General features: G+C 48.5%; 46 protein-coding genes and 1 riboswitch (2 of these 47 only partly in view). Of the genes, 16 read left to right on the top strand and 30 right to left on the bottom strand.

Features of this window, described 5'->3' with window-relative positions:
* A protein-coding gene (locus F0L74_RS18880; RefSeq protein ID WP_149839431.1) for a ribonucleoside-diphosphate reductase small subunit crosses the window boundary here: on the top strand, positions 1-916 show its 3' portion. Its footprint begins 56 nt before the window's first position; only the last 916 of its 972 coding nucleotides appear in the window; its start codon lies beyond the left edge, outside the window; the stop codon is at positions 914-916.
* A gap of 123 nt (positions 917-1,039) precedes the next feature.
* Complete coding sequence (locus F0L74_RS18875) at positions 1,040-3,421, top strand: ribonucleoside-diphosphate reductase subunit alpha (protein WP_149839430.1); 2,382 nt, start codon at positions 1,040-1,042, stop codon at positions 3,419-3,421.
* 86 nt (positions 3,422-3,507) lie between these two features.
* On the opposite strand, the gene F0L74_RS18870 is transcribed toward F0L74_RS18875, so the two are convergent.
* The 10 genes from F0L74_RS18870 to F0L74_RS18825 form a co-directional block, all read right to left on the bottom strand.
* Positions 3,508-6,048, bottom strand: a complete 2,541-nt coding sequence (locus F0L74_RS18870; RefSeq protein WP_188316063.1) for a TonB-dependent receptor — start codon at positions 6,046-6,048, stop codon at positions 3,508-3,510.
* Between the two features lie 136 nt (positions 6,049-6,184).
* The gene (locus F0L74_RS18865) at positions 6,185-7,858 is read right to left on the bottom strand and encodes a pectate lyase family protein (RefSeq protein WP_306462926.1); all 1,674 of its coding nucleotides are present in this window, start codon (positions 7,856-7,858) and stop codon (positions 6,185-6,187) included.
* A 135-nt stretch (positions 7,859-7,993) separates the two neighbouring features.
* Positions 7,994-8,761 (bottom strand): LytR/AlgR family response regulator transcription factor, encoded by a 768-nt coding sequence (locus tag F0L74_RS18860; protein ID WP_149839428.1) that lies wholly within the window; start codon positions 8,759-8,761, stop codon positions 7,994-7,996.
* A 12-nt stretch (positions 8,762-8,773) separates the two neighbouring features.
* Positions 8,774-9,805 carry a sensor histidine kinase gene (locus F0L74_RS18855; protein ID WP_149839427.1) on the bottom strand — a complete coding sequence of 344 codons (1,032 nt, stop codon included), beginning with the start codon at positions 9,803-9,805 and terminating at the stop codon, positions 8,774-8,776.
* Positions 9,806-9,808: 3 nt separating this feature from the next.
* Positions 9,809-11,056 carry a hypothetical protein gene (locus F0L74_RS18850; protein ID WP_149839426.1) on the bottom strand — a complete coding sequence of 416 codons (1,248 nt, stop codon included), beginning with the start codon at positions 11,054-11,056 and terminating at the stop codon, positions 9,809-9,811.
* 223 nt (positions 11,057-11,279) lie between these two features.
* Positions 11,280-11,849 (bottom strand): isochorismatase family protein, encoded by a 570-nt coding sequence (locus F0L74_RS18845; protein WP_149839425.1) that lies wholly within the window; start codon positions 11,847-11,849, stop codon positions 11,280-11,282.
* A 34-nt stretch (positions 11,850-11,883) separates the two neighbouring features.
* The gene (locus F0L74_RS18840) at positions 11,884-13,140 is read right to left on the bottom strand and encodes an MFS transporter (RefSeq protein WP_149839424.1); all 1,257 of its coding nucleotides are present in this window, start codon (positions 13,138-13,140) and stop codon (positions 11,884-11,886) included.
* Positions 13,141-13,186: 46 nt separating this feature from the next.
* Positions 13,187-13,621: a MarR family winged helix-turn-helix transcriptional regulator gene (locus F0L74_RS18835; protein WP_149839423.1), complete on the bottom strand. Its 435-nt coding sequence runs from the start codon at positions 13,619-13,621 to the stop codon at positions 13,187-13,189.
* 112 nt (positions 13,622-13,733) lie between these two features.
* Positions 13,734-14,327 carry a TrmH family RNA methyltransferase gene (locus F0L74_RS18830; protein WP_149839422.1) on the bottom strand — a complete coding sequence of 198 codons (594 nt, stop codon included), beginning with the start codon at positions 14,325-14,327 and terminating at the stop codon, positions 13,734-13,736.
* A 30-nt stretch (positions 14,328-14,357) separates the two neighbouring features.
* Complete coding sequence (locus F0L74_RS18825; RefSeq protein ID WP_149839421.1) at positions 14,358-14,939, bottom strand: Crp/Fnr family transcriptional regulator; 582 nt, start codon at positions 14,937-14,939, stop codon at positions 14,358-14,360.
* 124 nt (positions 14,940-15,063) lie between these two features.
* On the opposite strand from F0L74_RS18825, the gene F0L74_RS18820 reads away from it, so the two are divergent.
* From F0L74_RS18820 to F0L74_RS18805, 4 genes are all read left to right on the top strand, one after another.
* Positions 15,064-16,023, top strand: a complete 960-nt coding sequence (locus F0L74_RS18820) for a heme-binding domain-containing protein (RefSeq protein ID WP_149839420.1) — start codon at positions 15,064-15,066, stop codon at positions 16,021-16,023.
* A 5-nt stretch (positions 16,024-16,028) separates the two neighbouring features.
* Positions 16,029-16,517, top strand: coding sequence for a cytochrome P460 family protein (locus tag F0L74_RS18815; RefSeq protein ID WP_149839419.1), 489 nt, complete (start codon positions 16,029-16,031; stop codon positions 16,515-16,517).
* A gap of 64 nt (positions 16,518-16,581) precedes the next feature.
* Positions 16,582-19,257, top strand: a complete 2,676-nt coding sequence (locus F0L74_RS18810) for an AsmA family protein (protein WP_188316062.1) — start codon at positions 16,582-16,584, stop codon at positions 19,255-19,257.
* A gap of 112 nt (positions 19,258-19,369) precedes the next feature.
* Positions 19,370-19,771 (top strand): SdpI family protein, encoded by a 402-nt coding sequence (locus tag F0L74_RS18805; RefSeq protein ID WP_188316061.1) that lies wholly within the window; start codon positions 19,370-19,372, stop codon positions 19,769-19,771.
* Between the two features lie 54 nt (positions 19,772-19,825).
* On the opposite strand, the gene F0L74_RS18800 is transcribed toward F0L74_RS18805, so the two are convergent.
* The 6 genes from F0L74_RS18800 to F0L74_RS18775 form a co-directional block, all read right to left on the bottom strand.
* A complete protein-coding gene (locus tag F0L74_RS18800; RefSeq protein ID WP_149839416.1) occupies positions 19,826-23,008 on the bottom strand; it encodes an efflux RND transporter permease subunit in 3,183 nt (1,060 codons plus the stop codon).
* A 66-nt stretch (positions 23,009-23,074) separates the two neighbouring features.
* The gene (locus tag F0L74_RS18795; protein ID WP_149839415.1) at positions 23,075-24,196 is read right to left on the bottom strand and encodes an efflux RND transporter periplasmic adaptor subunit; all 1,122 of its coding nucleotides are present in this window, start codon (positions 24,194-24,196) and stop codon (positions 23,075-23,077) included.
* Positions 24,197-24,271: 75 nt separating this feature from the next.
* Entirely contained in the window at positions 24,272-25,600 is a 1,329-nt protein-coding gene (locus tag F0L74_RS18790; protein WP_149839414.1) for a TolC family protein, read from the bottom strand.
* Between the two features lie 294 nt (positions 25,601-25,894).
* Complete coding sequence (gene lipA / locus F0L74_RS18785) at positions 25,895-26,791, bottom strand: lipoyl synthase (protein ID WP_149839413.1); 897 nt, start codon at positions 26,789-26,791, stop codon at positions 25,895-25,897.
* 47 nt (positions 26,792-26,838) lie between these two features.
* Positions 26,839-27,675: a hypothetical protein gene (locus tag F0L74_RS18780; protein WP_149839412.1), complete on the bottom strand. Its 837-nt coding sequence runs from the start codon at positions 27,673-27,675 to the stop codon at positions 26,839-26,841.
* 266 nt (positions 27,676-27,941) lie between these two features.
* Positions 27,942-29,240: a DUF2851 family protein gene (locus F0L74_RS18775; protein WP_149839411.1), complete on the bottom strand. Its 1,299-nt coding sequence runs from the start codon at positions 29,238-29,240 to the stop codon at positions 27,942-27,944.
* A gap of 137 nt (positions 29,241-29,377) precedes the next feature.
* Positions 29,378-29,496, top strand: a riboswitch (SAM riboswitch).
* A gap of 198 nt (positions 29,497-29,694) precedes the next feature.
* Here F0L74_RS18775 and F0L74_RS18770 point away from each other — a divergent pair.
* Together F0L74_RS18770 and F0L74_RS18765 are read left to right on the top strand one after the other, a co-directional pair.
* Positions 29,695-30,873, top strand: a complete 1,179-nt coding sequence (locus F0L74_RS18770) for a trans-sulfuration enzyme family protein (RefSeq protein ID WP_149839410.1) — start codon at positions 29,695-29,697, stop codon at positions 30,871-30,873.
* Position 30,874: 1 nt separating this feature from the next.
* Entirely contained in the window at positions 30,875-32,056 is a 1,182-nt protein-coding gene (locus tag F0L74_RS18765; protein ID WP_149839409.1) for a homoserine dehydrogenase, read from the top strand.
* A 79-nt stretch (positions 32,057-32,135) separates the two neighbouring features.
* Here the strand turns inward: F0L74_RS18765 and F0L74_RS18760 are convergent, their stop codons facing one another.
* From F0L74_RS18760 to F0L74_RS18740, 5 genes are all read right to left on the bottom strand, one after another.
* Entirely contained in the window at positions 32,136-32,516 is a 381-nt protein-coding gene (locus F0L74_RS18760; protein ID WP_149839408.1) for a hypothetical protein, read from the bottom strand.
* Positions 32,517-32,649: 133 nt separating this feature from the next.
* The gene (locus tag F0L74_RS18755; RefSeq protein WP_149839407.1) at positions 32,650-33,219 is read right to left on the bottom strand and encodes a Maf family protein; all 570 of its coding nucleotides are present in this window, start codon (positions 33,217-33,219) and stop codon (positions 32,650-32,652) included.
* Positions 33,219-34,160, bottom strand: coding sequence for a geranylgeranylglycerol-phosphate geranylgeranyltransferase (locus tag F0L74_RS18750; RefSeq protein ID WP_149839406.1), 942 nt, complete (start codon positions 34,158-34,160; stop codon positions 33,219-33,221). The genes F0L74_RS18755 and F0L74_RS18750 overlap by 1 nt, the downstream gene beginning before the upstream one ends.
* 56 nt (positions 34,161-34,216) lie before the next feature.
* A complete protein-coding gene (locus F0L74_RS18745) occupies positions 34,217-34,741 on the bottom strand; it encodes a KdsC family phosphatase (RefSeq protein ID WP_149839405.1) in 525 nt (174 codons plus the stop codon).
* 133 nt (positions 34,742-34,874) lie between these two features.
* On the bottom strand, positions 34,875-35,645 hold the full coding sequence (locus F0L74_RS18740; RefSeq protein ID WP_149839404.1) for a Rossmann-like and DUF2520 domain-containing protein: 771 nt from the start codon (positions 35,643-35,645) through the stop codon (positions 34,875-34,877).
* A gap of 216 nt (positions 35,646-35,861) precedes the next feature.
* Between F0L74_RS18740 and topA the strand changes: the two genes are divergently transcribed.
* On the top strand, positions 35,862-38,216 hold the full coding sequence (gene topA / locus F0L74_RS18735; protein ID WP_149839403.1) for a type I DNA topoisomerase: 2,355 nt from the start codon (positions 35,862-35,864) through the stop codon (positions 38,214-38,216).
* 117 nt (positions 38,217-38,333) lie between these two features.
* Positions 38,334-39,206 carry a transglutaminase-like domain-containing protein gene (locus F0L74_RS18730; protein WP_149839402.1) on the top strand — a complete coding sequence of 291 codons (873 nt, stop codon included), beginning with the start codon at positions 38,334-38,336 and terminating at the stop codon, positions 39,204-39,206.
* A gap of 72 nt (positions 39,207-39,278) precedes the next feature.
* Here F0L74_RS18730 and F0L74_RS18725 read toward each other — a convergent pair whose 3' ends face one another.
* Both F0L74_RS18725 and F0L74_RS18720 read right to left on the bottom strand, forming a co-directional pair.
* Positions 39,279-41,405: a carboxy terminal-processing peptidase gene (locus tag F0L74_RS18725; RefSeq protein WP_149839401.1), complete on the bottom strand. Its 2,127-nt coding sequence runs from the start codon at positions 41,403-41,405 to the stop codon at positions 39,279-39,281.
* An 85-nt stretch (positions 41,406-41,490) separates the two neighbouring features.
* The gene (locus tag F0L74_RS18720; RefSeq protein WP_213087014.1) at positions 41,491-42,696 is read right to left on the bottom strand and encodes a PQQ-dependent sugar dehydrogenase; all 1,206 of its coding nucleotides are present in this window, start codon (positions 42,694-42,696) and stop codon (positions 41,491-41,493) included.
* Positions 42,697-42,908: 212 nt separating this feature from the next.
* Here F0L74_RS18720 and F0L74_RS18715 point away from each other — a divergent pair, with 212 nt between their 5' ends.
* Positions 42,909-44,165, top strand: coding sequence for an MFS transporter (locus F0L74_RS18715; RefSeq protein WP_149839400.1), 1,257 nt, complete (start codon positions 42,909-42,911; stop codon positions 44,163-44,165).
* Positions 44,166-44,173: 8 nt separating this feature from the next.
* Here the strand turns inward: F0L74_RS18715 and F0L74_RS18710 are convergent, their stop codons facing one another.
* Positions 44,174-44,665: a YkgJ family cysteine cluster protein gene (locus tag F0L74_RS18710; RefSeq protein ID WP_149839399.1), complete on the bottom strand. Its 492-nt coding sequence runs from the start codon at positions 44,663-44,665 to the stop codon at positions 44,174-44,176.
* Between the two features lie 200 nt (positions 44,666-44,865).
* On the opposite strand from F0L74_RS18710, the gene gcvP reads away from it, so the two are divergent.
* The gene (gcvP, locus tag F0L74_RS18705; RefSeq protein WP_149839398.1) at positions 44,866-47,751 is read left to right on the top strand and encodes an aminomethyl-transferring glycine dehydrogenase; all 2,886 of its coding nucleotides are present in this window, start codon (positions 44,866-44,868) and stop codon (positions 47,749-47,751) included.
* A 275-nt stretch (positions 47,752-48,026) separates the two neighbouring features.
* Positions 48,027-48,797, top strand: coding sequence for a hypothetical protein (locus F0L74_RS18700; RefSeq protein ID WP_149839397.1), 771 nt, complete (start codon positions 48,027-48,029; stop codon positions 48,795-48,797).
* Between the two features lie 128 nt (positions 48,798-48,925).
* Here the strand turns inward: F0L74_RS18700 and F0L74_RS18695 are convergent, their stop codons facing one another.
* The gene (locus F0L74_RS18695) at positions 48,926-49,552 is read right to left on the bottom strand and encodes a MarR family winged helix-turn-helix transcriptional regulator (protein ID WP_149839396.1); all 627 of its coding nucleotides are present in this window, start codon (positions 49,550-49,552) and stop codon (positions 48,926-48,928) included.
* A 118-nt stretch (positions 49,553-49,670) separates the two neighbouring features.
* Here F0L74_RS18695 and F0L74_RS18690 point away from each other — a divergent pair, with 118 nt between their 5' ends.
* Complete coding sequence (locus tag F0L74_RS18690; protein ID WP_149839395.1) at positions 49,671-50,159, top strand: DUF2214 family protein; 489 nt, start codon at positions 49,671-49,673, stop codon at positions 50,157-50,159.
* Between the two features lie 8 nt (positions 50,160-50,167).
* Here F0L74_RS18690 and F0L74_RS18685 read toward each other — a convergent pair whose 3' ends face one another.
* Positions 50,168-50,512, bottom strand: a complete 345-nt coding sequence (locus tag F0L74_RS18685) for an MmcQ/YjbR family DNA-binding protein (protein WP_149839394.1) — start codon at positions 50,510-50,512, stop codon at positions 50,168-50,170.
* A gap of 120 nt (positions 50,513-50,632) precedes the next feature.
* Between F0L74_RS18685 and F0L74_RS18680 the strand changes: the two genes are divergently transcribed.
* Complete coding sequence (locus F0L74_RS18680; protein ID WP_149839393.1) at positions 50,633-52,525, top strand: CocE/NonD family hydrolase; 1,893 nt, start codon at positions 50,633-50,635, stop codon at positions 52,523-52,525.
* A gap of 344 nt (positions 52,526-52,869) precedes the next feature.
* Entirely contained in the window at positions 52,870-53,568 is a 699-nt protein-coding gene (gene bamJ / locus F0L74_RS18675; protein ID WP_149839392.1) for a BamJ family beta-barrel-assembly machinery protein, read from the top strand.
* Positions 53,569-53,644: 76 nt separating this feature from the next.
* Here bamJ and F0L74_RS18670 read toward each other — a convergent pair whose 3' ends face one another.
* From F0L74_RS18670 to F0L74_RS18655, 4 genes are all read right to left on the bottom strand, one after another.
* The gene (locus tag F0L74_RS18670; protein ID WP_149839391.1) at positions 53,645-54,637 is read right to left on the bottom strand and encodes a chorismate synthase; all 993 of its coding nucleotides are present in this window, start codon (positions 54,635-54,637) and stop codon (positions 53,645-53,647) included.
* A 65-nt stretch (positions 54,638-54,702) separates the two neighbouring features.
* Positions 54,703-55,980, bottom strand: coding sequence for a 3-phosphoshikimate 1-carboxyvinyltransferase (aroA, locus tag F0L74_RS18665; protein WP_149839390.1), 1,278 nt, complete (start codon positions 55,978-55,980; stop codon positions 54,703-54,705).
* Positions 55,981-56,000: 20 nt separating this feature from the next.
* Positions 56,001-57,026, bottom strand: a complete 1,026-nt coding sequence (aroB, locus tag F0L74_RS18660) for a 3-dehydroquinate synthase (protein WP_149839389.1) — start codon at positions 57,024-57,026, stop codon at positions 56,001-56,003.
* Positions 57,027-57,069: 43 nt separating this feature from the next.
* Positions 57,070-57,671: the 3' portion of a chorismate mutase gene (locus F0L74_RS18655; protein ID WP_149839388.1), read on the bottom strand. It continues 496 nt past the right edge of the window; the window shows 602 of its 1,098 coding nt (coding positions 497-1,098); the start codon falls outside the window, past its right edge; it ends in the stop codon at positions 57,070-57,072.

Raw genomic sequence — 57,671 nt, 5'->3', positions numbered from 1 at the left:
GCCCATTAACTATCCAAAAGTGTGGGAAGTGTATAAACGGCATGAGGCCAGCTTCTGGACAGCAGAAGAGATTGACCTAAGTGGCGACCTCAAGGACTGGGGCAACCTCAACGACGGCGAACGTCATTTTATTACACATGTGCTGGCATTTTTTGCGGCCAGTGACGGCATAGTGAATGAGAACCTCGCAGTAAACTTCATGAGCGAAGTACAGATACCGGAAGCCCGTTGTTTTTACGGTTTCCAGATCATGATGGAAAATATCCATTCAGAAACTTACGCTTTACTAATAGATACCTATGTAAAAGATCCGGCAGAGAAAGACCGTTTGTTCCATGCGATCGATACGGTACCCGCCGTAAAGAGAAAAGCGGAGTGGGCGCTGCGCTGGATAGAGAACGGCAATTTTGCACAACGCCTGGTAGCATTTGCTGCAGTAGAAGGCATCTTCTTCAGCGGTAGCTTCTGCTCTATCTTCTGGTTAAAGAAGAGAGGCCTGATGCCGGGGCTTACTTTCTCCAATGAGCTGATCAGCCGTGATGAAGGTTTACACTGCGAGTTTGCCTGCCTGCTGTATAGCATGCTGCAAAATCAGCTTACACAGGAAGAAGTACACCAGATCATTGGCGACGCCGTGGAAATTGAAAAAGATTTCATCATCAATGCGCTGCCCGTAGACCTGATAGGTATGAACAGCCGCCTGATGAGCCAATATATTGAGTTCGTAGCTGACCGTTGGGTAGCCGAATTAGGTTATGCCAAAATATTTAATGCCACTAATCCGTTTGACTTCATGGAAATGATCTCGCTGCAAGGCAAGACCAACTTCTTTGAAAAACGGGTGGGTGATTACCAGAAAGCTGGCGTAATGTCCGGCAAGGAAACACAGACATTCAGCCTGGACGAAGACTTTTAATTTTAACGCTGAAACACGCAGCGGAAGCCCGAACCGGACGATATTCCTATCTCTCCTTCCTGCTTCTCAACACGTAATTTCAGATACATATATTTATTACTAACCTCTTAAATTTCAATACACATGTTTGTAATAAAAAGGGATGGCCACAAAGAAGCGGTCAAGTTTGATAAGATCACTGCACGTATTGAAAAACTCTGTTATGGCCTGAACGCAGACTATGTAGATTCGATTGATGTGGCCAAGAAGGTGATACAGGGTTTGTATGATGGCGTTACCACATCAGAACTGGATAACCTGGCTGCAGAAACAGCAGCCTCGCTTACGACCAAACACCCGGATTATGCGCAGCTGGCTTCCCGTATTGCGGTGAGCAACCTGCATAAAAATACAGTGAAATCATTCTCTAAAACGATGAAGAAGCTGTATGAATACGTTGATCCTAAAATAGGCAAACCGGCGCCGTTATTGTCTGACGATGTATGGGAGATCATCCGCAAGAATGCGGAGATCCTGGACTCCAGCATCATCTATGACCGCGACTTTGCTTTTGATTATTTTGGTTTTAAAACGCTGGAGCGTTCTTACCTGCTGAAAGTAGACGGTAAGATAGCAGAGCGTCCGCAACATATGTTCATGCGTGTGGCGGTAGGTATACATAAGGAAGACATTGAGTCTGCCATCAAAACGTATAACCTCATGAGCGAGCGTTGGTTTACACACGCTACGCCTACCCTGTTCAATGCAGGTACGCCCAAACCGCAGATGTCATCCTGCTTTTTGCTGACCATGAAAGGCGATAGCATTGACGGCATCTACGACACGCTGAAACAAACCGCTAAGATCTCCCAGAGCGCCGGCGGTATAGGTTTAAGCATTCACAACATCCGCGCTACGGGCTCTTATATCAGCGGTACCAACGGTACTTCCAATGGTATTATCCCTATGCTGCGCGTGTTTAACGATACAGCCCGTTATGTGGACCAGGGTGGCGGTAAACGTAAAGGCGCTTTTGCTATTTACCTGGAGCCCTGGCATGCCGATGTATTTGAATTCCTGGACCTGCGTAAGAACCACGGTAAAGAAGAGATGCGCGCCCGCGACCTGTTCTATGCCCTGTGGGTACCAGACCTGTTTATGCAGCGCGTAGAAGACAATGGCGATTGGAGCCTGTTCTGTCCGCACGAAGCGCCAGGCCTGCACGAAACCTGGGGTAAGGAATTTGAAGCCCTGTATGCTAAATACGAACAGGAAGGCCGCGCACGTAAAACCGTGAAAGCACAGGACCTGTGGTTCGCTATCCTGGATGCGCAGATCGAGACCGGTACGCCTTACCTGCTGTATAAAGATTCTGCTAACCGCAAATCTAACCAGCAGAACCTGGGTACTATCAAGAGCTCTAACCTTTGCACAGAGATCATTGAGTATACAGACGATAAAGAGGTAGCGGTATGTAACCTGGCTTCCCTGGCACTGCCCCGTTTTGTAACAGACGGCCAGTTCGATCATCAGCGTTTATATGATGTGACTTACCAGGCAGCGGTGAACCTGAACAAGATCATTGATAATAACTATTACCCGATAGAAGAAGCCCGTAACAGCAACCTGCGCCACCGTCCTATTGGATTGGGCGTACAGGGCCTGGCAGATGCCTTCATCCTGATGCGTTATCCGTTTGAGAGCGATGCCGCTAAAAAGCTGAACAGCGAGATCTTTGAGACCATTTATTTTGCCGCTATGACAGCGTCCAAAGACCTGGCTATAAAAGATGGCGCTTATGAGACCTTTGCCGGCTCTCCTGCTTCCAAAGGCGTTTTCCAGTTTGATATGTGGGGCGTTACACCTTCTGCCCGCTGGGATTGGGATTCCCTGAAAGCAGAAGTGAAACAACATGGTATCCGCAACTCCCTGTTGCTGGCGCCCATGCCTACTGCCTCCACTTCCCAGATCCTGGGTAATAACGAGTGCTTTGAGCCGTACACTTCCAATATCTATACCCGCCGTGTACTGAGCGGTGAGTTTGTGGTAGTGAACAAACACCTGCTGCAAGACCTGGTAGCGCTGGGCCTGTGGGACAATGATATGAAGAATAAGATCATTGCCGCCAATGGTTCCATCCAGCAGATAGACGAGATCCCATCTACCATCAAAGAACTGTACAAAACAGTATGGGAGATCAAACAGCGTAATATCATCGATATGGCAGCAGACCGCGGCGCATTCATCTGCCAGTCACAATCGCTGAACCTGTTTGTAGACACACCGTCTGCCGCCAAGCTTACTTCCATGCACTTCTACGCCTGGAAAAAAGGTTTGAAAACAGGCATGTACTACCTGCGTACACAGGCTGCTACACAGGCCGTTCAGTTTACCGTAGAAAAACAAGGCGGTCAGCAAATGGAGCCAATGGTAGCTGCTGCGCAGGCAGGCCAGGAACTGGTGGAAGAGTATGCAGAAGGCGCAGTTTGCACCATGGAAGAAGGTTGCGTAACCTGCAGCGCGTGATAATGAATAAGAGACCAATTAGCATAAAAAAGCAGCGCATAAGCGCTGCTTTTTGTTTTATAAGGTTAATCTACAATAGCGGGGCATTAATGCCCAAAATTTTCCAGCCGGTAGTTAAGCGTTAACATAAAATACCTGGCCAGCCTGTTATTACGTTTATCTACAATTTCGTTATCAAATACATCGCGGGAGATGCCTGTGTTCTGATTGAACAGGTCAAATACCGCTACGCGTACCGTTCCCCGGTTATGCTTCAGTAAACGCCGTTCCAGGTAGGCATTCAGCAGCTTTGGATTAACATTACCGGTGCTATACCCGCTATTGATGGTATAAGAAAAATCATATCCTAAAGTCCAGTTACTGAAAAAGTAATTCCTTCCGGCGATGCCTATCAGCACACTGTTAACGCGCCTGGCCTGGAATGAGGCGGAAGAATAGGTGGTACCGTTAAATGAGTAGGCCGTATTCAACTCAGCGTCCATGATATCATCCAGATCTGCCCTGAATTTAAAGCCCTGGCGGATGGTGAGGTCTTTGCCAATATTACGCTCTCCATTGGTAAAAGCGATATTGTTGCTATAACCGGCATCGCCAAAATAGGTAAGGGTATATTTACGGTCTGCAAACGGTTTGGAAAAAGTATAGAGGCCTTTTACATTATAGAAACCGTTTGTATTGATGTAGGTAGTGTTTTGTTTGAGGCTGTCGGGAATAATAGTCCGTACCGTTACGATCTTATTCATGGTCTCATTCACCAGCAATTTGGCCAGCATGGTGTAGCCGGATGACCAGTCAGACTGTTTGTATTCCAGGTTCAGGTTATGGGAGAACTCCGGTTTCAGGTCTGGATTACCGGTAACGGTATTCTGCAGATCGGAATTATCTGTAAGGGGTTGCAGCTGGGTAAACCCGGGCGCCTGGCTGCGGCCATAATACCGCGCGGAAAAGGTGTTTTTACGCGAAAAGCGGTAGATCAGGCGTGCGGTGGGGATCCAGTTAAACAAGGACCTGGAAGTGCTGTTATGCCGGCTAAAATCCTCTCCTTTTAGAACGGAAGGCTGTGCTGACATCCCCACCATATAATTCAGCTTTTTTTGCTTGAACCGGTAGTTAAGTCCAATACGGTGGGTGGTGAACTGGTAGTCGTAATCATTACTCTGCAGGAAATTCTGTTTCTGCTCGCCACTCACGGGGTCTACATCATTTGTATTACGGATATTACTGGTAGCGGACCGGTTCAATTGATAGGATACCTCCGCATAGGAAGAGGCAGATAATGGCTCTATATAAGAGGCCTGCGCGGAGGTTTGAAAGGTATTGTTATCCGTTCCTGTTTGCTGGAACTGGTTGGTGTATGAGATATTATCCGCCGTATCCGTGATGGTATAGCGGTTTTTTACATCGCTGTTTGCATCACTGTTGGAGTAGCCCATCTGCGAGGTGAAGCTAAAATTACGGCCCTGCTTTTTGAATTTATGGTTATAAAAGATCCTTGCGGATAAGGATGATGAGGTGGCGTTATTAAAAGACTGGTTGTCTTTTAATGAGGATGAGCCCAACAGCTGTGTATTGCTTAGGCCGGCGTTGTGGGTAGTAGTGGTACTATAAGAAAGATCCGGTTGTATCTTGAGGTAATTGCTGGAGTCTACCTGGTATTCCAGGTTCCAGGAAAGCTGGTGTTGATTGTTGCCGGTATAACTGTTCTGGCTTTCGTCCTCCAGTTTGGTATAGTCCTGGAATACGGTTTGGCTGCTGGTGGTTTCCCGGATGCTATTATTCCGGTTGGTATAGCCATAACTGCCATAGGATACCAGCTTGCCGCCCCAGTTATCCCGGTAATTTAGTTTTGCTGATTTTCTGTCTGAGATACCGTCGCCGCTTTCTGTATTATTGATGGCGCCGTCAAAGGCGATCTGCTGCTTATCCCTGAGGATATTGGTGCGGAAACGGCCTTCATAGCGGCCATCTGTTCCCAGGCCGCCGGTAAGTTTGCCATAGTATCCCTCGTCCTTGTCCGGCAGCAGGTTGATGTTTAAGATCTTGGTGGATTCTCCGCCTTTTATACCCGTAATGTTTGCCTGATCGCCGTAATCATCAATTACCTGCAGGTTCTTCACGATATCTGCCGGCAGATTCTGGATGGCCGCGGCGGCATCGTTGCCAAAAAAGTCCTTTCCATTGAGCCGCACTTTGGTGATGGGTTCTCCCTGTACCGACATGTTGCCGGTTTTATCCACATCCACGCCGGGCAGCTTTTTTACGATCTCGTCTACCGCGTCTCCTTCCCTTACTTTAAAGGCTTTGGCGTCGTACTCAATGGTATCTTCTTTTACTTTTACGGGTACCGTAGCGGCTACTACTACCTCTTTTAGCGCGGTAGATGCTATTGATAATACGATCGTATCCAGCACAATGGTATTAAGGCTATCTGCCAGCTTGTATTGGCGCACAAACTTTTCATACCCCATAAAACCTACTTCCAGTTTAAACCGGGATGATTTAACGGCGTTGAAGAAAAAATCTGCCTGTGCGCTGGCGCTAACCGCCGTGCTGTCTGTGCTGGTTACCAGGGTAACAACAGCGCCGGGTAAGGAATTGCCGTAACTGTCCCGGATGTGTCCTTTCACGGTCCTGGGATGCTGGGCATAAACGGATGTTGTTAATAGAAGAAAAGGAAATATTATCCAAATATTCCGCATATAGTACTGTTTGTCACATTCGTTATGCCCACGTTTACAACTTCTCCTTACCCGGCGGTTTTATTTATTTTTTACTGGCTACCTCGTTCAGATAGTCTTCAATGCTGGTATAACCGTTGCCATCTTTATCCAGGGTGGCGTCTTTAGCGTCATTGGCATTTAAGCCATGTTTCTTTTCCCACTCATCCGGCATGCCGTCATTATCTGCATCTTTATAGGGAGTGCCTTTGTATTCAGGATATCCACCCACCTGGCTAATATCGGTGATGATGCCTTGTTTGTAAGAATCAATAGGCAGGCGGCGATGCTCAAATTGCGTTGCGGGCAATTTCACATCTTTGATGTAATTGATCTTGCCGGTTTTTACCTGCTCTACAATGCGGGTATCTACCGGGTCTCTTACAGGCAGGGTAGCGCCTACGTGTTGCAGTACATATCCAAAAGCTTCCTGAGCAGACATGATCTTCACTTCTGCCATGGGGAATGCTTTGCTGGCGCGGATAAAATCCGTATACTGACCGGCGTCTCCCATGTCCTTATCGTGCATATCCTCTACCTGTACGCCACCAGCCCAGTTGTCTGCCGTTATTTTGGGGTATCCTTCCATGATATTGCCATGCACATAGGCGCGGCCAAATACTTTATATTTCAGTTTGCTGCGGCCGGATTCCGGGTTCAGGATCCTATGACCAACCAGGCCGTCCTTAGTGGTAGCGGGGCCGGGTTTAAAGTAGTTGTTGATCATGTTGAAAGTAGCGGTATAATCGCCCCCATCCACAGAACGGTGTACCCAGTTAAACACCACGTTATTTACAAAATTGAACGTGCCATTCCAGCCAATAGAAGGGTTACGGCCGGTATTATCCGCCCACATATTGCGTGCAAAAGTGGCATTTTCGCCGCCCAGTGTGCTGCCAAAAGCGTGGTTCCAGGTATCCAGGCCTTCTGCAAAGATGGAGTTCTGGATAGTGAGGTTTACGGTAGGCATTTTCTCTTCCTGCTTGCCGGTGCTGTCATTATACATATGGCGGTACATGCTCATATTCTCATCCAGGCCCCAGGTAGCGGAAACATGGTCGATCATGATATTACCCACCGGGTTGCCGCCAATGGCATCGTCACGGCGGCCTACATTGGTCTCGCCACGGCGGAAACGCATATAACGGATCACCACATCGTGGGTATTGATCCAAACAGACTCCCCGGCTATACAAACGCCGTTACCGGGGGCAGACTGGCCCTCTATGGTGATATAGGGAGCGCGGATGATGAGCGGGCTATTCAGGTGCACAATACCGGCCACATTGAATACTACCACACGGGCGCCGCCCTGTTCGCAGGCCCAACGGAAACTACCGGGACCATCATCATTCAGATTGGTCACTACCAATACCCGGCCGCCACGGCCGCCAAAGCTGAACTTTCCACCGCCTTCCGCGCCCGGAAATGCGGCAATCTCTGCCTGCGGCAGATCTGTAGGCCGGTGCGCCCAGGGCACAAAAGGCTTTCCTTTCCTGGCCTCCTGCTGTATTATGGGCCATGCTGCCTGCCAGACGGAGTCAGAATGTTTTTCTGCGGCATCCATCATCTGTTTGCTGGCATGTGCTATATCCTGCGGTATGCTGGGGTATTGTGCGGAGGCAGATTGTATACCCATTGCAGTTACGAGTGCAAGTACCAGGCAGTATCTTTTAAACACTGCGGTTTTCAGATACGTGAAATTCATCAGTTCCTTCATTTATTTGTGGTTTTTATTTTAAGTCCCCTAAATATTTTCAAAAGAAAAAGCTTTTACCCGCAGAAAAAAAGCGATTTCTGACGTAGCTGGATATTAGATGAATGAGACGGGATTATGGCGGCCTGAAAAAGACGGTCAATGATCCAGCCAGGCCTTAAAAAGGGGGGTCTTCTGGCTGCTGATCACAATTTCTTCGTCGTGCTCCGGGGAGAGGACCAGCTTTAGCCGGCCTTTAAAATAGGGATGTACTTCTTTAACAGCGTCTATATGGATGATGAGGTTACGGTTAACATGAAAGAACGATACGGGGTCCAGCATGGTCATGAGCTCATCCAGCGTATAGTCCAGGGGAAAACTCTGCCGCTCTTTGCTAACCAGTAAGGTGAGCTTATTACGGGAATGGAAATAGGCTATTTCCTCACTTTTGATGGCTTTGATCTTAGTGCCCGTTTTTACCATAAACCTGGATTTATAGGTCTGCTGGCTGGTTTTAATGATGTTGATGATATCGCTGAACTGCACCTCGCTGATGGCGGATTTGGCGTGCGAGCGGATCTCTTCCATCTTTTGCAGGCTTTTCTCCAGCTTCTGGTATTGTACGGGTTTTAAGAGGTAATCTATGCTATGCACCTGGAAAGCATCGAGCACGTATTGATCATAGGCGGTACAGAAAATAATGGGGCATTTTACTTTTACCTGTTTGAAGATCTCGAAACACAGGCCGTCTGACAAATGGATATCCAGCAGCACCAGGTCTGGCTGTGGATGCTCATTAAACCACTTTACGGCTGCCTGCACAGAAGGCAGGATGGCCAGCGGCCTGATACCGGCGTCATATTGTTTTAATAACTCCGTAAGCCTTTCCGCTGCGGGTTCCTCGTCTTCGATTATTAATATCTCCATTTGCGGCAAGATTTATTCTTCTATCTCCAGTAAAGGCAATTTTACTGTAAAAAACCGGTTATCACAACTTACATCTACAGGAAAAGCGGATAAATACTGGTAGCGCTTACGGATATTGTCTAAGCCGGTGCCGGACCCCATCAGCGCCTCGCGGGGTATAGGCTGATAGGTGTTCTTTACGATCACCCACTCCTTCCCTTCCAGGTATACCTGGATGCGTAACGGATCATCTTTGGAAATAATGTTATGTTTTACGGCATTCTCCATCAGCATCTGTAAGGATAAGGGGGGAATAAAGTAGTTAGCATCAATATCCTGCGGCGTAGGCATCTCCATGAGCACCGCATCCCCGAACCGTTTTTTTAGCAGATAGCCATAAGCCTTAATGAAATCCAGTTCCGTATGCAGCGGCACCAGCTCTTCTTTTTTGTATTGCAGTACATAGCGGTATACATCCGCAAACTTATCCAGGAAAGACTGCGCCTCCTGTTTGTCTTTATCTATAAGGCTGGCCAGCACATTCAGGTTATTGAACAGGAAATGCGGGTCCAGCTGCATACGCAGGGAATTAAGCTGGGCCTGCAGGTTATCCTCTTTTAGCTGATTTGCCTGCACCTGGGCTTTTTTCCACTGCATCATAAAATAGATGCCGAAATTGACAGATAATACGGGTATGATAAACAGCAGGCCATATACATTCAAGACTAATACCTGGGCGGGGTCTGGCGGGGTACTGTTGGTGGTGATCTTAAAGAGATAATAGGTAAGATTGATACAAAGCAGGGAATACAGGCCGCTGGCCGCCAGTTGTATAAAAAAACGCCGGGTAGGATGCCTTAACCAGGACACATCCTTATCCAGCACCTGGTAAATATACCGGTTACCCAGCCAGAGCAGCATGATGACGGTAAAGATCCAGATCAGCGCCGCCACCTCGTAGGCCTCCACCTGTTCATAGTAAGCGTTATAGCCCAGGAAAGCGATGCCTGCCAGGATCAGGAGGGAGATCAAATAGATCAGCGGTTTTCTAATTCCTTTACTCATGGCTTACCTGAAAGAGATTTCGCTTATTTTATTCCAGGGAATATACTGATGCTCTTTATTGGGCAACCAGATCATCACACCCCAGTTCTTATCGCTAACATCATTATCCCATCCCAGCAGCAAGGTTCTTTTATCTTTTAGCGTAACCTGGGAATAATGCCGTTTATAGGGTGTGATCTTGCTGACATAATAAAAGGGGACCTGGTAGAACAGGCCATCTTTATTCCCCTCCAGCATTTCTATATCCCATTCTTCGTCCAGGTCAAATGTACAGGTTCCTTCGTATACTTTACCTTCTGTAGTAAGCACGCTGGCAGCTATACGCCCGTGGCTGGGGTAGTCTGTATAAGCAAACCCCGTTGCGGGCGGCTCTTCCGGCGTAAAGGATATAAATGCTTTCCAGGTTACCAGTACCCTGCCGTATATGGGATGCATAACTGCAATACCGCGGTTATCCGGGTCTACATCTGATGCGTTGCCTAATAAGATATCCTTACCGGTGCGGAGTTTTACCAGCGCTTTATCCCCCTGTTTCTCAATGGCCGCCATATAGGCAAATGCATATTTTACGGTGTTACCATCAGCAGTTTGCCCGGTGAGCTGATGGGCGGCCAGGTATTTATAGGTATTCCATTGTATAAACCCGGTAAGCGGACCGGCGGTGGTATTGACTGTTCCGTAGAGCGGCTTCCAGAGCGGTTGCCCCAGGTTTTCCGGGGTGGGTTTAAAATTTATGCGGCTGATCTCGTCCCATTTGAGGGTTTTGGAATCACCGTTGACATAAACAACAATGTTACCGCCCAGCTGCTTTTCATCATCCCTGTGCGGTTCTACCCGGAGCTTGTACCCGTTCTTCAGGTACAATTGCGCCTTATCTGAGCCGGTAACATGGATAAAGTCAATATCCCCAAACCGGCATAATGCTTCTTTTTTCCGTTTGGGCAGCTTGTCCCGCCAGAGGTTCATAAATTGCCAGTCTATTTTGTCCGGGTCGTCTTCGTTGCTTAGTTTTTTGAGCTGTGATTTATCCAGGTATTGCAGGATATCCCGGTTGCTGCTTTTAACGGCGGTGAGTACATCGTTCCATTGCCGCTGGCCGCCACTCCATTTTATGGGGCCGGTATAGGTGTCTTTATTCTTTAATACGATTTCCGCATAAATATACCCCTGGTATTGGGCGCTGGCCGAATTCAATAATACACAGCATAGTATGGCTGCAAGACATATGAACCGGTAAAAACGCCCCATCATGATAAAATTGCCTGTGTTTTTGCTGTTAAAATCCTGAATCTAACATAAATCTTTGAGTGCATCAAGGTTATGGGGATGAACCGGGATTAAAAAGGCCTGAAACCGGAGATTAGCTGCCTGGATGATGTGCTGATGTGCTAATTTGCTAATGATGAACAGATGTATTAAAGAAAGGCTGCACCCATACGGATACAGCCTCTCTTCGCGGCAACCCGCTTTAGGCTTAACGAGCCTGTAGCAGGCGTATGATCTCTTCTGTGGTACCTACCTCCCCTATCCTGGGGAAAATAACTTTTAGGCTATGCTCCTGGGCACTCTGTAGGGAGTCGCTCATGGCGTCGCTGGCAAAGGTTACGTTGTAGGCCCTTTCGTGCGCGCTTCTGGCAGTACCTTCTACGCCAATGCTGGTGGCAATGCCGCAGAGTACAATGTTGGTAATACCCCGGCGGCGCAGGTGCAGGTCCAGGGCGGTGCCGTAAAAAGCGCTCCAGTTCCGTTTCGTGATGCGGATGTCTGAAGGCTGCAGGTCCAGCTCGGGGATCAGCTCATCCCAGCCGGCCGGCGGCGCAAAACCACCCTTTTCATTACGTGTACGGATGGCGTCTGAAAAATCGGGTGCAAAGCTTACGTTCACTGCCACAACAGGCAGGTTTTCTTTCCTGAATGCCTGTATCAGGGCGATGGCGTTGGCAACAACTGTTGCCGCAGGCGGTACTGTTTCCATGCCCACTATGCCTTTCTGCAGGTCAATGATTACAAGGGCGGTCTGTTTGTCCAATGCTGTAATGGCCATAACACTTAGTTTTTAGATAGAAGTTTGTTGTGACTTAAACGATGGTTTCACTGTATGCGGGTTGTAACTGTTCTGCCTGACGGCGGCGGCTTCTGCGGATGCCCCATATAAAAATAATTACGCAGAGCAGGCCTGCCAGGCCCTGGAATAATACGGTACGCGGGGCGCCAATATGATGGGCCACCACCCCGGTAAGCAGGCTGCCTACCGGCAGTGCGCCCTGGAAGGCCATGGCGTAGTAGCTGATCATGCGGCCACGCATATGTCCGGGCACATTGGTTTGTACATATGTATTGGTAGCGGCAATAACGGCCATCATGCCGGCGCCGGATAACATAATAAAGAATAAGGCCAGCGGCAGCGATCCTACCCGGGAAAACATGATAACGCTCAGCGCAAACACGGCGCCTGCCACACCTATGATCTTTAACATATCCTTACCGGGTTTAAGACCGGCCAGGTAAATAGCGCTACCCAGGGCCCCAAGACCCGTAATGCTGGCAAACCAGCTATATGTTTCCGCATCGCCCCCAAAAACATCTTTGGCAAAAACGGGGGTGAGGGTGTTAAAAGACATCAGGAAAATACCGGCGGCCCCCAGCATCAGGATGGCGGCGCGTACCTTAGGCACCAGCTGCAGGTAACTGTACCCCTCTTTCAGGCCCTGCCATACACTTGTATTTTTGCGTTCAGGCGGCGCCAGGTTCAGTTTCATCATCAGCAGGGATACGATCACGGCAATAAAGGTGAGGAAGTCTATGAGGAAACAGATGCCTTCGCCAAAAACGCTTAGGATCACTCCCGCAATGGCGGGACCTAAGAGCCGGGCCAGGTTCACCATAGAGGAGTTGAGGCCTATGGCGTTTGGCAGGTCTTCTTTATTATCTATCAGGTCTACCATCAGCGATTGCCGGGAGGTGATATCAAAAGCATTGATAACACCCTGCGCAATGCTAAGCAGGATAATAGCCGTCATGTTATAATACTTGAGCAATACAAGCGCAGCCAGCAGCCCGGATTGCATCATAGAGGCTATCTGGGAGATGAGCAGGATGCGGTAGCGGCTATGCCGGTCTGATAAGGTGCCTGCGTAGGGGGAGAACAGCATAGCGGGTATAAGCCCCGCAAAGCTTACGATCCCCAGCATGAGGGAGGAATGGGTAAGCCGGAATACCAGCCAGCTCACCGCCATACGCTGCATCCACGTACCGATGAGCGAGATGGTTTGCCCGGTAAAATATAACCGGTAGTTACGTGATCTAAGTGAACGGAATAGTTCGGACGGTTTCAATTCATCATATTTTTAACTGCCGGCGGATGTGCCTGCAGCGGTCTTTTTACTCATGATCTGCCAGCTTCTGTATAATGCCGGCAGCCTGTTTCAGCACTTTTTTCTCATCTGCCGTTAGCAGTGCGGACATAGCGCCAGCCAGCCATTCCGAGCGGTTACTGCGCACGGCGGCCAGCACCTGGCTGCCTTCCTTGCTCAGGGATACATGCACCTTGCGCTTATCATCCGCCGAAGGCGTTCTTTTTATATACCCCAGCTCTTCCATCTTATTAAGGCTTTGAGACATGGCCTGCGCGGTTACTTTTTCCATAGCTGCCAGCTCTGAGGGTAATAGTTGCTCATGCTGATCCAGCAATGCCAGGGTAGCATGTTCCGTGATAGATAGCGGGTGATTGGCTACCTGCTTACGCAGCTGGCGTATCAACCGGGAAAGGGCGGTCCGTACCTCCGTTGCCAGGGCTATGTCTTGCGAACTCTTCATGATAATAAAGTAAATTAATAAAGTAGCTTTACAAAGTTAGTTTATTATTTTAAACTGAGCAAAGGAGAATGGGGTATAGGCATAAAAAAAGGCAGCCATGGCCGCCTTTGTATTATTCTTCGCTGAAATTATTGCTCCATCGTTCCCAAAGCTCATTATACTGGGCCTCTGGCAAGCGGGCCTGCTCATAGTGGCCGGCCTGCGTTTTTTGCCGCAGCGCTTCGTAAATGCTAACTGCGCAGGCCACGGAAATATTGAGGGAGCGGATGATACCCATTTGCGGGATGATGAAATTGCCATCTGCCAGGGCGCGGATCTCATCGCTTACGCCCGCATGCTCATTACCAAATACCAGCGCCACAGAGCCGGTAAACTCAATATCATACAGGCTTACCGCATCGGCAGCCAGGTGCGTGGTAAAGATCTTTTTGTATTTGCTACGCAGGGCGGCCATACATTCCGCCGCATCGGAAAACTGGTGGATAGTTAACCATTTAGCCGCACTGGAAGAGCTTTTGGCGCCCCATTTCTTATGCCGCGGTATTTTGTTATTGAGCACATAGATCTCCTGGATGCCTACGGCGTCGCAGGTGCGCATTACGGCGGATATATTGTGCGGGTCCTGCACATTTTCCAGTACTACGGTAAGGTCTGGCTGGCGTTTGTTTAACACTCCTGTTAGTCGTTCCCTGCGTTCCGGTGTCATAATTCAGTTTTATGGGCGCAAAAATAAGCTTTATAACTTTTTATACATATTGCTCCGCACTTTGGAGAGAAATTCCGGGGAAACGCCCAGGTAACGGGCTATCTGGTGCTGCGGCACCCGTTGTGCAATATGGGGGTACTTTTCCATAAAGGCCAGGTACCGTTCTTCCGCCGTTTGGGAAATAGAAGCGTAAAAACGCTGCTGCAGCACACCCAGGGAGCGTTGTACCAGCAGGCGGTAATACTTTTCGAACTTGGGCGCTTTCTCAAACAGCTCCACTTTGCTTTGATAGTCGATGGAGAGCAGTTCGCAGTCTTCCACGGTTTCTATGAACATATTGGAAGGTTTTTGCTCTGCAAAGCTGGATAGGTCGCTTACCCACCAGTCTTCCACGGCAAAGGCCAGGATGGTTTCCGTACCCTCCTTATTCAAGTAGTAGGAACGGATACAGCCTTTTAATATATACGCCTCAAAATTGCACACCTCCCCTTCCTGCAGCAGGAACTGCTTTTTCTTTACCTTTTTGTATTGTAAAAGGTCGTGGAACAGCTGCAGCTCTTCCTGCGTAAGCTGGATATGCCTGGAAACGGAATTATCGATCTGTTCAAACATAGTGCTGTAAAAATAAAAGTTTCAACCCTCATTTTGTCCTTTTGGGCTATGAATCTACCCATTATAGGTGATATTGCTTCTCTGTGTTCGCAGATATCCTTTCTTTGCATAAAAGTTCTCCCATATGAATGCACTACCCCGGAAACGGCCTTCAAAAAGGGGCCTCCTGATACTGGGACTACTCCTGCTTTGTTTTATATGCATGCAGTTTATACGGCCGGAATTGCCCCGCCAGCCTGTTACCGGCGATCTGCAAGCCCCTGCGGAAGTGAAAACCCTGTTGCAAAGGGCCTGTTATGACTGCCATTCCAACCAAACGCAGCTACGCTGGTACGACCAGCTGGCTCCTGCCTATTGGCGGGTGGCGGAGCATATAAAGGATGGCCGCAAAGCCCTGAATTTCTCCAACTGGGACAGCCTCACCACCGTACAGCAGAAAGGTAAGTTATTTGAATGTTTTAGCCAGATAGAGAATGGCGCTATGCCGCTATCAGATTATGCCTTCGTGCACCGGGAGGCCAGGCTTTCCAAAGAAGACATTAATACATTAAAGAATTACCTGGGTAGTATGATACACCTGCCTGTTGCGGATAGCGCCAAACTGGCCGCCGTAAATGAGCAGGTACAGGGATTTAAAGGTTCCGCCAGGCATATTTCAAACGTACAACCAGCCTTAAATGGCATTGCATACATACCAGACTATAAAAACTGGCAGGTAGTTAGCACCACAGACCGTATAGATAATAATACCCTGCGTGTTATCTATGGTAATGATATTGCCATTAAAGCCATACAGGAAGGCCATATCAACCCCTGGCCCAATGGTACCATCTTTGCCAAAGTAGCCTGGGACCAGCTGCAGGATGCGGACGGCAATGTGCATTCCGGCGCTTTTAAGCAGATAGAGTACATGATCAAAGATGATAAGAAATATGCCTCCACCGGTGGCTGGGGCTGGGCGCGCTGGCTAACGCCGCAACTGAAGCCTTATGGGAAGAGCATTACATTCAGCACAGAATGTATCAACTGCCACCGGCCCATGAAGGATAATGATCTTGTTTTCACCATGCCTGTTAAACAGTAAACCAAATGAAACTATTGCACATCATAGCGCCTGTTATCATCATATTATCCCTGGCGGCCTGCACTGCCCCTGTATTAGAAGATGCCGGGCAGCTGAACAAAGCAGCTTCCCTGCCAGCCGCTTTTGATTTTAATAAAATGGGCCTGAAAGTGATCACATCTTCTGTGAACCGCAAGACCGGCACCATGAGCACCTTATACGGCAATGCTACCGCCTTTGACTATGTTGTTGACAGCACTGATAACCAATACCCGGCCGGCAGTGTGCTGGCCCTCATTACCTGGAAACAGCAGGAAGATAAACGCTGGTATGGCGCTAATATTCCCGGGGAGCTGCTGACAGTAGAAATGGTAAAAAAGGGCGCTACCGCTGATGATATAAGCTATAAACAGTATGAGGGTCAGGCGCTTAGCCCTGCTCCTGGCATCGATACCCTGCAGCAAAACGCCAGGATCCGGTATATTTTAGCGCAAAAGCCGGCTATTTTACCATAATGTTGCCTGATTTGGGAATTAAGATTAGGTTCTTATCTTCATGCCCAAGTTCAACCACAACATTATGCTGAAAAAAATACTGAAGATTGTCCTGATAGTATTTGTCGTACTTATACTGGCAGCTATCGCCATCCCTTATTTCTTTAAGGATAAGATCATGGCTATTGTAAAAACAGAGCTGAATAAGAACCTGAATGCCAAAGTAGACTTTAAGGATGTAGACATCAGCCTTTTCCGGCATTTCCCAAAGCTGGCAGTAGGCCTGGACGAGCTGCAGATCATTAACGTAGCGCCGTTTGAAGGAGATACCCTGCTGGCGGTGAAAAAGATAGACGCCGCCCTGAACCTGATGAGCGTGATCAAAGGCGGCACCATGGAGATCTACAACGTAACGCTGGATGAGCCGCGTATACATGCCATCGTACACCAGGATGGTAAGGCCAACTGGGATGTTACCAAACCAGATACCACACAAACCAGCACAGATACCGCCAGCACTTCGTTTGCCATGAAACTGCAAAGCTACCAGATAACGGATGCTTACATCAACTACGATGATCAGCAGGGCGCTATGCAAACCATTATCGAGCACCTGAACCACCAGGGCAAAGGAGATTTTACACAAGACCTTTTTACCCTGGAGACCAGCACCACCGCAGATGCTGTTACCTTCCGCTATGGCCTGATCCCCTATCTTTCCAAAGCCAGCGCCAAGGTAGACGCCAATATACAGGTAGATAACAAGACCAATACGTATACTTTTAAGGATGGCAACATACTGCTGAATAACCTGGCAGTGGCCGCACAAGGTCTTTTTAAGCTGGTGAATGACAGCACCTATGGTATGGATATCACCTTTAAAGCGCCCTCTACCAACTTTAAGGACCTGCTTTCGCTGGTGCCGGCCATATACAGCCAGGATTTCAGCAAGATCAAAACAGAAGGCACCGCAGCTTTTGATGGCTTTGTAAAAGGCGATTACAGCCCTACCCAAATGCCCGCCTTTGGTATACACCTGGCCGTAAAAAATGGCTTCTTCCAATATCCAGACCTGCCCAAACCGGTAAAAAATATCCAGTTAACCATGAATGTAAACAACCCGGATGGCGTACCTGACCATACCGTGGTGGATATGCCGGCAGCGCACCTGGAAATGGATAATACCCCGCTGGACCTGCGCCTGCTGGTAAAAACGCCGGTATCTGATATGTATGTGGAGGGCGCCGCCAAAGGCAAACTGGATCTGTCTAAAGTAACCCAGTTTGTAAAACTGGAATCCGGCACGCAACTTACCGGCCTGCTGGATGCCGACATTAGCGCCAAAGGCAATATGAGCGCTATTGAAAAACAACAGTACGACCGCTTTTATGCAGCCGGCACGCTGCTGGTGAATAACCTGCTGTACCGCAGCAAGGATTATCCCGATGGCGTGAAAGTGAATAACCTCTCCCTGAAGTTTAACCCGCGCAACGTAACCATAGAACAGTTCAGCGGCCAATATATGGGCACTAATTTCCAGGCTAATGGCGAGGTAAATAACCTGCTGGCCTATATGTTCAAAAACGCGGCCCTGGATGGTAAACTGGCCGTAAAAGCAGATGAGGTGAACCTGGATAAATGGATGGGCATGACCAGCAGCACTACTACCACTACTGCTGCTGTAGATACCGCCAATGCCGTACCCTTTGCCGTACCGGCTAACCTGAACCTGGGCCTGCAGGCACAGGTAGATAAAGTGCACTATGATAAGCTGGACCTCACCAATCTTACAGGCAGCATGCAGTTGAAAGATGAAACGGTTACCCTGCAGCAGATAAAAGGCAATGCCCTGCAAGGCAGCATGGAAGTGAACGGTAGCTACAGCACCAAAAACAGTAAGCTGAACCCGGATATCAATCTTTCCTACAATGTGCAGCAGCTGGATGTACAGCAAACCTTTAACGCGTTTAATACGGTACAGAAACTAATGCCTATTGGCCAGTTCCTGTCTGGTAAGATCACTTCCCAGCTAACCGTACAAGGCAAACTGGGCAAGGATATGACCCCGGTATTAAGCTCCCTGAACGGCGACGGTAACCTGCTGCTGATAGAGGGTTTCCTGAAAAAGTTTGCACCTATAGACCAGCTGGCCACCCAGCTGAATGTAAGCCAGCTGAAAGATATTTCGCTGAAAGACATTAAAAGCTATTTCTCTTTTGAGAATGGCCGCGTAAAAGTGAACCCTTTCAAAATAAAAGTAAGCAATATAGATATGGCGGTAGCCGGCTCCCATGGCTTTGACCAAACGCTGGACTATACCCTGCAGCTGGCGCTGCCCCGCAGCATCATGGGGCAACAGGCCAATTCCCTGATCAATAACCTGGTTACACAGGCGGCCAATAAAGGCGTACCGGTAAATGTAAGCGACAGTGTGCATCTGCAGGTATTACTGGGTGGTAACATCACCAAACCCACCTACAAAACAGACCTGCAAGAGAGCGCTTCTTCCCTGGCGGCTAATGTAAAAGACCAGGCTGCCACGCTGATAAAAAATAAGGTAGATACGGTAAAAAATACCGTAAAAGACTCCCTTACCCAGGCAGGCAAGAATGTAGGCAATGCACTAAAAGATCAGCTCACTAAACAGCTGAGCGGCCAGAAAGATACTACCAAAGAACAGCCTGCAAAAAATGCAGGACAGCAGGCCGGACAAACTTTAAAGAATACATTAAACGGTATATTGAAAAAGAAGGGCAGCTAACAGGCCTGATAATATTATGCAAAAATGCAGCGGCGCCATCATGGCTCCGCTGCATTTTACTTTTCAGGACATGCTTTTTTTCGTAACTTATAGTAACCTTAAATGCCATGATATGACCACATTGCTTCATAATACGTTTTGCAATGCCAGTCTGCTGGCAGGACTGGTGTTCCTGTTCATGGGTTACTTTATACGCCGGTATCCGCCTAAAAGCCTCAAAACATGGTATGGCTACCGCAGTTTTTACTCCACCCAGAATATTGATACCTGGCATGCCGCCAATGGTTATGCCGCACATATCTCCCGCCGCATAGGCATATTGTTGTTGGTATTTGGCGTAGTATGCGGGCTGGTGTTTGAAAAGCAGACGGAGTTATTCTTTTATGTAACTATTAGCCCGGTAGTCATTGGATCGCTGTATATGGTGGGGTATACGGAGTGGAAACTGGGGCAGGATTTTGATGAAGAGGGCAACAAACGGGAAGCGGAAGAAACTACTAACCCAATAAAATAAAGAAGGCGCCCCGCGAAGGGGCGCCTCTTACTTAAAACACTGTACTTAAATCTATCAAATCTTGCCCTGCACATCGTGCTCGGGAATAACATTATAATTTTCGCGCATTTTCTCCAACTTGGCTTTGCCGTAGCTAAGACGCGTAATGATCACATACAATACCGGCACTATAAATATGGCCAGGAAGGTAGCGGTGAACATACCGCCCAACACCGTCCAACCCATGGTTTTACGTGCTTCTGCACCAGCGCCGGAAGATAATACCAGCGGCATGATACCCAGCAGGAATGCCATAGACGTCATGATGATGGGACGCAAACGCAGCTTGGCCGCTTCTACTGTTGCCGTTACCAATTCCATGCCACGGTCCACACGTTCTTTGGCGTATTCCACGATCAGGATGGCGTTTTTGGCTGCCAGACCAATCAGCGTGATCATACCGATCTGCGCATATACGTTGTTGCTCAGGTTTGGCAGGAACGTAAGCACCAGGATAGCGCCAAACATACCAATAGGCACCGCCAGCAGTACGGAGAACGGTACAGACCAGCTCTCATACAACGCCGCCAGGAACAGGAATACGAATATGATGGACAATGCAAAGATGTACACGGTCTTGGAACCGGATAAGATCTCCTCACGGGTTAAACCGGAGAACTCATATCCATAACCTTCCGGCAGCTGCTGTGCTGCCACCTCCTGCAGGGCGCGGATAGCATCACCGCTACTGTAGCCCGGCGCGGCGCTACCATTTATTTCCGCGGAACGGAACAGGTTGTAGTGGGATATTACCGGCGCACTTTCCATTACCTTATAGCTGGTTAAGGTGCTTAGCGGCACCATACCGCCAGCCTGGTTGCGTACATAATACTGGCCCAGGTCCTTCATGCTACCGCGGTAGCTGGAGTCTGCCTGTGTTACTACGCGGAAGTTACGGCCATATACGGTAAAGTCGTTGATATAGGCGCTACCCATATAAGTTTGCAGTGCGGTAGCCACATCAGAAATAGCTACGCCCAGCTTTTTACATTTCTCGCGGTCTATATCCAGCTGGTAACCTGGCGTACGTGCGGTAAAGAAGGAGAATGCGCGGGAAATTTCCGGACGTTGGTTAATAGCGCCGGTGAATTTCTGCAATACCCCCTCAAACTGTTTGATATCCGTACCACCACGTTGTTGTAAAACGAAGGAGAAACCACCCGTCTGACCCAGACCAGGGATAGCCGGCGGTGATATTACCACCACATTGGCTTCCTTGAAACGGGACAGCTTTTGCTGTAAAGTGGCTATGAGCGGGAATAACTGATCCTGTTTCTTTTTACGGTCTTCCCAGGGCTTCAGCTGACAGAAGATGGTAGCACTGTTGGATTTGGTAGCAAAGTTCACCACGTTCAAACCACCCAATGCCGCATAGTGTGCAATAGCGGGTACGCTATCCAGCACTTTCATCATCTGGCTCATTACTGTTACGGTACGCTCTGTAGAAGAAGATTCCGGCAGATCGAATGTAATGTATACGCGGCCTTCATCTTCCAGGGGAATAAAGCCGGTAGGCTTGGTCCTGAATAACATTACAGCGCCTATCACAATACAAAGCAGCAGGATCATTACGTACCTGCCCCAATGGATACTTTTCTTTACGCCAACAGAGTAGCGGGAAGTAGTATGCCCAAACCAGCGGTTAAACCGGAAGAAGAACTGGTTCAACCCTTTGGAATCCTTATCCAGGTGCATGGGCCGCAGAATGAGCGTACACAGCGCCGGCGTAAGGGACAGGGCCACAAAGGCGGAGATCAGTACGGAGATGGCGATGGTGATCGCAAACTGTTGGTACAAACGGCCTACGATACCCGGTATAAAGCCCACCGGTACAAACACCGCCGCCAGGATCAGGGCGATGGCGATTACCGGGCCGGAGATCTCTTTCATAGCCTGGGCGGTAGCGTCCTTGGGCGTCATATGCCCATGGTCTATATTATGCTGGACCGCCTCTACCACCACAATGGCATCATCCACCACAATACCAATGGCCAGTACAAAACCGAACAGGGTAAGCGTGTTGATGGTAAAGCCTAACGGTATAAAGAATATGAATGTAGCAATGATAGATACCGGGATAGCCAGTACGGGGATGAGCGTGGCCCTCCAGCTCTGGAGGAACAGGAACACCACCAATACCACCAGGGCCAGGGCTTCCAACAAGGTTTCTACCACCTCATGAATGGACACTTGGATCACGGAAACAGACTCAAAAGGCACTACATAATCCACATCAGCAGGGAACTGTTTCTTCAGCTCATCCATGGTGGCATATACGTTCTTGGCTGTTTCGATGGCGTTACTACCGGGCGCCTGGTAAACCAGCAGGTAAGATGCGCGGTTACCATCCACATAGGAGTTACTGGCGTAGTTGAATTTACCCAGCTCTATCCTGGCCACATCCCGCAGGTATACGAGGTTACCGTTATCCGGGCGGGTTTTGATAATGATATTGCCAAACTCCTCCGGTGTAACCAAACGGCCTTTTACCTGGATGGTGTATTCAAATGTCTGACCTACCTGTTGCGGCGGAGCGCCTACGGTACCGGCGGTGATCTGCGCATTCTGTTCCTGGATGGCGGCGCGTACCTCATTAGCGGTAACGCCCATTTCGGCCAGTTTATCAGGCTTCAGCCAAACGCGCATGCTAAAATCATCTGCACGGGTAAAGATATCACCCACGCCTTTGGCACGCAGCAATGCGTCCCTTACGAATACGTTGGTATAGTTATCCAGGAAGGTGATATCGTGGGAGCGTTTGGGAGAGAACATAGCCACCAGCATCAGGATACTGGGGTTACGTTTTCTTACTATCAAACCTAAACGTTGTACTTCCTGCGGCAGGGTAGGTTGTGCAATACCTACGCGGTTCTGCACATCCAGCGCTGCAATGTTAATGTCTGTACCTACTTCAAAGTTCACCGTCATACTTACGGCGCCATTACTGGTACTGTTACTTTGAAGGTAGGTCATGCCGGGCGTACCGTTTACCTGTACTTCTACCGGCGTGGCCACGGTCTGTTCTACCGTTTGGGCGTCTGCACCGGTATAGGTACCGGTGATCTGTACGGTAGGCGGCGTAATATCCGGGTACTGCCCTATCGGCAGGCTGGTCATCGCCAGTAAGCCTACCAGCACCAGCACAACTGATATTACGATGGCGGTTACCGGTCTGCGTATAAAAGTATCTGCAATCATGATCGTTTTCTTCTATTGATTCACAATGTTTAACGAAGGCAAAAGGCTATTTGCTCTGCCATTCAATTACTTGCCTTGCTGCGGCGGTATGCCTATTTGTATTTTACCGCTATCACGTAAACGCTGGAAGCCTTCTGTGATCACTTTATCACCGGCCTGTATACCGTCCATTACCACTACCTGGTCCTTTAATTTGGGGCCCAGTTTTATTTTATGCTGTGTTGCGATAGAGTCCCTTGCTACAAACACAAAGAATTCGCCCATCTGCTCTACCACTGCTTTGTAAGGTATGATCAGCCTTTCGCCGGAGAGGTCATTGAGTACGTTCAGCACGCAACTCATACCGTCTTTCAACTCATCAGCCGGGTTTTCGAACTCGATCCTTATTTTGATAGTGCCGGTTTGGTTGTCTACGCCACGATCAATGGCGATGATCTTACCAGCATGTTTATAGAAGCTGCCATCCGGTAACTGCAGGCGGAAAGTGCTGTCCATGCCAACACCTTTTTTATTCTGCATGCCTACAAAACGGCTGATCTCTGTTTCATTCACTACAAAATCCACTGCGATGGGATTCTCGCTGGAGATAGTGTTGAGCAGCGTAGTACCCGGACTTACCTGCGCACCCAGTTTTACCAGTGAAATACCAATGCGGCCGGTAAAGGGGGCTTTGATCAGGGAATAATCCAAGTCTGTACGTGCGGCCAGCATGCTGGCCTCTGCCGCTGCCAGCTGGCTGCGGTTAGTTTCCAGGGTGGCCACTGCGTTATCCAGGGTTTGGCGGGCAATAGCGTCCTGTTCTGCCAGGCGCTGGTACCGGTCCATATCTTTCTGGGCTCTGTTAAAGTTAGCACGCGCGCTCAGGATGCCGGCTTCTGCCTGGCGGGCAGCAGCTTCGTACTTGCGGCGGTCAATTTCATAGAGGGTTTTGCCTTTCTGCACTACCTCGCCTTCTTTAAAGAAGATGCCGGTAATGAACCCTGACACCTGTGCCCGCAGTTCCACATTGTTCAATGCCACCACGGTAGCGGGATATGTATCATAGTAGATGGCGGACGCCTGTTGGGCCTCTACTGTATTTACAGGGGTGGGCGGTACTACAGGGGCGCCTTTCTGGCCCGGGCCTTTACATGCGGTAAAGGAAATAATACCGAAAGCGCAAATAAAAACTACGAATTCATTTTTCATCTGATAATCGTTTGTCTCTTATTGGCCAGGTAAACCTGCATCATTGCTGGCGGCCTACCTGGTCCGGTTATCTTTTTAGTTATTAGCTGTTAATGTTCCCAATGCTTTCTGCAGATCTATCTTGCTGGACAGCACTTCGTACAGCGCATTAAAATAATTGATCTGTGCGGTACGCAGGTCTGTTTCGGAAGTGATCACTTCCAGGTAGGTTTTTACGCCTTCCTTATATTGCAGCGCTATCAGGTCGTATACTTCCTTTGCTTCCTGCATGTTCTCCCTTAACACCACGTAGTTATAAAAGCTGCTTTTGTAGGCAGACATGGCCTGCGTATATTCTGTGTTGATCTGGTTCTTAAGCGCTGCAAAGTCCCAGTCCGTACGTTTCAACTGCAGCTCTGCGGCACGGATGTTCTGCGTACGCCTGAAACCCTGGAAAATAGGCAGGGATAATTTTAATCCAAACAGGGAGTTGGGAAAGTTATCCTGGTACAGCTTAGAGAATTCATTATTCAGATAAGCGGCATTGTAGTTGGCAAATGCGGATACGGTGGGCAGCAGGCTCCATTTATTATACTTGAGCTCTGCCTGCAGCAGCCGTTGCTGTGTTTGTAACAGCTGGTATTCTATCCTGTTCTCGTAAGTAACAGTAGTAGAGGTATCCAGGGATACTTCGCTTTCCATTTGCAGGGTATCATCTACCAGCTTCAGATCTCCTGAGTTGGGGTACCCCATCAGCTCGCGAAGCACCGCGTAGCTGCTGTTAAGCTGCTCTGAGGCGGTTTTGCGCTGGGCTTTGGCGTTGTTCAGGGAAATATTGGCGCGTTTGTAGTCTGTTTTATCTACTATACCGCCCTGGTATTGATTGTATGCATCTTTCTGGCTGCGTTCCAGGCGGATGATATCCTCTTCCAAAACCGTGATCTGCCTTTTGGTAAGCAATACATTATAATATGCCTTGCTCACATTGGTGATCACATCTATCTGGTTGCTGGCAGTAGTTTGTTTAGCCTGCTGGCGAACATCACGGGCGCTACGGCTGGCCAGCAATACATCGCGGTTAAACAGGTTCTGGGTCAGGGAAAAACCGATAGTGGAGTTGTTAGATACCCCCAGCCTTACGGGGTTACCCTGGAAATAAGAGGTAGGTATCTGCAGGTAGTGCTGGATGTTATAATCCAGGTTGATCTGCGGATACCAGTCTGCCAGTTTGCTTTTGATCGTAGCTTCAGTGATCGCTTCATCTATCAGGGACTGTCTTACAACGGGCTGATGGGATAAGGCGTACTTAATACAATCGCGCAAATTGGCGTCTGGCAATAATGAATCCGGTAATTGCTGTGCGAATGTATAACTGGAATGGAATACCATTCCAACTATAGCCGCCAGGTAAATTGTTTTTTTCATATTTTGACAATCAATTCATCTTTATTCCAATCAGAATATATAATAACGGGTTTAACGCATTAGCCGGCTGCACGTATTCCTATAGTAATAATATACATAATTATTACAAAAAAGTTCTATGGACGACATAACTCCTCCAATAGCCCGCTATTAAGGTTGCTAAGCGTTTGGCAAAGGCTACCAAGCGCGTATCAGGTAGGTTTAAGGTTATAATTAGCTACGCAAAGATAGCCATGGTTTCCAAAAATATACAGATATATGGTTGAATGGTTAAATATCTATGTTAACCATTCTTTATTTATTACGTCCACTATGTATATGCTTTTCTGCATGGTAAGAGGAACGTACCAGGGGACCGGATTCCACATAATCAATACCCATGTTATAGCCTATTTCCCGGAATTCAGCGAATTCATCAGGGTGTACGAAACGTACCACTGGCAGATGCCTGGGGGTAGGCTGCAGGTACTGGCCCAGGGTGATCACATCTACCCCGTTATCATAAAGGTCCTGCATGGCCTGTATCACTTCTTCCTTAGTTTCGCCCAGGCCCAGCATGATGCCGCTTTTAGTGCGCATGCCGCCCTCTTTCAGCCGCCGGATCACTTCCAGGCTACGATGGTATTTAGCCTGTATACGTACCTGTTTGGTAAGGCGTTCCACTGTTTCCAGGTTATGGGAAACCACTTCTGGCGCTACGTCTATTATGTTTTGGAGATTTTCCCACTGGCCCCTGAAGTCGGGGATAAGGGTTTCCATGGTGGTGTTGGGGTTAAGGGCGCGTACGGCTTTAATGGTATTGGCCCAGATAATGGAGCCGCCGTCTTTAAGCTCGTCCCTGTCTACGGAGGTAATTACCGCATGTTTTACTTTCATCAGGTAGATGGCTTCTGCAACACGCTGAGGCTCATCCCAATCTACCGGTTCCGGCCGGCCGGTGGCCACTGCGCAGAACCCGCAGCTACGGGTACAGATGTTACCCAGTATCATAAAGGTAGCGGTACCTGCTCCCCAGCATTCTCCCATGTTAGGGCAATTACCGCTTTCGCAAATAGTATGTAATTTATGGGTATCAACCAGGTTCCTGACCTGCTTGTAGTTTTCTCCAATTGGCAATTTCACACGCAGCCAGTCTGGTTTCTTGGTCTTGGGCGCTGCTACCGGTGTCCCACATACAGTTTGTTCTTGCATCGCTAACTCCTTTCTTTAGAGCAACAAAGGTACTAACTTCTCATTAACTATTTTCTATCCCAGCGCTTTCCAAACTGAAGGCTGAGATAAGCATTGAAAAAGAACTTCTTACCGGTCTGATCTACCAGGATGGGTACATCTTTGGTATAGTATTCGGCATTTACCCCTATTTCCAGGGCGCTCACTACCTCGTTGAACTTGGCCCAGTCAAACCGCAAACCTGCTTTAGCATGCAAACCGGGTACTACCGTGATCTCGCCCCAGCCTTTTCCAAAGCCGGCGCCGGCAATAATCTTGGAGGGATCTACAAAGGCGGAATCCAGATCGGGATTAGTGCCATATTTTACGTCCCGTTCCTCATCATTAGCAGGGTCCTGTACTTTCAGGTAGTACGGTTTCAATAAGCCGATAGAGACGCCACCATAATAAATGGCGTTCACCTCTACCCCGTTCTTATTGCCCTTACCGCCTATCAGGTAGCGCTGGCCTACGCCCAGCTTGGCCTGGTAAAAATTGTTCTGCTTACCATATATATAAGGCTTTTCCGTGTAGGCAAAGTTGCCTACCGGTACAAACCTGCCCGGTTTCTTATCCTCTTTGGGATCTTTCTTCTCAGCAAATTCAAATTGGAAATAGTTTACGACCTTCCGGTTCTTGCGGTAGCCCAGCTCCAGAAAACCGCTCCAACCATCCGTATTTAAACGGCCGCCCATAGAAAACTCCCGCTCGTAGTTATTCTCTCCTTCTTCCAGTTCCCTGAAAAGGGAAATGCGCTTCAGCTTTCTTTGTTCCCGCTCTTGTTTTTTTGCATCTTTCTTGTCAGTTTGGGCTTGCAAACTGCCAGCCACCAATAGTAAAAACAGGAATACGTGTAATTTTTTCACAGTAATTGGGCTATTTGTATCAAATGTAATGAAAATCCCAAACTCCCCCCTAACCTAACGCACCTTATTATAAACGCGGGTTTTCATTTATTGTTACAAACTTACATGAATTTTCCTGTAGATATGAGGTGAATGTGCCAATGTGCTAATATGCTGATGTGCTGATGATTATACATTGCGTGACCAAGATATTACGCCCGGTAATCTAACACTATTAGTCCCCAGGCATTTTCCGTGGTCCGTTAGCACATCAGCATATTAGCCCATTAAACAATGCCCTGCCGCAGCAACTTAGCCCCTATGGCACATTTAAGGCATTGCTTACTATCACAATACTGTTGTTTAAGCTGGAGCAGCGCCTGGGAATCCAGGGCATTATGCTGCCGTATGCCAATATCTTCCCAGGCCTGGCTGATCTTATTTTCTTCTGCGGGCAGGGTTTCCATAAATTCCAGGGCCCTATCCTGGTAATAACTCATGGCTTTTTCACGGCCATAGAGGAACAATATTGGCAAAATGGTATTTATAAGAATGTTGTGTACTGCCAGGCGGCCGGGGCAACGGGTTTGGGTAACCGGGCCATCAAAGCGGTAATGCTCCTGCCAGTATGCGGAGGGTTGTACGGTAAAAAGCCGTTCCAGGGCAGCAATGCTCTCTGCCTCCAGTATTCTTGAAAACAAGTTGGGCGACTGATGCAGCAAAGCGGCCAGCCCGGCTATCCGTAAGGTGGGGAAAGAAGCCGGCCGCATACGCAGCCATTTCCAGAGATGTGCCGGGATGGGTTGCAGCTTGTATTTATGCCGCAGATAGGCGTACTCCTTCTGCAGCTCCTGTGGGTAAGCATCTGCAAAGGTATCCTGCAGCATGCCAGCCTGCCCAAATAACAGCGCTTCCAGCTGCATAAGGCTGGGCCGGTGGCGGGCCAGCAGGTTATGCGGTAAGGATTGTGCCAGCTGCAGAAAGGCGGCCTCATTTACCGGCAGGCCAAAGCCGTGGGCCACCGCGCGGTAACATACCTCTTCCCAATTCTGTTTGGTTTGCAGCAGCCAGGTTTGCAAAGTGCCGGTTTTACGTTCCCAGCGCTCTACCAGCAAACGCTCTTTCCAGTTATGCCAGATAAGATCCGGTACCTGGGCTGCGCCGTACTCACAAGGCACAAACCCCGCATCCTGCCGTAAGGTATCATAACGGCGCAACAGCATTTTAGGGATGTACTGCTGCAACTCTACACAGGGCGGCATCCTGTCCGTATCATAAAACTCCACATCGTGCTCAAACACCACATGCAGGATCACATTACTGTACTGGCCATTATGCTGATGCCCATGACGGTACCAGTCTGAGGTACGCAGATGCAGCTCTACATTGCCAGCCCATAAGGTGGCGCCTATCTTTATCTTAGCCGCCGTAAAATCCGGACCGGCATGATGGTTATGCAAACCGGGGTACAATACCTGAACCGGTTCCCCTTCTGTAGTGGTAAGATTGGAATTTGTAAATAAACGGAACTGCCAGATATGCTGAAACAGGTCTTCCGTTAAAAGCGGGCTAATACTTACGATCATTGATTTTGGTGGTTTTTCTGGTCAACAACTAAAACAAATTGCTAATTATTTTAGCAATTTACACCATCCCTTCCGGATTTTCAAATTTGGAAATTTCATAAAACTACTGTTACCTTTGCACCCAGTTCTTAAAATATCACTTATCCAGAAAGGCGGAGGGACTTGGCCCTGCGATGCCTTAGCAACCAATTCCGCTGCTTGCAGTGGAAAAAAGGTGCTAATTCCTGCCCCCGGCACACCGGGGGAAAGATAAGTTGGCAGAGAAATATTTTCCCATCATCATATTCAAAGGGGCTCTTCCAACTTATTGGAAGGCCCCTTTTTTATTTGCTGCCCCTCCTTTCACCGATAGTATATACTGAACCACGGGACATCCTGTGATCTATTTATTCCAAACAGTGCCGGCAGGCCTTTATGAATATCATATGCGAGAAACAACTAATTATCATAACGGATGAAAACAGCTACACAACTCATCCATAGCATACCGGTAGATGAACTGACGGGCGCTATCTCCGTGCCTATCTACCAGACCTCCACTTTTGTGCAGGAATCGCCCGGCATAAATAAAGGGTTTGAGTTTTCGCGTGCCAACAATCCTACCCGTAAGGTGTTGGAAAACCTGATATGCAGCCTGGAAGAAGGTTATGCGGGCTTTGCCTTTGCCAGCGGTATGGCGGCTATAGATGCGGTATTGAAGCTGTTGAAGACCGGTGATGAGATATTAGCGGTGGATGATACCTATGGCGGCATTTTCCAGATGTTCAATCACATGATCGAGCGTTTTGGGATAAAAGTGAACTTTACGGATACCAGCAGTATCGATAACGTGGCAGCGGCCATTACGCCTACAACCCGTATCATATGGCTGGAAACGCCTACCAATCCCACCCTCAAGGTATCTGACATCCAATCCATCAGCAAAATAGCCCGCCAGCATAATATACTGCTGGTGGTGGATAATACGCTGTGCACACCGCTGCTACAGCAACCCTTTCCGCTGGGCGCGGATATTATCATCCACAGCGCCACCAAGTACCTGGCCGGCCATACAGATGTAATTGCCGGGCTGGTAGTGGTGAACAGCAAGCCGCTGGCAGATCAGCTACGGTTTAACCAGAATATCTCCGGCAGTATCCTGAGCCCGTTTGATGCATGGCTCACCATCAGGGGGATTGAAACCCTGTACCTGCGGCTGGAAAAACAATGCACTAATGCATTGGCCATTGCCAACTGGCTAACTGGCCACCCGGCGGTAGATAAGGTCTTTTACCCGGGACTGGCCGCACATAAGAATCATCACATAGCCCGCAAGCAGCAAAAACTGTATGGGGCATTGGTAAGCTTTTCACTGAAAAGCGATAGTATCAAGAATGCGATCCGTATTGTGAACGCTACCCGCCTGTTTAAACTGGCGGAGAGCTTTGGCGGGGTAAAAAGTATGCTGGACCATCCGGCTACGATGACGCACCGTAACATACCGGAGGACTTCCGCAAAAAAGCAGGCCTGCAGGATAGCTGTATCCGCCTGTCCGTAGGCATTGAGGATGCAGAAGACCTTATCAATGATCTAAAACAGGCATTAGATAAATTAAACCAACCATCAGGAAAACAAACCACCGTTTTACAATAATATGGAAAGTAAGATCATCAACCTGGGTATTTTTGGGTTTGGCTGCGTAGGCCAGGGACTTTACGAGGTATTGAACAGGACAAAAGGCATTAACGCGCGCATTAAGAAAATATGCATTAAAGACCCTAACAAGGCTCGTCCCATAGACATGAGCTATTTTACAACAGACAAGAATGAAATACTGGAAGACCCTTCCATTGATGTAGTAGTAGAACTGATCAATGAAACAGAAGCGGCCTTTGAGATAGTAAGCACCGCGCTGCGCAATGGCAAGGCTGTGGTAAGCGCCAGCAAGCGTATGATCGCAGAGCACCTGCCGGCGCTGTATCAGCTGCAGGTAGACAATAAGGTGCCTTTTCTTTACGAGGCATCCAGCTGCGCCAGTATTCCCATTATCCGCAACCTGGAAGAGTATTATGATAACGACCTGCTGAATGCCGTAGAAGGCATTTGCAACGGCTCTACCAACTACATCCTTACCAAGATCTTTGAAGAGGGGCTTAGCTTTGAAACTGCCCTGCAACAGGCGCAGGATAAGGGTTTTGCGGAAACAGACCCTACCCTGGATATTGAGGGTTACGATCCCAAGTTTAAGATAGTGATATTGCTATTGCACGCTTTTGGCACTTTTGTAAGGCCGGAAGAGGTATTTAACTTTGGCATCCATCACCTCAACGATTTTGATATACAGTTTGCCCGCCAGCGCGATTCCACTATAAAACTCATAGGCAATTGCCGCCGCCAGAACGGTAGCGTATTTGCCTATGTGCTGCCACACCTCATAAAAGAACATAACCTGTTGTATGATGTATACAATGAGTATAACGGTATACTGCTGGAAAGCGCATTTACAGATAAGCAGTTCTTTGTAGGTAAGGGAGCGGGCGGCACTGCCACCGGCAGCGCGGTGTTATCAGATATTTCTGCCCTGCTGTATAATTACCGTTACGAGTATAAAAAGATCAAACAATCCAATCAACCGGCGTTCACCAATGATGTACAGCTGAAAGTATACCTGCGGTACAGAACCCCTGACCAGGTGGATCTGACGGCGTTCTATAATATTTCTGAGAAGTACGAATCGCCTACTTACCGCTATGTGGTAGGCGTGATCAACCTGCAGAAGCTAAAGGAATCAAACTGGTTGCAGCATAAAGATGTGAACCTGCTGGTGCTGGAATAACATACCGCCGGCATACAATATATTTAAATAACAAAGGGGATGCCGGCGCCGGTATCCCCTTTGTTATTATTTGGGAAACTTATTTTCCTACAACGCCGCCTAACAGGCTGCCTGAAAGGACTTTATCTACCTGGATCCCATTTTCATTAAAGAACGAAAGATTAGCGGTACCTGAAATGATGGAATGTATGCCAACATTTATTGCACCTGAAAAACTGATCACATCTAACAGATCACCATTAGACAACAGTTGCACGGTAACTGCAGCAATTGGATGCGGATTACCGGTGGATGCATCAATTGAAAATGTGTACACATAATTACCATCTATCTGGTAACCTACGATGGTGTTGGTGAGCTGTTTAACAACATTTTTTACTGGTTTTACAGCAGCATTAACTGTGGAGAATGCGAACGTGGCGGCAAATGCCGTGATTAAAATGAGGGATAACCTTTTCATTTTAAAAGGGAACATTAAAAGTTAACAATAGGGTTTCTTTATGGTGCCGCGCGACTAAACGAATTTAATTATTCTGGCATATAAATAAAGAAATACTTATCGTCCAAAGTAGCGAATCCTTTATGGTGGCTGATTACATCTTTTCCAATTCTTCCACTACCCTGCTTACGGGTAATCCCATCACGTTATAAAAGCAGCCATTAATACCATCTATTGCCACGGCGCCTATCCATTCCTGTATGGCGTAAGCGCCTGCCTTATCATAAGGTTGATATTGATCTATGTAGTATACGATCTGTTCCTGCGAGAGGGGTTTAAAATGTACGTCTGTTGTTTTGGAGAAAGCGGTTTCCCTGGCGCCGTTATGGATCACTACGCCGGTAATAACGGTATGCGTACGCCCGCCTAATGCTGTTAAAATACGGATAGCGTCTTCCCGGTCTTTAGGTTTTCCAATAATGGTATTATCCAGCACCACCACCGTATCTGCGGCAATGATAATATCATCTTCCTCACAAAGGGATTTTACAGCGGCAGCTTTCTGGCGGGCAATATGCAGGGGCGCTTCTGCTACCGGCATATCTGGCGGAAAAGTTTCCGCTGTTTCCACCACCTTTACCTCAAAAGGAATGCCTGCCTGCTCCAGCAGCTGTTTGCGCCTGGGCGATTGCGATGCCAGCACCACGGGTTTTCCCTTATACATTACAGATAGATTTTAAAGAAGATCATGGATAAAATACCGGTAAGCATTACCAGCTTAATGAGGGAGCTTATCTTATGATAGTGTTCCGGCAAATGCGCTTTACGTAAGAGTATATATATGTACACGGCAGGCGCCTGCACCAGTAACAGCAGGTAACCAATGGCCAGGTACCAGCCGGGGATGGCTATCCGTATCTCTACCAGTAATAACAATAGCTGCAGGCCCAGTAACAGACCATAACAAAAGCTTTTAGCGGGCAGCACACCCCAAACAATGGGGATGGTGCGGCAGCCATCCTTACTATCCCCGATCATATCTTCCAGGTCTTTCACTACTTCCCGTACCATAGATATTACAAAAGCAAACAGGGCATATACCCCAATGATCTGGATGAGCCGGCGGCCTACCTGCGACATAATGGCTTCCAGGCTTTCGTAGATCTGTTTTTCGTAAAACCCTACCACAACGACGCTGAGGGCGGTGAGCAGGGAAATAACGACATTGCCTATCAGCACCTGCCGCTTAAAGGAGGTGGAGTAAAACCACAGCAACAGGGAGCAGATGACCTGTGTAAAGCCCAGGTAGATCTGCCCTATTTTCCAGGCTACTATAAAGCCAATAGATACCCCCGCCATGTTAAGGATGGTATGCCAGGCCATGGCCCAGCGCCGGCTGATGATCTTATCCAGCACCATCTTTTCCGGCTTATTGATGATATCTATATTAATGTCAAAATAATCATTGATAATATATCCTGCAGCCGCCACCAGCACCGTAGATATTGACAACAGCACAAAGCAGAGCACGGAAAGTGAGGGTTTTTCCCCACTGCTGGCCAATAATGGCTCCACTACACAGTATTGCAATAAAAACTGTGTAAGCCCTATATATATAAGGTTAGGATAACGGATCAACCTGAAAAAAGCACCTAATAGTTTCATAAGTGTTCTGATAGAATAAGGTAAAACCCAATTTTAAGTTGGCAGTTCGATAGTGGTTACTTAGACGCGATAGATTCATCTATTTCCCAATGGCCGTTGAGCTTCAACACCTTTTCTATTACCTCCCGCACGCATCCGTTGCCACCGGTTTGCGGGGAAATATAGCGGCAGATGCTTTTGATCTCCGGCGCCGCATCTGCGGGGCATACCGGCAGGCCCACCAGTTGCATGGCACGATAGTCCGGTATATCATCGCCCATAAATAGCAACTCTTCCCATTGCAGGTCATGTTCCAGCACATAATCCTGGAGCCTTTCCTGCTTATCCGTGGTATTTACATAAATGTCTTTTATGCCCAGTCCCTGTAAACGGCTTACCACAGTTTCCGATCTTCCACCGGAGATGATAACGATCCGGTAGCCTTTTTTAACCGCCAGCTGCAAGGCATACCCGTCCTTTACGTTCATTTTCCGGGAAAGCTCGCCGCCGGGCAGCAGCTGTACGGTTCCGTCCGTAAGCACGCCATCTACATCAAATACAAAAGTGTTGATCGTTTTGAAAAGTGATAAAACGTTGTCCATTAAAATTAGTTTGCGCCGCTTGTACCATTAATAATTAGGTATTATAATATAATTATATGGTGTAAGCAGGCTTACGCATACCTAATTATTAATGGTACCATGATGGCGGTCCGCAAAAATATGTTTTTATTACCTAAAGTTTTTTTGCCTGGAATTGGTAAATACTGTCAGACAGTACCCGGTACATAAGCTCCAGCTGCGCATCCTTTTCCAGCAACCGGCGGTGCAGCTCCATGGTGTGGGCGTCGCCGCGCATGGCGGGGCCGGTTTGTACGGACTCTGGCGGGTATTTCTCCACGCGCTCAAAGGTTTCCTTAATAATGGGTTGCAGCAGGCTAAAGTCAAGGCTTTCCTGTTCGCAATAGTCCTTGGCGCGGGCTATCAGGTGATTGGTGAAGTTGTTGCATAATACGGCCGCCAGGTGCAATTGCAGGCGCTGGTGGGAGTTAATGATCTCTATACGGGAAGCAATGCTTTGGGCCAGGGATTGCAGGCGGCGCTGCACCTCGTCATTACCGGCCTCCAGCATAATGGGGATGGGCGGATAAGTTTTATGCTCCTTACGGATGGATTGCAGGGGGTATAATACGCCTGTATGGGTAGATATGCGGCTGATGGCATCCAGGGGCACCGCGCCGGCTGTGTGCGCCACAATACGCTTACCCAGGCGCAGTTCATCATTTAACGCCGGAATGGCGGCGTCACTCACGGCCAGCAGGTACACATCTGCCTCCATATTTATATCCAGCAGATCGTTTGACGCCTGGGCCTGCAGCATTTCTGCCAGCTCCTGCGCGTGTTCTTTATTACGGCTGATAACCTGCCGTATCTGATGCCCGTGAATCTTGAGCAAATGGCCAAAACAATGTGCTACATTACCTGCTCCTATAATAACTATCTCCATAAATTGATCCTTTTTTACCGGTCTGATGCCCGAATATATAAATATACGTTAATAAATACCCCGGCCGATGTATTTATTCATATTAAAACAACCTATAACGCAATAAAACAAAGGGTTATTTTTTATTTTCAGCCTTAATTTCTATACTTGCAAAAATCGTATTTGTATTTTTTATATTAAATTTTGCATATTTAGCTCGCAATAAAGAAGGCATTCATGGCAAAAAATCTAGTTATAGTTGAGTCCCCGGCCAAGGCTAAGACCATTGAAAAGATATTAGGTAGCGACTTTGAGGTAAAATCTTGTTTTGGGCACATACGCGACCTGGAAAAGGACGATATGGGTATCGACATACAGAATAATTTCAAACCAAAGTATGCCGTTCCTGAGGATAAAGAGAAGATAGTGAAGGAGTTAAAGAAGCTGGCGAAGGATACCGATGAGGTATGGCTGGCAACGGATGAGGACCGTGAGGGGGAGGCCATTTCATGGCATTTGTGCGAGGTACTGGGATTAGACCCTCATACCACCAAACGTATTGTTTTTCATGAAATTACCAAGCCTGCCATAGAAAGGGCGGTACAACAGCCCCGTTTACTGGATATGAACCTGGTAAACGCCCAGCAGGCCCGCCGTATACTGGACCGCATTGTGGGTTTTGAACTGTCCCCCGTGCTCTGGCGTAAAATGAGCATGCGCAACTCCCTTTCTGCCGGCCGCGTACAGTCTGTAGCGGTAAGGCTGATAGTGGAGCGGGAAAGGGAGATCAACGCCTTTAACGCTGTTAGCAGCTTTAGGGTAGAAGCCTTCTTTACCGCCAAGGATCCCCAGGGCAAAAGCATGTCATTTAAGGCGGAAGGCCCCGGCCGGTTTAAAACGGCAGAGGATGCGGAAAAGTTCCTGACACAATGTATTGGCGCCGCATATACCGTTAAGGACATACAGGTAAAACCTGGTAAGAAATCACCAGCTGCGCCGTTTACCACCTCCACCCTGCAACAGGAGGCCAGCCGTAAGCTGGGCTACAGCGTTTCCAAAACCATGCTGCTGGCCCAAAAATTGTACGAAAGCGGTAAGATCACATACATGCGTACTGACTCCGTAAACCTCTCTGATACGGCGCTTACGGATATTAAACAGGCTATTGACAAGAACTGGGGGGAAAAGTACCACCAGCATCGCAAGTTCAAGAATAAGAATGAGTCTGCACAGGAGGCGCACGAAGCCATTCGCCCTACATACATGGAGAATTCTTCTGTGGATGACAGCGATACCAAAAGGCTGTACGACCTGATCTGGAAACGCACCATTGCCAGCCAGATGGCGGACGCGGAACTGGAAAAGACCATTGCCAAAATAGATATATCCACCAACCACGAAGAGCTGACCGCCAGCGGGGAAGTGCTGAAGTTTGACGGCTTCCTGAAAGTATATATGGAAAGCCGGGACGATGAAGATCTTACAGACGAGGAAGAACAGGAAGGCGTACTGCCTCCCCTGCAGGTAAAACAGGTGGTAGACCTTAAGGAAATGAAGGCCACAGAAAGATTTACCCGCCCTGCCCCCCGCTATACGGAGGCCAGCCTGGTAAAGAAACTGGAAGAACTGGGTATAGGCCGCCCATCCACCTATGCACCCACCATCACGACCATCCAGAAACGTACCTATGTAGAGAAACGTGATAAGGAAGGCGTGAAAAGAGAATTCCGGATACTGGTACTGAAAGCTGACAAGATCAATAAACTCACGGATGCGGAGAATACCGGCGCAGAGAAGTCCAAGCTATTCCCCAGTGACCTGGGCATGATAGTAACAGACTTCCTGAACCAGTACTTTGATTCCGTAATGGACTATGGCTTTACCGCCAAGATAGAAGAAGAGTTTGACGAGATAGCCCACGGTAAAAAGGTATGGAACAAAATGCTGAATGAGTTCTACCAGCCTTTTCACCAGGATGTAGCCAATACGCTGGAGAAAGCGGAAAGGGTGAAAGGTGAGCGCTTCCTGGGCGATGATCCGGAAACCGGTAAACCAGTAGTAGCCCGCATGGGACGTTATGGCCCCATGATCCAGATAGGCAAGGCAGAAGACGAGGAAAAGCCCCGCTTTGCCAAGCTAAAGGCCACGCAGAGCATTGAGACCATCAGCATGGCAGACGCCATGGAGCTGTTCCGCCTGCCACGTGCCCTGGGCATGTTTGAAGACCAGGAGGTAACAGTGAATATAGGCCGCTTTGGACCGTATGCACAGCACGATAAGAAGTTCTATTCCCTTAAAAAGGAAATGGACCCTTATACCGTGGAGCTGGATGAGATAGCGCCGCTGATCGTAGAAAAACGTACAGCCAAGGACGAACGCACCATTAAAATATTTGAAAAAGAAAAAATACAAATACTCAAAGGCCCATACGGACCTTATATTAAACAAGGCCTGAAAAACTATAAGATTCCTAAGGAAAGAATAGATCACGCTGCCGACATTACTGTAGAAGAGGCCAAAGCCATCATAGAGGACGTTAAAGCCAACCCTCCAAAGAAAAAGGCGCCGGCCAGGAAGAAGAAGACAGAATAAATCTGCTGGTGTGTTAATTATGCTAATGTGCTGATGCAGAACAATATTATCTAAAGCACATCTGTTATTACTACATTAGCATTTAGATTATCTGCACATTAGCACATCTGTAAGCGTATGAATGAAACAAAAGAAATCAATGCTCTGTTCCACTTGCTGGATGATCCGGATCAGGAAGTATTTGATACCGTAGCCAGTAAGATTTTGCTATATGGCAAGGAGATCATACCCAACTTAGAGCATTTATGGGAAAATACAATTGATGAATCTATCCAGGAAAGGATAGAACAGCTTATACACAGGGTACATTACCAGGATTTACAGGTAGGCCTGCAGCAATGGACAAGGAATGAAACACCGGACCTGTTGCAAGGTTCCATTCTTGTGGCCCGTTATCAATTTCCGGACATGGTGCCCAACCCGATAATGACGGAAATAGAGCGGATCAAACGCAATATATGGCTGGAGCTGAATAACTACCTGACGCCGCTGGAGCAGATCAATGTGCTGAACAGCATGATCTATAACTATTTTGGGCTAAAGGGAGAGGAAGTAGCGTATATGCGCAAGAACCAGTTCTTTATTAACCAGGTTATAGAGGCCAAACGGGGCAATCCCATCACCAATGGCATCATTTACCAAAGCCTTTGCGCCATGCTGGACCTGCCGGTATATGCGGTGAACATTCCCCGGCAGTTTATACTGGCTTATTTTGACTCCTTTTATGATTTTGCGGAACCGCCCAAACCAGACGACTACCGCATCCTCTTTTTTATAGATCCCATGCAGGGACAGATCTACTCCCATCAGGATGTGGAGACCTATCTTAAAAGGGTATCTGTGCCACCGGTACCGGCTTATTATAAGCCGCAATCCAATAAACAGATCATCCGCTTCTTACTGGAAGAGCTGTCCAAATGCTACCAGGATGATAAGGAGAAGTATAAATTTGATGAGCTGCAGAACCTCATCAATATGCTGGCAGACTAACTAAAAGTTATAAATAAAAAAGGAGCGGATAGCTAATGCCATCCGCTCCTTTTTTATTTTGTAATTGCTTACTTAGTTAGTGGGTTTACCCTTCATTTTAGGATAAGACATTACGATCAGGTCATTCATCACGTTCACCGCCTCATCCAGGTAAAGGTCCTTAGAGCGGAACTTCAGCCAATCCTTATTACGGGCCAGCTTAACGGTATCAGTACCCATCTTGTCCAGGTCTGCTTTCAGGTTAGTGATGTTCAGCTCCTTGATCTTATCATTTACCGCATCATATTTCTTTAAGGCGGCAGCATTGTTTTTCTGCTCTGTCTTAAAGGTCTGTAAGTTCAGGGAATAAGATTCTTGTTTGTCCAGGTTCTTGATGGTGTTGATGTTATCAGTCATCATCTTAAACGCTTCGCTGCTACCCACCCTTTTAGCGCTGTTTTTACGCAGGGCTTCTACATTCACCGGGTCTACCCAGGTATTGTAGTTTGCTTTGGGAATTTCGTCCCAGGCCAGGGCGTCTTCATCTTTCTTCTCTCCTACTTCATAGTAAGGATCCGGCAGTACAACGTCTGAGCTTACGCCTTTAAGCTGGGTAGAACCGCCATTAGCGCGGTAGAATTTCTGAACGGTGAGCTTCAGTGCGCCCAGTGCGCCAATTTCCGGCTTATTGGGGAAGAAATCGTCCAGGTTATACATGCGCTGTACAGTGCCTTTACCAAAGGTAGAAGTGCTACCAATGATCACAGCACGTTTATAATCCTGCATGGCAGCAGCCATGATCTCAGAGGCAGAAGCGCTGTATTCGTTCACCATAATAGCCAGCGGGCCATCATATTGCACGTTCTTATCACGATCCGGCAGTACGATCTTATCGCCGCCACGGGAACGCACCTGCACCACGGGACCATCCGGGATGAACAGGCCGGCCATCTGTACCACATCCTGCAGCGAACCACCGCCATTAAAACGCAGGTCCAGGATAATACCTTCTACCTTTTCGGCTTTCAGCTTCTGTACTTCCTTCTCTACGTCTACTGCAGAGCGGGCGCCGTTCCTGTCCTGGAAATCAGCGTAGAACTCCGGCAGGTAGATATAGCCTATTTTATGCTGTCCATTGATGATGGCAGATTTGGCAAAAGTATCGTCCAGTACGATCTCATCACGTACAATAGCGATATCCTTAACAGTGCCGTCTGTGCTCTTTACGGTCAGGCGTACGGTAGTGCCTTTGGCGCCACGGATCACCTTTACTGCATCTTCTACGGCATAACCAGTAATGTCTATCGGTTCTTTATCGCCCTGGGCTACTTTCAGGATAACATCATTCTGTTTAAGAACGCCCTGTTTCCAGCTGGGGCTACCGGTGATGATACTGCCTATTTTGATCTTGCCGTCTTCCTCTTTAAGTCCGGCGCCTATGCCAAAGAACTTACCGGCCATCTGCTCTTCAAAATATCTTTTATCGGCAGGTGGCATGAAGTCCGTGTGCGGGTCCATGGTGGTGGTAATGGCGTTTACATACATGCTGAAACGGTCATTATCATCCTGCTTGTTCTTTAAGCGGTCAAAATAGCGGTCGTACAGCTGTTTAACTTTGGCGCGGGCCTCAGTTTCCAGCTGAGCATCTGTTTTAGCTTTGCTGCTATCCTCTTTGCTTTTATCCCTCATTTCCTGCAGGTCAGTGAGCTTTTCCAGGGTGCGGTATTTCAGCACCTTACGCCATGCCTCTGTACGGGCAGCTTCGTCTGCCGGAAAATCGATCTTATCTGGGTCCAGTACTACTGTTTCCTGTTTGGTAAAGTCAAAAGGTTTGGCCAGAATGGCGGGGTAAATGAGGGCAGCTTCTGTTACCCTTTGTTTGATAAGGGCATTTACGCTGTTAAAGCAATCCAGTGAAGCGCCTTGCAATTCATTATCTATATGGGTAGATAATGGCTGGAGCTTGTCTATATCGCTTTTAAGGAGGAATTTCTTTTCACTGTCCAGGTCTTTCAGGTATTTGGTGAACACTTCTTTGGAGAAAGCGTCATCAATCGCTTTAGGCTGGTAATGGCCTTCTTTCAGTATCTGTCCTACAAGGTTCATGATAACCTCGTAACGGCCAGGGGGATCGTCTGTTTTGCCTAACTTATTGAAAGCCAGTACGCCACCAGAAATAACGATCAGCAGGACCGGTATAATCACTTTCATTCTTCTCATATGGATCCAATTGAACTTTATCAAAAATAAACTAAAATCGGCACCTGTAGTTGGGGGATATTAGTTGTTTAACAAAATATTACCGCTAAAATCCTACCAATTTATACACGCCTCCTTTAAAGCCTTCGCTCGTGGAAGAGCTGGTGAGCACATACAGCTCCCCTGCTTCATCTTCGCCCCAGCTTAAGATCTGTATCCCTTCTTTGGGGCGGCCTTCCAGCTCCAGGTCCGCACGCTCCCATTTTTTTCCGTTCTGTGCCAGCACAAAGGCTTTGCCGTTGTAATCACCAAAAACATACAGTCCTTTCAGTGCAGGAATGCCTTTTCCGCGGTATACATAGCCACCGGTAATGCTGATACCCAGATCGTGGTCATATTCATCAATCGGGGCAATCAGTTTGCTCTTGTCTGCGCCATCCGGCACCTTAAAATCATGATAGCCTTCCATAATACGCCAGCCATAGTTGCCGCCTTTTACGATAATATCCACTTCTTCGTATTTATTCTGGCCCACGTCGCCGGCAAACAGCTGTTTGGTAGCCCTGTCAAATGAGATGCGCCAGGGGTTGCGCAGGCCATAAGCCCATATTTCCGGGCGCACATTGCTGCGGCCTGCGAAAGGGTTGTCTTTAGGCACCGTGTAAGGATCGCCGTTAATGTCTATGCGTATGATCTTGCCCAGTAAAGTGTTCAGATTCTGACCGTTGCCGGTTTCGCCGTGTTTATCACCTCCGCCGCCGCCATCTCCCAGGCTCACGTACAGGTAACCGTCAGGCCCAAATACCAGGTCGCCGCCGTTGTGGTTAGACTCTGGCTGCTCTATTTCCATGATCACCCTTTTGGTGGCCGGGTCTGCTACATCCGGGTTGGCAGCAGATACCGTAAACTCTGATATGCGGCTCTTATGGTTACTACCTGGGGTGGTGGAAGGCACGCTGTAATACACATAGAATTTCCTGTTCTTCTTAAACTGCGGGTGAAAGGCAATACCCAGCAGCCCACGTTCATCATAGCCCGGGTTGATCTTTACCATTTCTGCGCTTACATCCAGGAAAGGCTGTGGCGCCAGCTGGCCATTTTTTATGATCCAGACCTTTCCTTCTTTCTGACAAATGAATAAACGTCCGCTACCATCACCGGGCACTCCCAGCGCAACGGGAGATAGTATCTTATTGGTCATCAGTTGTAAACGGGCTTTCCGGGCGGGTGGTTCTTTTTCCGCGGCAGCTGCCTGAGAGGTAATGTACAGCGCCAGCAGCGGTACGGCTATCAATAAACGAAATGCATTCATAGTAAATAGTAAGTATTGACTATAAAAATACTCATCTTATGCTGATGATTACTACCGCTCAACACTTAATCAGCTGTACATGGTAATTAAGCATTATGGGCCCTCCCGCCTTTTTGTCATGGCAGCGTTATCTGCTATGTTAATTAATTATTCCTTACTCATTATTAATTATTCATTCTTAACTTTGTGATCCTCAACAAAACGCATGAAGTTTGGACACAGCGGCCACTACTAAGAACGATCCGTATGCCTCGCTACGCATACCGGAGTTTAACTACTATCTGATTATCCGTTTTGCACTTGTATTTGCCCTCACCATGCAGTTCACTATTGTGGAATGGAAGGTGTATGCGCTTTCTCATGATCCTTTTACGCTGGGCCTGATAGGGCTGGCAGAGGTGATACCGGCCGTGCTGCTGGCGCCCTTTGCAGGCCACCTGGTAGATAAGCGGGAAAAAAGAGGCATGCTGTTGATCTGTGTGGTGGCCTATATTGTAATAGGGTCCGGGCTGTTCATGCTTACCTGGGATCGGGCCGTACACGGCTTTAGCACCCAATTAGTACTGAACTGCATTTATACCCTGGTATTCCTGGGGGGCATTGTAAGGGCTTTTGTAAGCCCCTCTAACTTTTCCATGCTGGCGCTGCTGGTGCCCCGGCCGCTTTATGCCAATGCCAGTACCTGGAGCAGTAGCGCCTGGCAGATAGGCGGTATGGCAGGCCCCGCGCTGGGCGGTCTTTTCATACACTGGTTTGGCGTGCATTGGGCTATGCTGCTGGTAGTAGCCATCTTTTTAGCGCCGTTGTACAGCCTTTTGAAGATAAAACCCAAACCCATCCTCTATAAATCACAGGGCGAAGGCTTTGTAGACGGACTTACCAAGGGTATGCGCTTTGTCTGGAACACCAAGGTAGTGCTGAATGCGATGGCGTTGGATATGTTTGCGGTGCTGTTTGGCGGCGCGACCGCCATGCTGCCTGCCTTCGCTACTGATGTGCTGCATGCGGGCTCCCTGGAATTTGGTTTCCTGCGGGCATCTGTAGCGGTAGGATCGCTGGCCACCATGTTTATACTGGCCTACCGGCCACTGGTTCACAAACCAGGCATTAAGCTGCTGGCAGCCGTGTTTGGCTTTGGACTGTGTATAATCGTGTTCGGATTATCTAAGAACTTTTACCTGTCATTACTGGCACTGCTGATCAGCGGTATGCTGGATGGCATTAGCGTAATTATCCGGCAAACCATTTTGCAGCTGAAAACTCCGGATGATATGCGGGGCCGGGTGGCCTCTGTAAGCTCTATGTTTGTGGGCTCATCCAATGAGCTGGGCGCGTTTGAAAGCGGGTTTATGGCCAGGCTGATGGGGCTGGTGCCTTCTGTGGTATTTGGCGGATGTGTAACGCTGGGCGTAGTGATCACTACTTACATTATATCCCCTGCTATGCGCAAGCTGGATCTGAAATCATAGCGGGCTTTCTATTTCATGATCGTCTTTAAGCGCTCCAGTATGTAATATACCGCCGGGCAAATTGTGCTGTTCTCATAAGTGATATTGGGCCTTTTAAAAAAATCATAGCTATCTGTGTAGGGATAGTTTTCGCAATCGCCTGGTCTTACCTCGTAAATACTGCAATAGTTGTCTGTGCCCAGGAAAGGGCAGGGCGTTCTTTTTACTACATAGTCCTCATCCTTGTCCAGGCGGAGATAAGTGTCAATGAACACGGACTCTTTAAGCCCCAGGTATTTGGAGATACGCTTGATGTCCGGCGCTTTGAACCGGGGGCTAATGGTCTTACAACAGCCAGCACACTGCAGGCAATCAATCTGGCTAAAAGCTTCTTCATGCAGCTCCGGCAGCAGCTTTTCCACGCCTTTCCCCCTTTTGCTTTGCAGCTTCTGCACGAAGTACTTATTGTCCTTCTGCTTGTCTTTTGCCTTTTGTTCCCAGTTCTCTAGTAGATGGTTCATTTGCCGCAAAGATAGTACAAGTTGTGATGTACAGGAATACAGCAGGTTCAGCCACTCGCCGGGAAACAGTTCTGTGACAATCCGCCTGTCTCCTACCCCATATATTATCACCACAGTTTCCACAACACGGGCGCGGGTTTGGCGGTTGCTTAAAAGAGTCATAGCTTTGCACATTCTATTCAAATTACCTGCTTTATATCATGAATCTTTTTGATATTCAACAAAATGAGTTTGTGCCCCGTCACATCGGGCCAAACGCATCTGAAACCAACCAGATGCTGGAAGCTACCGGTTACGCCTCCCTGGAGGCTTTGGTGAGCAAAACCGTACCAGGCGCCATCCGTATGCAGCAACCGCTGGCTATACCGGCGGCCATGAGTGAAAGCGATTACCTGCGCCACCTGAAGGAGGTATCCCTGAAGAATAGCGTATTCCGCAACTACATTGGGCAGGGCTACTATGATACCATTACTCCCAGCGTTATTTTACGTAATATATTCGAGAATCCAGGATGGTATACCCAGTATACCCCCTACCAGGCAGAGATTTCCCAGGGCCGCCTGGAAAGCCTGCTGAATTTCCAGACCATGGTAAGCGACCTTACAGGCCTGCCCATTGCCAATGCCTCCCTGCTGGATGAGGCAACTGCCGCTGCAGAAGCTATGACCATGTTCTTCAACGCCCTGAACCGGGATCACGAGCATATTACCCGGCCTACCTTCTTTGTAGATAACAACGTATTTCCGCAAACCAAGGATGTTATACAAACCCGCGCCACACCTTTAGACATTCAGGTAGTGTATGGCGACTATGCCACCGCACAGCCGGATGCTTCCTGGTTTGGCGCGCTGCTGCAATATCCCAATGAACTGGGCGCCGTAGCAGACTACCGGGCCTTTATTGACAAAGTACATGCCGCCGGCGCATATGTAGCTATGGCTACAGACCTGCTGGCCCTTACGCTGATAACGCCTCCCGGTGAGCTGGGTGCAGACGCCGCCTTAGGATCTGCCCAGCGTTTTGGCGTGCCTTTGGGCTTTGGCGGCCCCCATGCTGCCTTCTTCGCCGTTAAGGACGATTTTAAACGCTCTATCCCCGGCCGTATCATTGGCGTAAGTGTTGACGCCCAGGGCAACCGCGCCCTGCGTATGGCCCTGCAAACCCGTGAGCAGCACATTAAACGAGAGAAAGCCACTTCCAACATCTGTACCGCTCAGGCATTGCTGGCCAATATGGCCGCTATGTATGCTGTGTTCCATGGCCCGGAAGGGCTGCAGCGCATTGCCAGCCGCATAGCCATCCTTGCACAGGCACTGGCAGAGAAACTGCTGGCTAAAGGCTTGCATCTTGCCGCCCCCCATTTCTTTGATACCATTGTGGTAACCCACCATGGCGCTGCTGATGTTAGAGAAGAGGCGTTAAAAGCAGGCATTAACTTCCGTTATATTGGCGAAGACCGTATTGGTATTTCCCTGGACGAGACCACTACTATACAGGATGTGAACGACATTCTGTATCTGTTTGAGACCGGCCCGCTGGATAACAGCATCGCACAAAAAACCGTGCAATTTCCTGCTGGCCTGGCACGCACCTCCCCTTACCTGCTGCACCCGGTGTTTAACAGCCACCACAGCGAAACGGAAATGATGCGTTACATTAAGATGCTGGAGAACAAAGACCTGTCTTTGAACACCTCCATGATCTCCCTGGGCTCCTGCACCATGAAGCTGAATGCAGCTACGGAGATGATGCCTTTGAGCTGGGCGCACTGGAGCAAAATTCACCCCTTCGCCCCTGCCCATCAAACCCGCGGTTACAAACAGATCACGGATGAGCTGAGCGAGTACCTGTGCCAGATCACCGCTTTTGACGCCTGCAGCCTGCAGCCCAACAGCGGCGCGCAGGGCGAATACGCCGGCCTGCTGGTAATACGCGAGTACCACGAAAGCCGCGGCGAAGGACACCGCAATGTAATGCTGATCCCTATCTCCGCTCACGGCACCAACCCGGCTTCTGCTGTAATGGCGGGCTTTAAGGTGGTAGTGGTGAAAGCGCTGGAGAATGGTTATATAGATGTAGACGATCTGAAGGCCAAAGCAGCGGCGCACGCCCAGGACCTGGCTGGTATCATGATCACCTATCCATCTACTTACGGTGTATATGAAGAGAGCGTAAAAGACATCTGCAATATCATACACGAACATGGTGGCCAGGTGTATATGGATGGCGCCAATATGAACGCCCAGGTAGGCTTAACGGCTCCCGGCCTCATAGGCGCTGATGTTTGCCACCTGAACCTCCATAAGACCTTTGCTATCCCGCACGGCGGTGGCGGTCCCGGCATGGGCCCCATCTGCGTAGCTAAACACCTGGCGCCTTTCCTGCCCGGTCACGTGGAAATAGCTGCCAATAACAACGGTCAGCTAACTGCCGGCGCCAACGCTGTTTCTGCAGCGCCTTATGGCTCTGCCAGCATACTGCTGATCTCTTATGCCTACATCCGTTTGCTGGGCGCTAATGGCGTTAAACAGGCCTCTCAATACGCTATCCTGAATGCCAACTACATGAAGGCAAAACTGGAAAAAGCCTACGATATCCTGTACACCGGCAGCAATGGCACCTGTGCGCATGAGTTCATTGTAGATCTGCGCCCCTTTAAAGCCAGCGCTGGTATTGAAGCGGAAGATGTAGCCAAACGTTTAATGGACTACGGTTTCCACGCTCCTACCATGAGCTTCCCGGTAGCCGGCACTATCATGATAGAGCCTACGGAAAGTGAGGACAAAGCAGAGCTGGACCGTTTCTGCGATGCACTGCTGTCTATCCGCGAAGAGATCCGCGCCGTAGAAGAAGGTAAGGTAGATAAACAGGCAAATGTGCTGAAGAATGCGCCACATACACAGTTTGTGATCACGGCAGACGAATGGAAATCTGCCTATAGCCGTCAGCAGGCCGCTTATCCGCTGGAATATGTGAAGACCAATAAATTCTGGCCTTCTGTAAGCCGCGTAAATAACACCGTTGGCGACCGTAACCTTATCTGCACCTGCGAGCCGGTAAGCGCCTATGCAGAAGCAGAGGCATAGTTGAATAATCATACATGTAATTCATAAGCACCTGGTGTGCGAATAATAGAATGCCGCGATGTAACAATCGCGGCATTCTTGTTTAAGGGCGCTCCGGGGGTTTCCGCAGGCAGGTTTGCGTTAATCCCTGGCCCTAAATGAGGAAACCACTGGTTCAAATCCTAGCTAACCCGTTGTTAATGTTTAGGTTAACATAACTACCAAATAATACATTCAAAATTTCAACAATTAATCTTTTATGATTATATTAGCTAGAGAAAAACCTTACTATACCTATGCAGGATTTCGCCTTTATGACTACGGAAGAGCATTTTCTTTTACAGGATGCTCTTAAGAAAAACAAAAAACAAGTTAGAAAATTTGTACTGATCGGCGTGATAATGATGGTGATCGCAGCCATTGTTCCACAACTGCTCCTTTACAAAGGAGGTGGTTCTGATGATGCGGATCAGTCTATGTTTTCTTACACCAATGGCTGGTTCTGGCTGTGGCTAATATGCTTCGTTGTAGTGCTGGTATTTGCGCTTATCAAAGTAACGGAAGTACGTTATTACACCATTAAAAGGGACCTGATGGCATTACAGAAAGGCACTATACAAGCGCGCCTGGATGCCGTGTATCATGAAAACAATGATACCCAGACCAACTTCCTGGTGGTACTGCCTAACAGCAAACGTAAACGCCTTTTTTACTGGACCCGCGGCCAGCTGAATGATTTTCGTGCAGGGAATGAGGTAGAGATCAGCTACGCCCGGTATTCAAGGGTGGTATTGGAGATCGCTAAAAAGAGCGGCGTGAGCGCCAGTCACCAACCCGCAGTTGTTGCAGAAAGCGCAGATACTGTACCGGTGGCTGATATAGCTCCGGCTGCAGAAACTGTAGCCATCGCAGAAAGCGTAGTAGCTGCTGACAACACACCGGTGGCCGGTATTGCAGCTGTTGCCGATAGCGCGCCGGTAGCCGATGATGCAATTGTTGCGGACGATGCAACCGTCGCTGAAGGTGTTGTTGAAGACGCTCATGATGACGATAAGACGAACAGCTAGACTATAACTCTTTTTTTACGCCTGTAAATCACGTTATGAGGGCTGTCCACAAAAGTACAAAGCAACTGGTAGCTGGTCCGGCCCCGGGTAAGCCGGGACGGGCCACTGCTACCGGGCATAGGCAGCCTTTACGCGCCGTTCTCTTTATATATCTCTTCAAAGGTCTTATTCTTTTGTTTTTGCAGTACTGCGGAAAACCTGGTATCTATCGGCCCCAATAATTGCAAACACAATTGCTTATCATCGTCCGTTAGATCCTGCACCAGCATTCCCACTACTTTCAATAGCTGCTGTTTGGCGGCTTTCAATACCTGCTCACCCGCAACCGTTAGCTGCAGCCTTTTGACCCGCTTATCCTCTTCATCATCGTATTCATCGATCAATGCCCTGTTCTTTAGCCTGGTGAGTATATTAGTGCCGCTGGATAATTCCAGCATATTACCAAAGATCACTTCGGATTTTATGGGATGTTGCTGATTGAAGATGCTGACCATTATCCCAAATTCTTCGATCTGGTCAAGCCCGGTACCCTCCAACGCTTTATTGGTGTATATTATATGGAACCTGCCGATCCGGCTAATGAGTTTGACCAGCGCGCCATTCAGGTCAGGACGCATTTGCCAGGCGGTTTCCTTTACCTTTTGGGCCTTTACTGCGTCCACTAACTGGCTACGGCAAAAATCCTCGATCGTTGCATCAGGATACTGCCGCTCATACTCTCCCCAAAGCCTTACCAGCTCCACCGTTTTATTCATAAATACTGCCTTTTGGAAGTAAATCTACAGACAAATACACAAAATAGTTGTTTATTACTTCTAAATGGTTTTATTTTATACATAAATACAACCAAATAGTAGTTTATACATACCCACTATGACAAAAACAGAAATATTGCTCCGGTTGCTGCTAACATTACATATCACCGGTCTGGTAGTAATGGCAGGCGCCACCCTTATCGACTACATAACATTCAGGACCTTTTGGGATTTTGCGGACCATGGCAATAGCCGCTCATCGCTGGGGCTGCTGCCTTTAATGGCAAAATATGGGGCGCTGGTACGTACCGGGGCGGGTATCCTCTTTATCAGCGGAATAGCTATGTTTATGATAAAGAACAGCTGGTGGGAACAACCCTGGTTTAAGGTAAAATTAGTATTGGTGGCAATACTGATCCTACATGGAATATTGGTGGGCAACCGCACCGGGATAAACTTCAGGAAAATGGTAGTGGATAACAGCCCTGATTTTATCCAACATGTAGTGAATATAAGGGTTACACTTAATCGTTTTTATCTTATACAGCTGGCATTATTCTTTGTCATCATCCTGGTAAGCGTGCTCAGATCCGGCCGTGGCAGTTGAGATCAGGTTCACAACGTATCTTTCAACTTTTTGGGCAGCGATGCTACCACCAGATCATAGGAATCCCTGATCCATGTATACAAAAGCTTGTCTGATATGCCGGCATGCATAGCTACTGTATTCCAGTGTTTTTTATTCATATGGTAGCCAGGGGTAACGCCATCATAACGCTCACGCAGCTCAATGGCTGCTTCCGGATCGCACTTGAGGTTCACGCTTTCAAAGCTGGCGAGGTCCGTTAAAGCAAACATCTTACCCAGCACTTTATACACCAGGGTATTTTCACCAAACGGGAATTCTTCGGTTACTCCTTTCAGTGAAAGGCAATATTCGCGGAACTGTTCTATGTGCATATATCTAATGTACGATTTCCGGGATGAAATTACGGCATAACTACCCATGTAATAAATGGGAAATCATAAATCTAAAATTGTAAATTAAGCGCCAGATCAAAATCTAAACCTGAACAGCTTATGATAACACGCTTGTGGATGGCGCTCGCCATCCTGCTTGTATTCCCGGCTTGCGTAAAAGCCGTTAATGAAGATTCAGTATGGGTAATGGAGCACTACACGAAAAAGGAGATCTACATCCCCATGCGTGACGGTACCCGTTTATTCACTTCTATCTACGCGCCTAAGGATAACAGTGAAAAACATCCCATCCTGATGTCGCGCACACCCTACAGTTGCGCGCCTTATGGTGTTGATAAGTTTAAGCCTTACTGGCGTAGCTACGTGCTCAATTACCTGAAACAAGGCTATATCATGGTCACCCAGGACGTACGTGGCCGCTGGATGAGCGAAGGTACGTTTGTAGATGTACGGCCTTATGTAACCACCAAGAAGGCTAAAAAAGACATTGACGAGGCCAGCGATACCTATGATACCATAGACTGGCTGGTAAAGAACCAGGAGAATAACAATGGCCGCGTAGGTGTATTTGGTATCTCCTACCCTGGTTTTTACAGCACCATGGCGGCCTTAAGCGCTCACCCCGCATTAAAAGCTGTGAGCCCGCAGGCGCCGGTAACGGACTGGTTCCAGGGAGACGATTTTCACCATAACGGGGCCTTTTTTATAACAGACGCTTTCTCTTTTTATACTTCCTTTGGCAAACCCCGCCCCCAGCCTACTACCGTAGGACCGGAAGGTTTTGAATACTATACGCACGATAACTATAAGTTTTACCTGGAAACAGGGGCTTTAAAGAACTTCGCAAAGCTGATGGGCGATAGCATTGCTTTCTGGAAAGACCTGTATGCGCATCCTAACCTGGACGAATGGTGGAAAGCGCGTAATGTGCGTAATTTCCTGACCAATGTACAACCCGCCATGCTGGAAGTAGGCGGCCTGTTTGATGCGGAGGATTGTTTTGGCGCCTGGAATGTTTACAAGACCATAGAAAAACAGAGCCATAACACCAATAACCGTATTGTAATGGGTCCCTGGTACCATGGCCAATGGGCTTCCAAAGACGGTACTCACCTGGGTAATGTGCGGTTTGACAGCAATACTTCAGAATGGTACCAGCAGAACGTAGAATTCCCCTTCTTTGAATACTACCTGCATGGCAAAGGCAATGAGCCAGATATTGCAGAAGCCACCATCTTCTTTACCGGCGAAAACCAGTGGAAGAAACTGAAACAATGGCCGCCGGCAGATATGCAGCCACAACCTGTATACATGGAGGCTAATGGTAAACTGGGCTTTACCAAGCCAGGCGGCAGCAATAGCTTTAGCGAATATGTAAGCGACCCGGCCAAACCGGTGCCTTATGTAGATGCGGTACATTTTTCCCGCACCATCAGTTACATGACGGATGACCAGCGTTTTGCCGCCCGCCGTCCGGATGTGCTGGCGTTTGAGTCTGATGCGCTGCCCCATGATGTTACCCTGGCCGGCCCCCTCGTGGCAGACCTGGTAGTAAGCACCACCGGTACAGACGCAGATTTTGTGGTGAAGCTGATAGACGTATTCCCGGATGATTTCAGCTATGAGCCGGAAGCGGCTACCGAGCATCGCCGCCTGCCTTCCAGCACCTACCCTATGGGCGGTTACCAGATGCTGGTACGCGGCGAGATCATGCGCGGCAAGTTCCGTAACAGCTTTGAAAAACCGGAGCCTTTTGTGCCCGGCCAGCCTACAGAAGTAAAGTATACCATGCCTGATGTTGCGCACACCTTCAAAAAAGGCCATAAGATCATGATACAGGTGCAAAGCACCTGGTTCCCGCTGGTAGACCGGAATCCACAGGTATTTACAGACATTTACCATTGTGATGATAAAGATTTCAAAAAAGCGACCATACATCTCTATCACGATGCAGCCCACGCATCCAGCGTGCTGCTGCCGGTAGTGAAGTAGAACTCCCTTAGATCTGAAAACAGTAAAGCCAGGCATCACTACGCCTGGCTTTACTGTTTTCAGGGATTTGACACGGGTGACAGATAGGTGCATATACAATTAACAATCAATACTATATGGGCATGATGCGGATATGATGTGGACTTGATCCAGGGATGATATTGACAGAAACAGGAAAACCTATTATCTTTAAGCTGAAGCATATATACAAATCCACATTATGAAACAGTTATTCCTGCTCGCAAGCGTATCTTTCGTATTCATCGCCATCCTTTTACTGGCTGCCATAGCGGCTACGGCATAATTTATTTATCTTGCCCCCCAATATTGATAAACCATAAAGTATGATCAAAAAATTCCTATTCCTGGGGGCATTGGGATTAACGGGCTTTTGCAGCTTTGCACAAACCAAGGCAAAGCCTAAACCGGTGGCCGGCGCCCCATTAAAATCTTTGGCCGACTCAGCTAGCTATGCAATAGGGCAGGACATTGGCAATACCCTGAAATCACAAGGGTTAGACCATTTGAATACCGCCTTACTTATAAAAGCGATACAAGACGCTACCAAGGACCAAAAACCACTGTTAACACAAGAACAAAGCCAGATGAGCATTCGTGAATACCTGCAAAAGATAGCAGCAGAAAAATCTTCCAAGAATAAAGCCGCCGGCGACGCCTTCCTGGCGGCCAACAAAGCCAAACCCGGCGTTACCACTTTACCGGACGGTTTACAGTACCTGGTGCTGAAAGAAGGTACCGGGCCTAAACCTACCGCTAATGACCGTGTAAAAACGCATTACCATGGCACCCTGATAGACGGTACTGTATTTGACAGCTCTGTAGACAGGGGACAGCCTATCACCTTTGCGGTGGGCGGCGTGATCAAAGGTTGGACAGAGGCCCTGCAATTGATGCCGGTTGGCTCCAAATGGCGCTTATTCATCCCCGCAGACCTGGCCTATGGCGATCGTCAGCAGGGACCTAAAATAGGGCCAAACAGTACGCTGGTGTTTGATGTGGAGTTGCTGGAGATAGTACAGTAAGCGATAAGCTATAAAAATAAAGTGCGGATGTGTAAATGAACCTCATTTACCATCCGCACTTTTGCATATCTGCAAATTACATGATCCTGGGTGTTCGCTGTTCTAAAAGCATAAGATCTGCCAATACCATGGCGGTAACGGCTTCCAGCACTACCGGCACACGCAGGGCGATACAAAGATCGTGGCGGCCTTTAACGCTGAATGTCTCAACTTCCCCGCTTTTTACATTGAGGGTTTGCTGTTCTTTGGGGGTGCTGCTGGTAGGTTTTACCGCTACGCGGAATACCAGCGGGTTGCCGTTGGTAATACCGCCCACTATGCCGCCGGCATTATTCGTTCCCGTTTTGCCGCTGGCGTCTATAATAGGATCGTTATGTTCCAGGCCTTTCATACGGGCGGCGGCAAAGCCGGCGCCAAACTCAATACCTTTAATGGCAGGGATAGAAAAAGCGGCATGCGCAATGCAGGACTCTACAGAGTCAAAAAAGGGCTCTCCCAGGCCAATAGGCAGGCCATCCACCACGCATTCCACTATACCGCCCACAGAGTCTTTGGCGGCAATAGCGGCCTCTAAACCTGCTTCCGGATCGGCATAGCCGCCCACTTCTTTTAAACTGGCATTTACCGTGATGCCGCTACCCAGTATTTTCTTGGCTATCACGCCGGCAGCTACCAGGTTAAGGGTAAGACGGCCACTGAAATGGCCGCCGCCCCGGTAATCTTCAAAACCACCGTATTTTTTGGTGGCTACAAAGTCCGCATGACCGGGGCGTGGGAACTCGCGCAGCTTTTCATAGTCTGCGCTACGGGTGTTATTATTCTCAAACAGAATGGTAATGGGAGCGCCGGTAGTACGGTCGTTGAATACGCCGGATTTGATAAAAGGAAGGTCTTCTTCTTTACGCGGCGTAGTACCACGGGAGCCGCCTTTGCGCCGCTCCAGGTCCGGCAGGAAATCTTCCTGCTGCAGCGGGAGGCCCGCCGGCGCCCCATCTATATTTACGCCTACGCTCAAACCGTGCGACTCTCCAAAAACATTTACCCGGAATATCCTGCCAAAACCATTCATCTGAGATCTTATTTATTAGTTGTTACGAATGTGCATCCTGCTGTTGTAACAGGATGCAGCCATTATCAATGATTAATGTTCAATGCTTCTTTCTTTACAATACCGCCTATCTGCTGCAAATGTTCAAAAAATTCAGGATAGGACTTGTTAATGGCTTCCGCATTTTCGATCTCCACCGCTGCATCTGCCGTTAACGCAGCAACTGCGCAGGCCATGGCAATACGGTGGTCGTTATGGGAATGCACTTTTGCGCCTTTGATACCGGTACCGCCGTGCACCAGCATAACATCGCCCTCCAGGTCTATACGGATGCCCATCTTACCAAACTCCTGCTGCAGGGTAATACCACGGTCACTTTCCTTATGCGCCAGCCGGCTTACCCCCTGGATCTTTGTAATACCGTTACAGTTGGCAGCCAGCGCTACCAGTGGCGGAAACAGGTCCGGACAGTCTGTTGCATCAAATTCAAACGCCTGCAGTCCTGCTTTTTCCACTATCACGGTAAACACGCCGGGCATCATATTAGCGCCCGCGCTTTCCAGTGCCTGCAGAATAGCCTTATCTGACTGGGCAGACTGTGTATTGAGGTGGTGTACTTCTGCCTTGCCGGCTACCGCCGCTGCTACCAGCAAAAACGCAGCGCCGCTCCAATCCCCTTCTACCGTATATTCCCCGGCACGGTAAGCTTGTTTCTTACCAAAGTGGAAACGCTCAAAATTCTCCTGCTCCACCTTTACGCCAAACTGCTCCATCAATTGCAGGGTAAGGGCAATATAAGGTTTGCTCTTAAGGTCTGTTACGGTGATGGTGGCATTTTCCGCTACCGCTCCAAAAGCCATCAGCAGGCCGGTAAGGAACTGGGAGCTCAGTGAGCCGTCAATCGTGATATCCTTTGCCTGCAGGGGCCCTTTAATACGCAGGGGCAGCTTGCCGTTGTTGGTGCTGCATGCTACGCCCAGCTGTGGCAATACTGCTTCAAAGAAATCCATAGGACGGGTAGTTAAACTGCCATGCCCTTCAATGGTGATCTCAAGATCCGCCAGTGCCGCTATAGGCGTAAACATGCGGATACCCAGGCCAGACTCCCCACAGTTGATGGTATCATAAAAAGGCTTTACGCCGTTGCTGGTGATCTCTACATCCTCTCCCGTACGCTTGATCTTAGCACCCAGGTTTTCTGCTACTTCCAGTGCTGCCAGGCAATCGTTACTAAGACCGGGATTATGGATAACCGTTTTTCCCTTGCTCAGCAAAGCCGCCGCCACTGCGCGTTGCATAGCGCTTTTGGAAGGGTTGGCTGTAACAGTGCCTTTTATAACACCTGGCGATACAATAACATTCATTTGTTGCTTTTTTAGATGTTTTACAGTTCCTGTAACAACTGCTTCAGTTCTTCGAGGGGCACCGGTTTGGTAATAGCCTTACCAATGGTTTCCAGTAATACAAAGTGAATGGCGTTCTTATCGCGTTTTTTATCCAGCTTAAAGATGTCGAACACTTTTTCTTTGTTGGAGGTAAGGGTTACCGGCAACTGGTAATCGTTCACCAGGCGCATAAGGCGGTTGGTCTGCTCAGCAGGGAAACCGCTTAACCTTTCGGAGATCTTGGCGGCTGCTATCATCCCAATGGCTACCGCCTTTCCATGTGCAATGCCCTCGATCTTTTCTACCGCGTGCCCCAGGGTATGCCCAAAATTCAGCCAGCGGCGGGAAGCGGTCTCAAACTCATCTTCCAGCACCACCTGCGTTTTCAGCTCTACGGAACGCTCCACCAGGAATTGCAGCATTTCCACATCACGGGCAAGGGCTTTATCGCGGTTCTGCTCCAGGTAGTCAAAGAGGTCGGCATCCAGTATGCAGGCATACTTGATGATCTCCGCAAACCCGTTGTGCCATTCCTCGTCCGGCATGGTAGCCGGCAGCGTGTAGTCAAACAGGATAAATTCCGGCTGGCGGATAGTGCCCAGCATGTTCTTATGCTGCCCGTGGCTGATGCCGTTCTTACCGCCGATAGAAGCGTCTACCTGTGCCAGCAGCGTAGAAGGCACAAAGCCGAACGGAATGCCGCGCATGTATATGCTGGCGGCAAAACCGGTCAGGTCCGTAAGCATACCGCCGCCCACGCCTACCAGCATGGTCTTACGGTCTGCCTCCAGTTCTATGAGGCCATTTATTACCTGCTCCACTACTTCCATGCTCTTGTTCTCTTCGCCGTCCGGTATCACCAGCTTGCGCCAGCCGTTCAGCTTTGCGCCATGATGCTGGTCTACATTTTCATCCACCACCAGGATGGTCCTGGACATATCTGCATATTGGTCCAGTTGGGATAATTCCGCGCCCATATAATAGGTGGTAGCGCTTTGTTGGAATTGATATTTGCGTGAGTACATATATTTGAGCTGTTCGCTTTTAGTGCCTGGCTGCTTGTTGAGATTATTTTTCCTTCTCTTCGTTCATCACCCTGTTCTGGCGGTTGATGGATTCCAGGTGCACCGCATCAAAGTATTTCAGGATGAAATCTTTGGTAAGGCCCAGTTTCTCGCCTTTGCGGATGCCACGGTCCAGTATCTCGTTCCAGCGGTTGGTTTGCAGGATGGTGATGTTGTTCTCCTTCTTGTACATACCTATCTTCTCTGCTACTTTCATACGGTTGCCCAGCAGCTGCATGATCTCATCATCGATCTGGTTGATCTGTGCACGCAGCTTTTCGAGCGCGGTATTAAAGTCTTTATGATCGGTGCGCTCATGACGCCATACGATACCATCCAAAATTTCGGCCAGTCTTTCCGGCGTTACCTGCTGTTTAGCGTCGCTCCATGCGTTATCCGGATCAACGTGTGTTTCCAGCATCAGGCCATCGTAATCCAGGTCTACTGCTTCCTGGGCAATTTCCTGCAGAATGTCCCTGCGGCCGCCAATATGGCTGGGATCACAGATCATGGGCAGGCCTGGCATACGGCGTTTCAGCTCAATAGGCAGGTGCCACATGGGGGCATTACGGTATTCAGTATTACCATAGCTGGAGAAACCGCGGT

It is taken from the genome of Chitinophaga agrisoli (assembly GCF_008386695.1).
GTDB classification, from domain to species: domain Bacteria; phylum Bacteroidota; class Bacteroidia; order Chitinophagales; family Chitinophagaceae; genus Chitinophaga; species Chitinophaga agrisoli.
Note: the sequence above shows the minus strand (reverse complement) of the source record. Positions and strands in the feature narration are given on the sequence as shown.

Excerpts from the sequence above, each read along its gene's own strand:
- F0L74_RS18875 (WP_149839430.1), top strand. The coding sequence starts at position 1,040 with ATGTTTGTAATAAAAAGGGATGGCCACAAAGAAGCGGTCAAGTTTGAT.
- F0L74_RS18865 (WP_306462926.1), bottom strand. The coding sequence starts at position 7,858 with ATGAAGGAACTGATGAATTTCACGTATCTGAAAACCGCAGTGTTTAAA.
- F0L74_RS18860 (WP_149839428.1), bottom strand. The coding sequence starts at position 8,761 with ATGGAGATATTAATAATCGAAGACGAGGAACCCGCAGCGGAAAGGCTT.
- F0L74_RS18855 (WP_149839427.1), bottom strand. The coding sequence starts at position 9,805 with ATGAGTAAAGGAATTAGAAAACCGCTGATCTATTTGATCTCCCTCCTG.
- F0L74_RS18850 (WP_149839426.1), bottom strand. The coding sequence starts at position 11,056 with ATGATGGGGCGTTTTTACCGGTTCATATGTCTTGCAGCCATACTATGC.
- F0L74_RS18845 (WP_149839425.1), bottom strand. The coding sequence starts at position 11,849 with ATGGCCATTACAGCATTGGACAAACAGACCGCCCTTGTAATCATTGAC.
- F0L74_RS18835 (WP_149839423.1), bottom strand. The coding sequence starts at position 13,621 with ATGAAGAGTTCGCAAGACATAGCCCTGGCAACGGAGGTACGGACCGCC.
- F0L74_RS18830 (WP_149839422.1), bottom strand. The coding sequence starts at position 14,327 with ATGACACCGGAACGCAGGGAACGACTAACAGGAGTGTTAAACAAACGC.
- F0L74_RS18825 (WP_149839421.1), bottom strand. The coding sequence starts at position 14,939 with ATGTTTGAACAGATCGATAATTCCGTTTCCAGGCATATCCAGCTTACG.
- F0L74_RS18820 (WP_149839420.1), top strand. The coding sequence starts at position 15,064 with ATGAATGCACTACCCCGGAAACGGCCTTCAAAAAGGGGCCTCCTGATA.
- F0L74_RS18815 (WP_149839419.1), top strand. The coding sequence starts at position 16,029 with ATGAAACTATTGCACATCATAGCGCCTGTTATCATCATATTATCCCTG.
- F0L74_RS18810 (WP_188316062.1), top strand. The coding sequence starts at position 16,582 with ATGCTGAAAAAAATACTGAAGATTGTCCTGATAGTATTTGTCGTACTT.
- F0L74_RS18805 (WP_188316061.1), top strand. The coding sequence starts at position 19,370 with ATGACCACATTGCTTCATAATACGTTTTGCAATGCCAGTCTGCTGGCA.
- F0L74_RS18800 (WP_149839416.1), bottom strand. The coding sequence starts at position 23,008 with ATGATTGCAGATACTTTTATACGCAGACCGGTAACCGCCATCGTAATA.
- F0L74_RS18795 (WP_149839415.1), bottom strand. The coding sequence starts at position 24,196 with ATGAAAAATGAATTCGTAGTTTTTATTTGCGCTTTCGGTATTATTTCC.
- F0L74_RS18790 (WP_149839414.1), bottom strand. The coding sequence starts at position 25,600 with ATGAAAAAAACAATTTACCTGGCGGCTATAGTTGGAATGGTATTCCAT.
- lipA (WP_149839413.1), bottom strand. The coding sequence starts at position 26,791 with ATGCAAGAACAAACTGTATGTGGGACACCGGTAGCAGCGCCCAAGACC.
- F0L74_RS18775 (WP_149839411.1), bottom strand. The coding sequence starts at position 29,240 with ATGATCGTAAGTATTAGCCCGCTTTTAACGGAAGACCTGTTTCAGCAT.
- F0L74_RS18770 (WP_149839410.1), top strand. The coding sequence starts at position 29,695 with ATGAAAACAGCTACACAACTCATCCATAGCATACCGGTAGATGAACTG.
- F0L74_RS18765 (WP_149839409.1), top strand. The coding sequence starts at position 30,875 with ATGGAAAGTAAGATCATCAACCTGGGTATTTTTGGGTTTGGCTGCGTA.
- F0L74_RS18760 (WP_149839408.1), bottom strand. The coding sequence starts at position 32,516 with ATGAAAAGGTTATCCCTCATTTTAATCACGGCATTTGCCGCCACGTTC.
- F0L74_RS18755 (WP_149839407.1), bottom strand. The coding sequence starts at position 33,219 with ATGTATAAGGGAAAACCCGTGGTGCTGGCATCGCAATCGCCCAGGCGC.
- F0L74_RS18750 (WP_149839406.1), bottom strand. The coding sequence starts at position 34,160 with ATGAAACTATTAGGTGCTTTTTTCAGGTTGATCCGTTATCCTAACCTT.
- F0L74_RS18745 (WP_149839405.1), bottom strand. The coding sequence starts at position 34,741 with ATGGACAACGTTTTATCACTTTTCAAAACGATCAACACTTTTGTATTT.
- F0L74_RS18740 (WP_149839404.1), bottom strand. The coding sequence starts at position 35,645 with ATGGAGATAGTTATTATAGGAGCAGGTAATGTAGCACATTGTTTTGGC.
- topA (WP_149839403.1), top strand. The coding sequence starts at position 35,862 with ATGGCAAAAAATCTAGTTATAGTTGAGTCCCCGGCCAAGGCTAAGACC.
- F0L74_RS18730 (WP_149839402.1), top strand. The coding sequence starts at position 38,334 with ATGAATGAAACAAAAGAAATCAATGCTCTGTTCCACTTGCTGGATGAT.
- F0L74_RS18725 (WP_149839401.1), bottom strand. The coding sequence starts at position 41,405 with ATGAGAAGAATGAAAGTGATTATACCGGTCCTGCTGATCGTTATTTCT.
- F0L74_RS18720 (WP_213087014.1), bottom strand. The coding sequence starts at position 42,696 with ATGAATGCATTTCGTTTATTGATAGCCGTACCGCTGCTGGCGCTGTAC.
- F0L74_RS18710 (WP_149839399.1), bottom strand. The coding sequence starts at position 44,665 with ATGAACCATCTACTAGAGAACTGGGAACAAAAGGCAAAAGACAAGCAG.
- gcvP (WP_149839398.1), top strand. The coding sequence starts at position 44,866 with ATGAATCTTTTTGATATTCAACAAAATGAGTTTGTGCCCCGTCACATC.
- F0L74_RS18700 (WP_149839397.1), top strand. The coding sequence starts at position 48,027 with ATGCAGGATTTCGCCTTTATGACTACGGAAGAGCATTTTCTTTTACAG.
- F0L74_RS18695 (WP_149839396.1), bottom strand. The coding sequence starts at position 49,552 with ATGAATAAAACGGTGGAGCTGGTAAGGCTTTGGGGAGAGTATGAGCGG.
- F0L74_RS18690 (WP_149839395.1), top strand. The coding sequence starts at position 49,671 with ATGACAAAAACAGAAATATTGCTCCGGTTGCTGCTAACATTACATATC.
- F0L74_RS18685 (WP_149839394.1), bottom strand. The coding sequence starts at position 50,512 with ATGCACATAGAACAGTTCCGCGAATATTGCCTTTCACTGAAAGGAGTA.
- F0L74_RS18680 (WP_149839393.1), top strand. The coding sequence starts at position 50,633 with ATGATAACACGCTTGTGGATGGCGCTCGCCATCCTGCTTGTATTCCCG.
- bamJ (WP_149839392.1), top strand. The coding sequence starts at position 52,870 with ATGATCAAAAAATTCCTATTCCTGGGGGCATTGGGATTAACGGGCTTT.
- F0L74_RS18670 (WP_149839391.1), bottom strand. The coding sequence starts at position 54,637 with ATGAATGGTTTTGGCAGGATATTCCGGGTAAATGTTTTTGGAGAGTCG.
- aroA (WP_149839390.1), bottom strand. The coding sequence starts at position 55,980 with ATGAATGTTATTGTATCGCCAGGTGTTATAAAAGGCACTGTTACAGCC.
- aroB (WP_149839389.1), bottom strand. The coding sequence starts at position 57,026 with ATGTACTCACGCAAATATCAATTCCAACAAAGCGCTACCACCTATTAT.